Source organism: Acetobacter conturbans, assembly GCF_011516755.1.
GTDB lineage: Bacteria > Pseudomonadota > Alphaproteobacteria > Acetobacterales > Acetobacteraceae > Acetobacter > Acetobacter conturbans.
In genome coordinates this window covers 1-57,671 of sequence record NZ_WOSY01000002.1, presented here as the reverse complement: position 1 = coordinate 57,671, position 57,671 = coordinate 1, and the positions used below count along the sequence as shown (strand labels likewise).

Annotated in this window: 44 protein-coding genes, 1 tRNA gene and 3 pseudogenes (1 of these 48 running past the window's edge); 23 read left to right on the top strand and 25 right to left on the bottom strand. The window is 58.4% G+C overall.

The window, feature by feature from the left end; all coding sequences use genetic code 11:
• The 3 genes in view from coaE to GOB81_RS02295 are tightly spaced (at most 8 nt apart) and all read right to left on the bottom strand, a layout consistent with a single transcriptional unit that may run on beyond the window.
• Window position 1, bottom strand: partial view of a dephospho-CoA kinase gene (gene coaE / locus GOB81_RS02305; RefSeq protein ID WP_173568769.1) — a 1-nt sliver only. Its footprint begins 602 nt before the window's first position; just 1 of its 603 coding nucleotides falls inside the window; only part of the start codon is in view: it crosses the left edge, with 1 base visible at window position 1; its stop codon lies beyond the left edge, outside the window.
• 8 nt (window positions 2-9) lie between these two features.
• A complete protein-coding gene (locus GOB81_RS02300) occupies window positions 10-912 on the bottom strand; it encodes a shikimate dehydrogenase (protein ID WP_173568768.1) in 903 nt (300 codons plus the stop codon).
• On the bottom strand, window positions 909-1,739 hold the full coding sequence (locus tag GOB81_RS02295) for an N-formylglutamate amidohydrolase (RefSeq protein WP_173568767.1): 831 nt from the start codon (window positions 1,737-1,739) through the stop codon (window positions 909-911). Before GOB81_RS02295 ends, GOB81_RS02300 begins: the two co-directional genes overlap by 4 nt.
• Window positions 1,740-1,931: 192 nt before the next feature.
• On the opposite strand from GOB81_RS02295, the gene GOB81_RS02290 reads away from it, so the two are divergent.
• On the top strand, window positions 1,932-2,741 hold the full coding sequence (locus GOB81_RS02290) for a transglutaminase-like domain-containing protein (RefSeq protein ID WP_173568766.1): 810 nt from the start codon (window positions 1,932-1,934) through the stop codon (window positions 2,739-2,741).
• A gap of 8 nt (window positions 2,742-2,749) precedes the next feature.
• Here the strand turns inward: GOB81_RS02290 and GOB81_RS02285 are convergent, their stop codons facing one another.
• A complete protein-coding gene (locus GOB81_RS02285; protein WP_173568765.1) occupies window positions 2,750-3,514 on the bottom strand; it encodes a glucose 1-dehydrogenase in 765 nt (254 codons plus the stop codon).
• Between the two features lie 187 nt (window positions 3,515-3,701).
• Between GOB81_RS02285 and GOB81_RS02280 the strand changes: the two genes are divergently transcribed.
• The 6 genes from GOB81_RS02280 (at window position 3,702) to GOB81_RS17475 (ending at window position 11,314) form a co-directional block, all read left to right on the top strand.
• A complete protein-coding gene (locus GOB81_RS02280; protein ID WP_173568764.1) occupies window positions 3,702-4,316 on the top strand; it encodes an ABC transporter ATP-binding protein in 615 nt (204 codons plus the stop codon).
• Entirely contained in the window at window positions 4,313-5,107 is a 795-nt protein-coding gene (locus GOB81_RS02275) for an ABC transporter permease (RefSeq protein ID WP_173568763.1), read from the top strand. The genes GOB81_RS02280 and GOB81_RS02275 overlap by 4 nt, the downstream gene beginning before the upstream one ends.
• Before the next feature lie 200 nt (window positions 5,108-5,307).
• The gene (locus GOB81_RS02270) at window positions 5,308-7,539 is read left to right on the top strand and encodes a TonB-dependent receptor (protein ID WP_173568762.1); all 2,232 of its coding nucleotides are present in this window, start codon (window positions 5,308-5,310) and stop codon (window positions 7,537-7,539) included.
• A gap of 263 nt (window positions 7,540-7,802) precedes the next feature.
• Window positions 7,803-9,827 (top strand): FUSC family protein, encoded by a 2,025-nt coding sequence (locus GOB81_RS02265; protein WP_242010001.1) that lies wholly within the window; start codon window positions 7,803-7,805, stop codon window positions 9,825-9,827.
• A 144-nt stretch (window positions 9,828-9,971) separates the two neighbouring features.
• A complete protein-coding gene (locus GOB81_RS02260; protein WP_242010000.1) occupies window positions 9,972-10,928 on the top strand; it encodes a VOC family protein in 957 nt (318 codons plus the stop codon).
• Window positions 10,925-11,314 (top strand): hypothetical protein, encoded by a 390-nt coding sequence (locus GOB81_RS17475; RefSeq protein ID WP_194299766.1) that lies wholly within the window; start codon window positions 10,925-10,927, stop codon window positions 11,312-11,314. Before GOB81_RS02260 ends, GOB81_RS17475 begins: the two co-directional genes overlap by 4 nt.
• Window positions 11,315-12,239: 925 nt before the next feature.
• Here the strand turns inward: GOB81_RS17475 and GOB81_RS02250 are convergent.
• On the bottom strand, window positions 12,240-13,154 hold the full coding sequence (locus GOB81_RS02250) for an SGNH/GDSL hydrolase family protein (protein ID WP_242009999.1): 915 nt from the start codon (window positions 13,152-13,154) through the stop codon (window positions 12,240-12,242).
• Window positions 13,155-13,402: 248 nt separating this feature from the next.
• On the opposite strand from GOB81_RS02250, the gene GOB81_RS02245 reads away from it, so the two are divergent.
• The 4 genes from GOB81_RS02245 to recJ all read left to right on the top strand — a co-directional run bounded on the left by GOB81_RS02245 (window position 13,403) and on the right by recJ (window position 18,928).
• On the top strand, window positions 13,403-14,641 hold the full coding sequence (locus GOB81_RS02245; RefSeq protein ID WP_173568760.1) for an LL-diaminopimelate aminotransferase: 1,239 nt from the start codon (window positions 13,403-13,405) through the stop codon (window positions 14,639-14,641).
• On the top strand, window positions 14,638-15,960 hold the full coding sequence (locus tag GOB81_RS02240) for a homoserine dehydrogenase (protein ID WP_173568759.1): 1,323 nt from the start codon (window positions 14,638-14,640) through the stop codon (window positions 15,958-15,960). The genes GOB81_RS02245 and GOB81_RS02240 overlap by 4 nt, the downstream gene beginning before the upstream one ends.
• 100 nt (window positions 15,961-16,060) lie before the next feature.
• Window positions 16,061-17,059 carry a class II fructose-bisphosphatase gene (glpX, locus tag GOB81_RS02235; RefSeq protein WP_173568758.1) on the top strand — a complete coding sequence of 333 codons (999 nt, stop codon included), beginning with the start codon at window positions 16,061-16,063 and terminating at the stop codon, window positions 17,057-17,059.
• A 36-nt stretch (window positions 17,060-17,095) separates the two neighbouring features.
• Window positions 17,096-18,928 (top strand): single-stranded-DNA-specific exonuclease RecJ, encoded by a 1,833-nt coding sequence (recJ, locus tag GOB81_RS02230; protein ID WP_173568757.1) that lies wholly within the window; start codon window positions 17,096-17,098, stop codon window positions 18,926-18,928.
• 162 nt (window positions 18,929-19,090) lie between these two features.
• Here recJ and GOB81_RS02225 read toward each other — a convergent pair whose 3' ends face one another.
• From GOB81_RS02225 to GOB81_RS02210, 4 genes are all read right to left on the bottom strand, one after another.
• Entirely contained in the window at window positions 19,091-19,729 is a 639-nt protein-coding gene (locus GOB81_RS02225) for a JAB domain-containing protein (protein ID WP_242009998.1), read from the bottom strand.
• A gap of 274 nt (window positions 19,730-20,003) precedes the next feature.
• A complete protein-coding gene (locus GOB81_RS02220; protein ID WP_173568755.1) occupies window positions 20,004-20,726 on the bottom strand; it encodes a Crp/Fnr family transcriptional regulator in 723 nt (240 codons plus the stop codon).
• Between the two features lie 196 nt (window positions 20,727-20,922).
• Entirely contained in the window at window positions 20,923-22,017 is a 1,095-nt protein-coding gene (locus tag GOB81_RS02215) for a branched-chain amino acid aminotransferase (protein WP_173568754.1), read from the bottom strand.
• Between the two features lie 159 nt (window positions 22,018-22,176).
• The gene (locus tag GOB81_RS02210; protein WP_173568753.1) at window positions 22,177-22,875 is read right to left on the bottom strand and encodes an HAD hydrolase-like protein; all 699 of its coding nucleotides are present in this window, start codon (window positions 22,873-22,875) and stop codon (window positions 22,177-22,179) included.
• 146 nt (window positions 22,876-23,021) lie between these two features.
• Between GOB81_RS02210 and GOB81_RS02205 the strand changes: the two genes are divergently transcribed.
• Window positions 23,022-23,399: a VOC family protein gene (locus GOB81_RS02205; RefSeq protein WP_173568752.1), complete on the top strand. Its 378-nt coding sequence runs from the start codon at window positions 23,022-23,024 to the stop codon at window positions 23,397-23,399.
• Window positions 23,400-23,450: 51 nt separating this feature from the next.
• Here GOB81_RS02205 and GOB81_RS02200 read toward each other — a convergent pair whose 3' ends face one another.
• Together GOB81_RS02200 and GOB81_RS02195 are read right to left on the bottom strand one after the other, a co-directional pair.
• Window positions 23,451-23,927 carry a cupin domain-containing protein gene (locus GOB81_RS02200; RefSeq protein ID WP_408736894.1) on the bottom strand — a complete coding sequence of 159 codons (477 nt, stop codon included), beginning with the start codon at window positions 23,925-23,927 and terminating at the stop codon, window positions 23,451-23,453.
• Between the two features lie 41 nt (window positions 23,928-23,968).
• Window positions 23,969-24,520 (bottom strand): VOC family protein, encoded by a 552-nt coding sequence (locus tag GOB81_RS02195; RefSeq protein ID WP_338421294.1) that lies wholly within the window; start codon window positions 24,518-24,520, stop codon window positions 23,969-23,971.
• Window positions 24,521-24,699: 179 nt separating this feature from the next.
• Here GOB81_RS02195 and GOB81_RS02190 point away from each other — a divergent pair, with 179 nt between their 5' ends.
• Both GOB81_RS02190 and GOB81_RS02185 read left to right on the top strand, forming a co-directional pair.
• Complete coding sequence (locus tag GOB81_RS02190) at window positions 24,700-25,494, top strand: inositol monophosphatase family protein (RefSeq protein ID WP_408736889.1); 795 nt, start codon at window positions 24,700-24,702, stop codon at window positions 25,492-25,494.
• Between the two features lie 188 nt (window positions 25,495-25,682).
• Window positions 25,683-26,375: a YfdX family protein gene (locus GOB81_RS02185; RefSeq protein WP_173568964.1), complete on the top strand. Its 693-nt coding sequence runs from the start codon at window positions 25,683-25,685 to the stop codon at window positions 26,373-26,375.
• A gap of 92 nt (window positions 26,376-26,467) precedes the next feature.
• Here GOB81_RS02185 and GOB81_RS02180 read toward each other — a convergent pair whose 3' ends face one another.
• From GOB81_RS02180 to rpsA, 6 genes are all read right to left on the bottom strand, one after another.
• On the bottom strand, window positions 26,468-29,269 hold the full coding sequence (locus tag GOB81_RS02180; protein ID WP_173568749.1) for a DUF4175 domain-containing protein: 2,802 nt from the start codon (window positions 29,267-29,269) through the stop codon (window positions 26,468-26,470).
• Complete coding sequence (lysA, locus tag GOB81_RS02175; RefSeq protein WP_173568748.1) at window positions 29,266-30,609, bottom strand: diaminopimelate decarboxylase; 1,344 nt, start codon at window positions 30,607-30,609, stop codon at window positions 29,266-29,268. The genes GOB81_RS02180 and lysA overlap by 4 nt, the downstream gene beginning before the upstream one ends.
• A gap of 101 nt (window positions 30,610-30,710) precedes the next feature.
• On the bottom strand, window positions 30,711-31,700 hold the full coding sequence (locus GOB81_RS02170) for a CgeB family protein (RefSeq protein WP_173568747.1): 990 nt from the start codon (window positions 31,698-31,700) through the stop codon (window positions 30,711-30,713).
• Window positions 31,701-31,753: 53 nt separating this feature from the next.
• Window positions 31,754-34,765, bottom strand: a complete 3,012-nt coding sequence (locus GOB81_RS02165; protein ID WP_173568746.1) for a glycosyltransferase — start codon at window positions 34,763-34,765, stop codon at window positions 31,754-31,756.
• A 32-nt stretch (window positions 34,766-34,797) separates the two neighbouring features.
• Entirely contained in the window at window positions 34,798-38,151 is a 3,354-nt protein-coding gene (locus GOB81_RS02160; RefSeq protein ID WP_173568745.1) for a glycosyltransferase family protein, read from the bottom strand.
• Window positions 38,152-38,347: 196 nt separating this feature from the next.
• Window positions 38,348-40,060, bottom strand: coding sequence for a 30S ribosomal protein S1 (gene rpsA / locus GOB81_RS02155; protein WP_173568744.1), 1,713 nt, complete (start codon window positions 40,058-40,060; stop codon window positions 38,348-38,350).
• Between the two features lie 675 nt (window positions 40,061-40,735).
• Between rpsA and lptF the strand changes: the two genes are divergently transcribed.
• The 6 genes from lptF to GOB81_RS02125 all read left to right on the top strand — a co-directional run bounded on the left by lptF (window position 40,736) and on the right by GOB81_RS02125 (window position 48,814).
• Window positions 40,736-41,866, top strand: coding sequence for an LPS export ABC transporter permease LptF (gene lptF / locus GOB81_RS02150; RefSeq protein WP_173568743.1), 1,131 nt, complete (start codon window positions 40,736-40,738; stop codon window positions 41,864-41,866).
• Window positions 41,867-41,868: 2 nt separating this feature from the next.
• Window positions 41,869-42,990, top strand: a complete 1,122-nt coding sequence (lptG, locus tag GOB81_RS02145; RefSeq protein WP_173568742.1) for an LPS export ABC transporter permease LptG — start codon at window positions 41,869-41,871, stop codon at window positions 42,988-42,990.
• A gap of 69 nt (window positions 42,991-43,059) precedes the next feature.
• The gene (locus GOB81_RS02140) at window positions 43,060-45,408 is read left to right on the top strand and encodes an LPS-assembly protein LptD (RefSeq protein WP_173568963.1); all 2,349 of its coding nucleotides are present in this window, start codon (window positions 43,060-43,062) and stop codon (window positions 45,406-45,408) included.
• A gap of 110 nt (window positions 45,409-45,518) precedes the next feature.
• The gene (locus tag GOB81_RS02135; protein ID WP_242009997.1) at window positions 45,519-46,928 is read left to right on the top strand and encodes a peptidylprolyl isomerase; all 1,410 of its coding nucleotides are present in this window, start codon (window positions 45,519-45,521) and stop codon (window positions 46,926-46,928) included.
• Between the two features lie 4 nt (window positions 46,929-46,932).
• Window positions 46,933-47,778, top strand: a complete 846-nt coding sequence (gene rsmA / locus GOB81_RS02130; protein WP_173568741.1) for a 16S rRNA (adenine(1518)-N(6)/adenine(1519)-N(6))-dimethyltransferase RsmA — start codon at window positions 46,933-46,935, stop codon at window positions 47,776-47,778.
• A 67-nt stretch (window positions 47,779-47,845) separates the two neighbouring features.
• Complete coding sequence (locus GOB81_RS02125) at window positions 47,846-48,814, top strand: NAD(P)-dependent oxidoreductase (RefSeq protein WP_173568740.1); 969 nt, start codon at window positions 47,846-47,848, stop codon at window positions 48,812-48,814.
• 6 nt (window positions 48,815-48,820) lie between these two features.
• Here the strand turns inward: GOB81_RS02125 and GOB81_RS02120 are convergent.
• The 4 genes and pseudogenes from GOB81_RS02120 to GOB81_RS02105 all read right to left on the bottom strand — a co-directional run.
• Window positions 48,821-49,552 (bottom strand): annotated as a pseudogene (locus GOB81_RS02120) (IS5 family transposase); the annotation flags it as partial.
• Window positions 49,522-49,762 (bottom strand): annotated as a pseudogene (locus GOB81_RS02115) (transposase); the annotation flags it as partial. The pseudogenes GOB81_RS02115 and GOB81_RS02120, both read right to left, overlap by 31 nt.
• Before the next feature lie 77 nt (window positions 49,763-49,839).
• Complete coding sequence (locus GOB81_RS02110) at window positions 49,840-50,826, bottom strand: ABC transporter substrate-binding protein (protein ID WP_173568739.1); 987 nt, start codon at window positions 50,824-50,826, stop codon at window positions 49,840-49,842.
• 115 nt (window positions 50,827-50,941) lie between these two features.
• A complete protein-coding gene (locus GOB81_RS02105; RefSeq protein WP_173568738.1) occupies window positions 50,942-51,679 on the bottom strand; it encodes a cysteine hydrolase family protein in 738 nt (245 codons plus the stop codon).
• A 216-nt stretch (window positions 51,680-51,895) separates the two neighbouring features.
• On the opposite strand from GOB81_RS02105, the gene GOB81_RS02100 reads away from it, so the two are divergent.
• Together GOB81_RS02100 and GOB81_RS02095 are read left to right on the top strand one after the other, a co-directional pair.
• Entirely contained in the window at window positions 51,896-52,879 is a 984-nt protein-coding gene (locus GOB81_RS02100) for a LysR substrate-binding domain-containing protein (RefSeq protein WP_173568737.1), read from the top strand.
• 182 nt (window positions 52,880-53,061) lie between these two features.
• Window positions 53,062-53,834, top strand: a pseudogene (locus GOB81_RS02095) (IS5 family transposase).
• Here the strand turns inward: GOB81_RS02095 and GOB81_RS02090 are convergent.
• From GOB81_RS02090 to GOB81_RS02080, 3 genes are all read right to left on the bottom strand, one after another.
• Window positions 53,824-54,399, bottom strand: a complete 576-nt coding sequence (locus GOB81_RS02090) for a ferritin-like domain-containing protein (RefSeq protein ID WP_173568736.1) — start codon at window positions 54,397-54,399, stop codon at window positions 53,824-53,826. The pseudogene GOB81_RS02095 and the gene GOB81_RS02090 sit on opposite strands and share 11 nt — an antisense overlap.
• A gap of 61 nt (window positions 54,400-54,460) precedes the next feature.
• The gene (locus GOB81_RS02085; protein WP_194299764.1) at window positions 54,461-55,240 is read right to left on the bottom strand and encodes an RlmE family RNA methyltransferase; all 780 of its coding nucleotides are present in this window, start codon (window positions 55,238-55,240) and stop codon (window positions 54,461-54,463) included.
• Window positions 55,241-55,352: 112 nt separating this feature from the next.
• Window positions 55,353-56,465, bottom strand: a complete 1,113-nt coding sequence (locus GOB81_RS02080) for a Ppx/GppA phosphatase family protein (protein WP_173568734.1) — start codon at window positions 56,463-56,465, stop codon at window positions 55,353-55,355.
• A gap of 324 nt (window positions 56,466-56,789) precedes the next feature.
• Between GOB81_RS02080 and GOB81_RS02075 the strand changes: the two genes are divergently transcribed.
• A tRNA-Gln gene (locus GOB81_RS02075) sits at window positions 56,790-56,863 on the top strand.
• A gap of 525 nt (window positions 56,864-57,388) precedes the next feature.
• Here GOB81_RS02075 and GOB81_RS02070 read toward each other — a convergent pair.
• The coding region (locus GOB81_RS02070) for a class II aldolase/adducin family protein (RefSeq protein ID WP_173568733.1) at window positions 57,389-57,671 on the bottom strand (283 nt) is incomplete at its 5' end.

Sequence of the window (57,671 nt, the reverse complement as noted above, 5' to 3'; positions counted from 1 at the left end):
TGGGACGGTTCAGCGGTTCTTCAGAACCGCCAGAATGTGCGCGACCGTGGCATCATCCACTTCGGTTTCAGCACCAAACCACGCCTGAAAACCCGGTCGCGCCTGATGCAGCAGCATCCCGAGTCCGCCCACCGCTTTCAGTCCACGAGCAGCGGCACAGCGCAGCAATTGCGTCTCCCGTGGGACATAGACGATATCCGAGACGACAAGAGTTTCGGCAGCATGGCTAAGATCCGGGGTCCACTCCGGAGCGGGACCACCCTGCATTCCGAGTGAGGTCGTATTCACCAGCAACGACATGCTGCCGAGGCTGCTTTCCCACGCATCCCAGTCCAATGTGGACAGCGCGGGAGCCGGGCTTTGCATATGGGCACACCATGTCTGGGCAAGCTCGTTCGCCAGTGTCGTTGCCCGCTCGTTAGTCCGGTTCGCGAAGATCACGGACATGCCCTTTTCCATCAGGCTGGTCGCAATGGAGCGTGCTGCGCCGCCCGCGCCAAGCAGCAACGCCGGCCCCCGCACGGAGAGGCTTTCCAGAGAAACACTTTCCGCCTCAAGGCTGGCGAGATAGCCAAAGCCATCCGTCGACGAACCGTGGATCGTGCCATCGTCACGAAACACCAGCGTATTCACCGAACCTGCGATACGGGCCTGCGTCTCCACCTCATCCGCAAGGGCGAACGCGGCTTCCTTGTGGGGAATCGTCACGTTCGCTCCCCGGAAACCGGATGCCTGCAACCCGCGAACAGCAGTCGTGAAGGAACCGGGGACCACCGGCAGCGGAACATAGGCTCCATCGATCCCATGACGGGCGAGCCAGTAATTATGCAGAACCGGGGACAGGGAATGCTCCACCGGGTGACCGATGACCCCTGCCAGTTTCGCGTGACCGGTAATGCGCGGCGCGCTCATGACTGCGCCTCCCGGTCAGGGTGACGCCCAAACTGCGCGCGGTAACGCCGGACTGCCTCGGGCAGCAGCCGCGCCAGCCGCTCGGCCCACTCCACCTGCCCTGCTTCCCCTGCGATCAGATCCTGTCGGATCTCGATCTCCATGTGCGGCACCTTGCGCCGCTCTCCGTGCACGGGAATGGTGTAATCACTGGTGTCCGTCAGTTCATACGGCTCGTTGTCACCCGCCGTCAGTCCTTCCTCACGCAGAAGATGCAGCACCACACGACCGAAACGCGGGTCATGATTGTGGAGAATGCCGCACTGCCAAGGGCGTTTGAGACCGTCCATTTCCGGTGTGAAGCTGTGCAGGGCGACCAGAAATGTCTCCAGCCCCGCATCTTCGCGGCGATCAAGCTCTTCGCCGATCCGCGCGTGATAGGGCTCGAAGATCGCTCGGGTGCGGGCCGCGGCCTGTTCGGGAGAGATATCGACATTGGCCGGAACCGGAGTGCCGTCACTGGCGCTGACGATTGCCGTGGGATGGCCGGGAGCGCGGTTGCAGTCGATCACGAGGCGCGAATAGACCTGCTCGATCAGCAACGCCCCCGTCAGGTCAGCCAGTCGCCTCCCCACACCATCGATACCGATATCCCATCCGATATGACGCGCCCGTTCCGCCGACGGCACACCGAGATCACCGAGAGCGGACGGAATGACCTGTCCGGCGTGATCGCTCACCAGCAGCAGTGGTGAGAACGCATCGCGTCCACCATGAATGCGCACGGGTGGAGGATCGCTTTCTCGTAGCAGAGATATGTGCGTCTCGGGACATGCGGAATCTGGCATCGGCTTTTCCCATATGGCGACGATTTCCGGATTGGAGTCACACAGACGACGATTTTCTTCAAGAGCACACGTGTTTTTCGTTACGGAACCGTAGCGCCGACGGTCCGTTACAGACTAAGCTGCCATAAGCAGCCTTGCCGCAGGCATCTCAGATGCCATCGGTGCGCGGGTTCATTACAGAAAGGTCAATTCATGGAAATCCGAGCCGGCTATGACATTTCCATAGATTTTCCAGCCCCGACGCCTCTGGTTCTCATGCTTGATATCCGCCCCGAGCGGGAAGTCGACCTCCTGACGCCACAACAGCCCCAGTTCGAGCCTCCAGTCGCCGTCGAGCGCTATCTTGACGGGTTTGGTAATCGCTGCACCCGCCTGCTTGCTCCTGCCGGGCGCTTCCGGACATGGGCGGACTTCACTGTTTCCGACACGGGCCTTCACGAACTGCAGGGCTACAACACCATCCAGACGCCCGTTCAGGACCTTCCCGCCGAAATGCTCGTGTTTCTCATGGGCAGCCGTTACTGCGAAACGGACCTGCTGACGGCATTCGCCTGGTCGATGTTCGGCCATATCTACCCTGGCTGGGCCCGGGTCGAGGCGATCCTGGAATATGTCCACAATCATATCCATTTCAGTTACGCCAATGCCCGTTCCACGCGCACGGCTTATGAAGCGTGGAACGAGGCCACCGGCGTCTGCCGCGATTTCGCCCATCTTTCCGTGACGCTATGCCGTTGCATGAACATCCCGGCGCGTTACTGCACGGGATATCTTGGCGATATCGGCGTCCCGGCCCTCCCCGATCCCATGGATTTCTCGGCGTGGTTCGAGGTCTGGATGGACGGCAAGTGGTACACGCAGGATGCTCGTCACAATGAACCGCGCATTGGCCGGATCGTGATCGCCCGTGGCCGTGATGCGGCGGACGTGGCGATCACAACCTCCTTCGGCCCGCACCAGCTTGCCGGATTTAATGTAACGACACTGGAAGTGGCCCCTTAAAGGTAGCGTTACTGGGCCGTATATCCTCCATCAATGACCAGTTCGCTGCCGGTCACGAACTTCGACTCATCGGATGCCAGATAGAGAATGCCGTAGGCAATATCGTCTGGTTCTCCGAGGTGACCGATCGGGTGCAGATCGACCAGCTTCTGTCGGGCGGCAGACTCCTCGTTGGTCAGTCCGGCCACCATCGGTGTCCAGATATAACCCGGATGCACCGAGTTCACGCGAATACCGTAGCCTGACTTGGCGCAGTGCAATGCAGCGGATTTCGTGAACAGGCGTACACCGCCCTTGCTGGCGTTATAGGCCGCGAGCGTGGGGTCCCCAACCAGCCCTTCGATGGAAGACAGGTTGATGACCGAGCCGCCATCGCCGTGCTTACGCATGGCTTCGATGGCGTATTTCGTACCCAGAAACACCCCATCCAGATTGATCGCCTGTACACGCTGCCAGTCTGCGTAGCTCGTGCTTTCCACCGTGCCGGAATAAGCGATGCCCGCGTTATTCACCGCGATGTCCAGACGACCGAACTGTGCCAGAGTCGCATCGATGGCGGCTTTCCAGTCATTTTCCATGCGCACATCCAGCTTGACGAACAGCGCCTTGCCACCTGCCGCTTCAATATCCGCGACCGTTTTCCGACCGTCCTCTTCCTTGACATCGCCAACGGCCACCGACGCCCCTTCGCGCGCCAGTAACATGGCCGTCGCTTTTCCGATCCCACTGGCCGCACCGCTCACGATTGCAACCTTGCCTGCTACTCGCGCCATTTTTCTTCCTCCAGAAGAGAAGCCGGTCCCTGGCTCCGCAGCGAAGAAACGCCGAATGAGCCTCACATTTCCATGATGCTCGTCAAACATTCGAAAATCCTGTTGCCGCCCGGAGGCACATACGCATCCGCATGCCTGCGCGGTCCTTACGATTGCCGCCCTTTTGCCGACTCGCTAATAACGGCACATGTCCACCCAACCCGGCCTTGTCGCCACCGATCTCCGCTCCTCGCGGGTCGGTCCTGTCACCCTTCATGTCAGACCGGGCGAATGTCTCGCCATCACCGGACCATCCGGCAGCGGAAAATCGCTTCTGCTGCGGCTTCTGGCCGATCTGGACCCTCATACAGGTCGCGTTACCCTCGATGACACGGACGCCCAGTCCATCCCGGGACACGTCTGGCGGGAGCGTGTGGCCTATTTTCCGGCGGAACCGGGGTGGTGGAGCGAGCAGGCCTGCGACCATGTCGCCGACACGGGCGCCGCGAGAACATTGCTCGGTTCTGTCGGTCTTTCCGAGCGGATGCTGTCTTCGAAAATTCATACACTTTCGACGGGCGAACGGCAGCGGCTGGCACTGGTGAGAGGTCTGCTGCACAAACCGAAGGTCCTGCTTCTGGATGAGCCCACCTCGGCGCTTGATCCCGACTCAACGGCGCTTGTCGAACAGATGCTTGCCGGTTTGAAGAGGGATGGCACCATCTTCATCCTCGTCTCTCACAATGCCGCACAAACCCGGCGCTTTGCGGACCGCCACTTCACGCTGCGCGACGGGCGTCTGGAAGAGGGTGATGCGCCATGACCCCTGCCCTCATCACTCCGGTCGATCTCCTTATCGCGGCAGCCGTCATTCTTGCCTGCGCCGTCATCTCCCGTGTGCTGGCCCTGAACGCCGGACGCGCCATCGTCATTGCCGCATTGCGCATGACCGTTCAGTTGCTGCTGATCGGAAACGTCCTGCTTTTCGTCTTCGGCCAGACGTCCATCCTGCTGACCTTTGCAGTGCTGGTGGTCATTCTCTGCGCCGCGACGTTCGAAGCGGGAAACCGCCAGACGACACGCATGGCGCGACGCTGGCATTTCAGCATTGCAGGATTTTCAATCCTGTGCGGAGCCGCTCTGGCGACGTCCACAGGCTTCTTCACCAGCCTTTGCCCCCATCCGCTTTTCGCCGCCCGAGCCACCATCCCGATGGCCGGTCTCATCATCGGCAATGTGATGAACGCCACCAGCCTGACACTGAATAGCCTGCTCAGCAGCGTCACGCGGGAGCGCGGGGCCATCGAAGCCCGGATATCACTCGGTGCGACGCGCCTGAAGGCGCTGGAAGATCCGATCCTCAAGGCGCTCCGAACGGCCCTCATCCCCACGCTGAACCAGATGTCCGCCGCCGGACTCGTCACGCTTCCGGGCATCATGACCGGCCAGCTTCTTGCCGGGATGAGCCCCGTCTCAGCCTCCCGCTATCAGATCGTGCTGATGAGCCTTGTCATTTTTGGCAATCTTGCAGGTGCTACAATCGCGGCGACGCTGACCACGCTGCATCTGACCGATCACCGGGGACGCCTGCGTCTGGATCGCCTGAGACCGTAAGCAACATCACGTCTTTGCAGGGAGTTATAGGAATTCTCTGTAACAAGCAGTGTTTTTTACGACACAGTTCCAGTCTCAAAATCTGTCGCTCTCCCAGATGGCACTTGAAAATGCGAAAGATTATCATTAACACGCCTTTCGACAGCAACCCGGCATCGTAAAGTGGCCGTCGGGTTCCTTCCCATAAAGGCGTCTTCCCCATGTATTCCCGCAAGACTTCCCGGCTGCTTATCCTTCTCCTTGCATCCTGCAGCCTGACACCGGCTCTGGCCGCCGAACCTGATTCTTCCGCCACAAAGAAGCAGTCCACGAAGCCAGCCGAAAAACCGTCACCAACAGCTACGCCGCAGGCAGTCAAGGCACAGGCAACCGAAAATCTTGTCATCCGTGCTGCACGGCGAAACCGGATGGAAGTGACCAGCGGGGGGCAGCTTGGCGCCCTGGGCACCAAGAAAGGGCTTGATGTCCCCTTCAATATCCGCAGCTATAATTCGAGTATCATACTCAACCAGCAGTCCCAGACACTCGGACAGGTGCTGGAGAATGATCCCTCCGTCCGCACGACGATGGGTTACGGCAACTTCTCGGAAATGTTCGTCATTCGCGGTTTTCCCGTGGATGGTGACGATGTGGCCATCAACGGTCTCTACGGCATCGTGCCCCGGCAGCTCGTCTCGCCACAGCTCTACGATCAGGTGCAGGTGCTCAATGGTGCCAGCGCGTTCCTCAATGGCGCGGCTCCCGGTGGTTCGAGCATCGGCGGCAACATCAACCTGATGTACAAACATGCCGAAGATACCGACCTGAACCGTTTGACGGGTGATTACACCAGCAATGGACAGGGAGGTGGTGCGATCGATGTGAGCCGTCGTTTTGGTCAGAATAAAGCTTTCGGCTTCCGTCTCAATGCGGCGGGCATGGACGGAGAGACCTCCATCGATCACGAATACCGCCATGACGCGGCGGTGGGCGGCAATTTCGACTGGCACGACGACAAGACCCGTATCGACCTCAACATGGCCTACCAGAACCAGAATGTTCAGGGCGGACGTGCAGGCGTTTTTCTCGGCACGGATGTCACCTCCGTGCCTCGTCCCACAGCGCCGTCACATAATTTCGGGCAACGCTGGACGTATGCCGACATGAACTATCTTTTCGGCATGCTCAACATCGAGCACGATTTTGGAAAACACATTACAGTTTATGGTGCTTTCGGTGCGCTCAGCAGCAATGAAAGAGGGAATTACTCCTCCCTGACCGTGACCAACGCCGCAACTGGCGACGGCACGATCGGCAGCATGTACGTGCCCTATCAGCAGAACAATGAAAGCACGCGTGCCGGAGTGCGGGCTCATGTGGACACAGGCCCGATTCATCATGAAATCAACGCGGGCGGTTCCGCGCTATGGGAAGAAACCAGCACCGCTTATGCCATGTATTACGACCCGGCGGTGCCTATCGACAGCAACCTGTACCATACGCAGCAGGTTGCTTCACCGACCCAGAACTGGGTAGGCGGGAATATCAATAACCCTACCCGTTCGAACTGGACGAAGCTCTACAGTCTCTTCCTGTCCGACACGATGACCTTCTGGCATGACCGCATCGCACTCACCGCCGGTTTCCGATATCAGAGCATTCTGCAGAACAGCTACAACTATGCCACGAACGGCAGCCTCGATGCCGGTTACAACAAGGGTGCATTCACACCCGTCGTTGGGCTTGTTGTTCATCCGACCCGACGGACGGCAATCTATTTCAACCGGATCGAAGGTCTCGCGAAGGGACCACAGGCGACGGGCACAAACGTCGTCAATCTTGGCCAGACCTTTGCGCCATACCAGAGCGTGCAGTACGAAGTCGGAGCGAAATACGACATCGGACGTTTCAGCGCAGGTCTTGCTTTTTATCAGATCTCGCAGCCCAACGCTTACACCGAAGCCTACGGCAACACCGGAATGCTGATTTACCGGGAGAATGGTCTGCAGCGTAACCGTGGCATGGAACTGACCGTCAATGGCGAAATCATCCGCGGCCTGCGTTTCAATGGTGGCCTGACCCTGATCGATGCCGACCTCCGCCGCACGCAGGGCGGTACCGACAATGGCCACACGGCGATCGGCATTCCGAACTACACGATCAACGGCAATCTCGAATACGATCTGCCGTTCCTGAAGGGCGCTACGGTCATCGGCCGTGTGGTCAACACAGGCAAGCAGTGGGTCAATGTGGAGAACTCCGCTCATCTCCCTGTGTGGACCCGCTTTGATCTGGCGGCCCGCTATACCTTCGCGGCCTACGGCAAGCCGCTGACACTTCGTTTCGGCGTGGACAATCTGGCCAACACACGGTTCTGGGCTTCGGCGTTCAATGGTTATTTGGTGGAAGGACTGCCCCGTACGTTCAAGTTTTCCTTCACCGCCGATCTCTAAGCAGGGTCAGTCAGGGGCCTATCAGTGTCGTCGCAGACTGAAACTGGCATGCCCTGACCACCCCGCACTGTCGAAAAGCGGCACGTAAGACACTCTCCGGTGCCGTCATGGGCCTATAATCGAGATGCCCGTGATTTGCCGGCAAGGACGGCCGCCGGACAGCCTGTTATCCCACCCTCACGAATATGCAGGTCAGAAAACTCGCCTCAAGGCTCTGTTCACGGTATCGTTACAGCCCTGTTTTTTATATTGCGTTCGGTCCCATGAAGACGAGTCCCATCCTGTTCCGCCGACGCATCAGTCGTTTCTTCTCGCAACTCCCAAGCGGAATGATGCCTGCCGCCATCACCCACTGGCTGGGGGCGCGTGCGATCAATATCGCACCGGAACAGATCGCCGTGCGCGAGGGCTTGCGGGCAGGCGTCGCGGTCGGAACCGTGATGCTGCTGGCATGGCATCTGCAGGCCCCCATCATGGCGTGGGCCGCCTTTTCGGCTTTCTGGACCTGCCTTGTCGATCCCGGCGGTCTGATACGCCTTAGACTTCAGACACTGATGAAATTCGCCCTTTCCGGAACCATGATCACGGGCCTGATGGCAGCGGCGTCCGGATTGGGCATTATTCCCGTTTTCATCGCACTGGGTGTCTGCATCTTCATCTGCGGCCTGACCCGGATGCGAGGCCCTATCGCCACGCAGATCAGCGTTCTGGCTGCCATCGTCGCGGTCGTGGCTGTATGTTACCCCCAGTCCCCGGAAGGGGCGGTGCATCTCGCTGGCATGTTCGTGAGCGGCTCCATCTGGGCGGTCCTGATCTGCGTCTTTGCGTGGCCGGTTGACCCGTATGCTCCCCAGAAGCAGGCCTGTGCCGCCATTTTCCGCGAGCAGGCCAACATGGCGGGGCGGCTCCTGAACCTCAATGGTGCCGCTCCACTGGATGATGAAAAGCTCTATCACGAGATCAGCGCCTATCGCCGCGATATCCGTCGCCGCATCGAACAGACACGCTCGATGGTGGAGACGCTCTCTGCCGGAATCCTCACCCATCGCGCCCACGCCACGCTTTTTCCCGCTGTCGAAGCCGCCGACCGGATTTTCGTCGCGGTCATGGGCTTTGAGCACGCCGCTTTCTCCGCGCCTCTTACGCCCGTCGCCCACCGCACTATTGAGTTGGTGTCAGCCACCCTTCGCCATCTGGCCTGGGAACTGAGCCGACCCCAGCCTCGGCCGGAATCTCTGAAGCGCCAGATCGAGTTTCTGCGCACCGCTGGTCCTCAACAGGGCGACCTGTTCGCACGGGGCGCCCATCTGTGCGCCGATGCTCTCACCGATCTGCAAGCCGCCTGGCGTAAGGCTCCGGATCAGCAGACGGTATGGAAAAATCAGGCGACGGCGAGACGCCAACCTCCGGCAAAGGCGCTTTTTGTCCGCCATGCCGCGCGGCTTTCCGTCGCTGTTCTGACGGCTTACGCCATCTCACTGTGGCTCGTGCTGCCCTATGCTTACTGGGCCATGATGGCGGTCGTGGTGGTCATTCAGCCGAGCGTCAACGTCACGCTGCCGCGTGCTCTTGAACGCATGGCCGGAAGCATCGCCGGCGGTCTTCTGGCCGCGCTTATGGGCGTTGCGCTGCCGATGTCCGCCATCCTGCTGCTGATCTTCCCCCTCGCCGCCCTGACGATAGCGCTTCGCAGCGTCAATTATACGCTCTGCGTGATGTTTATGACCCAGCTGTTCGTGCTGGTCACGGATCTTGTCAGTTCCACGCACGGCTGGGATGTCGCGCTTTCACGTGCGGAGAATAATATCATCGGCAGCCTTGTCGGGCTGGCGGCATGTCTCCTGCTATGGCCGGAAAAGAAGGCGCCTCCTCTGCCTGCGCTGATCACGGCGGCATTCGATGCGAATATCCGTTATGCGGCGCTCGCGGCCCGTACGGACAAGGCGACATGGAGCGCCATAGAACAGGCGCGCCGCGATGCGGGAACAGCTTCCACGAAAGCTGAAATTCTCTATCAGCAGACCCGTCTGGAAGGACTGCGCCGGTCGGATTACCTGAAAATCTGTGGAGAAATCCTGCTGCTGCTGCGCCAGCTTGCCGGAGCCGCCAATGTCTGGTGGCTGGAACACACAGACACGGCATCGCCCCTCGCTGCCGAACGCGCGGCTCGTTACGCCACTTTCCTGCAAGAACCGGAAATGACGTCTGCAACAGGCAAGTCGCACGACACGAAAAACCTTCTCGGCATGCAGGCGTTGCTGAAATCGTTGAGCGCGGAGACGGCCTGAACCCGCCTACGGCTGCATCAACCTTCACCGGCGACGGAACGAGAGCCCCGCTATTCCAGCTCCCCGCTTGTGCGGTCCCTCGCAATATGGCGTGATGACCTACACGTGAATCTCTGGTCGCCTTGTTCCACAGGAGAGCTTGCCTTGTCGTCCTCTTCATCGTCATCGGGAATCACCCCCCGCTTTGGGAGTCTGCATCGCGTCGCGATCGCCCTCCTGCTCGGAACCTCTCTGGCCGTAGCCCCGCACGCACGCGCGGCCGACACATTTTTGCCCATCTCGGCACCGTCGACGCAGTCCGTCCTCCCGGGCAAAATCGTCTATGCCCAGCTGACGATCCCGGATCTCACGCAGGCCAAAACATTCTACGGCACGCTGCTTGGCTGGACTTTCAAAGATATTCCCGTTTCGCGCGGTCGCTATGCTCAAGCGATGGCCGGTGGGCGTAATGTGGCCGGGTTTGTAGAGCACCCGCTTCCTTCCGATGATGAAGTGCGCCACCAACCGCTCTGGCTTCCTTTCATTTCCGCGACGGACCCCGACGCAGTGGTGCAGACGGCAAAGGTCTGGGGCGGAAAAATCCTTTTCAAACCCCATGACATTCCCGGTCTTGGTCGTGAAACGATCATCGCGGACCCACAAGGCGGCGTCTTTGCCGTCATTCATTCCGGCAGCGGTGACCCGGTTGATTCCGATACCCCCACAGCTCAGGGCGAATGGATCTGGAGCGCGCTGCTGACCGACATCCCGGTTAATGCCGCTGGTTTCTATCAGAAACTGTTCGGCTATGAGGTCCAGACCAGTCAGGACACGTCCAGTCCCCTGCGGTATCTGCTCGAATCGCAAGGATATGCCCGGGCGATCATCAATCCGCTTCCACCCCGGCTTCCGGCAAATGCTCCGGCGCGCTGGATGAACTTCGTTCAGGTCGACAGCGTCGGCGCCACGGCGGAGAAAGTCCCCCAGCTTGGCGGTAAAGTGCTCGTGGAACCGCATCTGGACCACAATAACTGCATGATCGCCATTGTCGCCGACCCGGCTGGCGCAGTGTTCGGGATCATGGAATGGCACATGCCGACAGTCGCCGGAGAAGCAAAATGAGCCTATTTCGTCCCGGTAAACTGCTTTTCGCAGCCGCGCTTGGTGTCACCTCCCTGCTTACAGGCTGCGCTTACGATGACGGCTACGGGTATGGGAACTACGGCGGCGGTTATTACGGCTATAACAGCGGCTGGAACGGCGGTTGGGGCGGCTGGGGGCCAGGATATGGCGTCGGTCCTTACCGTGGCTCACGTGGCGGTCCACGCGGCGGCGGACCGGGTGGCGGTGGTGGCGGACGACCGGGCGGCGGTGGTGGCCCCGGCGGTGGCGGTGGGCACGCTGGAGGACCAGGTGGTGGTCCCGGCGGCGGGGGACATGGTGGTGGCGGACCGGGCGGCGGCGGCAGTCATGGTGGAGGCGGTGGCGGTGGTGGGCGCGGTCGCTAACCGTTAACTGCGGTCGCCATTCCACAGGCCATGCGAGGGCGTGTCGTCAGTTAAGGCTGGTGAAGGTGGCGGCGCGTTCCCCCGTTGCCAGGCAAATAGATTTCCGGCTGGTCATAGCGTCTAGCGGCAAGCCGGAAAATATATGCGGTTATTGAGGAACCGCTCAATGAGGTTTCGCTGCCGATAACCGGGTCGCCTTTCGGGTGTTTTTGGATAGAAACACCGAGGCGATCCCGAACGCTGACAGGCTGTTGATGAATCTGTCAGCGCCATAAACCTTATCAAGTCAGGAACGAACGCACCGGCTCAGTTCTGTTCGAAGAGCGGGTGTGCCTGACTGATGTCGGCAACCAGACCCGTCATGATGGAAAGTGCGACCTGAGTGCCCATAACGGTCACGGTGGCGTGGATTTTGGGAGCAGACGACCTCGTGATCCTACAAAGACCTGATCAACGCCTCTTTTTTACGGGTGCACGGCAGCTGTGCTGACGCGTCCGAACAGATGATCACCGCGTAATTAGTGTCGTGACCTGCGACCAGATGATGAAAGGTGTACTCAACCACGCCGCTCTCACATCATCGGCGCATAAGCATTCTTTCAATTTCCGAAACGGCCCGGAAATCACGCTACGAAACGCTTGCCCGGTAGCGATACAGGACTGCGTCTACGAACAGACGGTGTTCCGCCAACTTGTTGCTCACGAACCGGAAAGATTTCTAATCCGCCCCCACGGGCATCCCGCAATCCATAACAACGTATCCGCCAGCCTGCTGAACCCCCAAAGTTTCAGCCGACACAGACCCATACAAGCGTTCAATCCTCAATATCCGCTGACTGACGACACGCCCCAGCGGCCCTTCCGACAAGACGGATGGCGACCATGAAAAACGGCAGAATCCCTTATATCCACCAGTCTTCGGGATTCAGCGTTCTTCGAGACCCTCAAGAATTTTATCCGCGACGATGGCATGCGCCCGACGGGTAGGGTGATATTCATCCCACCAAAGATGCTGGTCCGGGTCAGCACACGCCTTCTGTGGCTGCGGGAAAGTCACCTGACATGGATTGACGGTATCCGTGATGTGATATTTTTCTCGATCACGAATGAGGTTTTCCGTTGCCATCGCTACGGAAAACCAGCGCAGCGTTATACCATAGGAAGAGTGGGGAGCATCCAGCGCCTCATGAACGTCCCGATCGAACAGAACCTGAAACTCCTGCGCCAGAGCTACTGTTTTCACATTACTGGCCACGGCAGGAACACGATCCAGCCCATAGGCGCTCAACACCAGAAAATGACGGGCCCCATGACGTGCCAGCAGATTGACCGCATCCTGCATTTCCGTCGCGCATTGCCATGCCATCTCCGGCAGCGAGATCGGCTTTGAAAAATCGATTTTCTGGAAAAAGTCATTTGCGGATGCACCCATTACATACAGTGCATCCCGATCCAGAGCCTGTCCTCCAGACAAAAATGCGAGGATCTGCCCACGCAGTCCCGTATCGCGCCAGCCATCAAGCCACGTATCGTAATTGCCGCTGCCGCACCGCGCGCCACCCACGGCATAATCGCTCAGGCCGACATTCAGGCGCTTGGCCAGAACTTCGACAGAAGTGGGACCGTTGCTCCATCGCCCTTGCCAGTAAACCCCTGCGGGGCTTTCACGCGGCAGGATCATGGCACCAGGAACTTTTGCCCTGACGGCTTCCTCTGACACGGCACGGAGCGCCCCATTATCGAGATAGCTATCACCGAATGCATAGACATGACTGAAGCGAGTCTGCTGCGCCTGCCCCGGAGTGGCCGAGAGGCCGCCCAGCAGAAGGAGAGCAGGCAAAAATCCTGAAAAGCAAAAGCTTCTTTTCACCAGACGTCTCCCGATGCGGCAACGCTTTTTCGTTCCATATACGAAACATTGTCAGCGAGATAACCGCTTTGCAAGATTTCCGCCGTAAAGGGAGCAATGACAGCAGGGTTGCTCTGCGGGCCTTCCCTCCACCTTGCCACCCTCCCCGTCCCTTTCTATACCTTTTTCCCCGCCATTCCGGCACCAAGAGCCGCAAGAGCCAGCAGGACAAACCGGCCATGACCGAAGAGTTCCATCGCATCCGTCGCCTCCCGCCCTACGTTTTCGCGGAGGTCAACAAGGCCAAGGCCGCCGCCCGGGCCCGGGGCGAGGATATCATCGACCTCGGCATGGGAAATCCGGACAGCCCGACTCCGCCCCATATCGTGAAGAAGCTGGTGGAAACGGTCGCTGACCCGCGCAGCCATCGCTATTCCGTCAGCCGTGGCATCCCCGGCCTGCGCCGCGCTCTCGCGGGCTATTACGAGCGACGCTTCAATGTGAAGCTGGACCCGGAAACGGAAGTCATCGCGACCCTCGGCTCCAAGGAAGGGCTGGCGAACCTCGCCTCGGCCATCACGAGCCCGGGCGACACCATTCTGGTGCCCAACCCGTCCTATCCCATTCATCAGTTCGGTTTCATCATCGCTGGTGCGTCGGTGCGATCCATCCCCGCCCACCCCGATGACGAGATGCTGCGCGCGCTCGAACGTGCCGTGCGCCACTCCGTGCCTAAGCCGACCGCGCTGATCGTCAACTTCCCTTCCAACCCGACGGCCTATCTGGCGGATCTCGATTTCTACAAGGAAATCGTCAAGTTCTGCCGCAAGGAAGAGATCTTCATCCTTTCGGATCTCGCCTATGCCGAGATCTATTTCGGGGACCTCGTGCCGCCGTCCATTCTCGCTGTCGAAGGCGCGAAGGATATTGCCGTCGAGTTCACCTCGCTCTCCAAGACCTATTCGATGGCCGGATGGCGCATGGGCTTCGCAGCGGGCAACCCGCGCCTGATCGAAGCGCTCGCCCGCATCAAGTCCTATCTCGATTATGGCGCCTTCACGCCCATTCAGGTTGCCGCCGTTGCCGCCCTGAGTGGTCCGCAGGATTGCGTGGCCGAAATTCGCCAGCTCTATAAAGACCGTCGCGACGTGCTTCTCCGCGGCCTGCATGGCGCTGGCTGGGATGTGCCGACTCCCGAAGGCTCCATGTTCGCATGGGCACCCATTCCGGATAAATTCCGCGACATGGGCAGTGTCGCTTTCTCGAAGCTTCTGCTTCAGGAAGCAGGCGTCGCCGTCGCGCCGGGTCTGGGATTCGGGGAGCACGGAGAAGGATTCGTGCGCATCGGGCTTGTTGAGAACACGCAGCGTCTGCGTCAGGCCACCCGCGCCATAAAGGGCTTCATGAGCGCTCATGGCATCAATGGGCCGATCGCCTCACTACAGAAACAGCCTGCCATGGAGGATACCGCGTCGTGACTTCGTCCAAAGGAGACGTCGCTTCCAACCGCCCGCTGCGCCTCGGCGTCGCGGGTCTCGGCACAGTGGGTGCCGGTCTTGCTATTCTCCTGCGTGACAACGCGGACATCATCACGGCGCGCGCCGGTCGGCCGATCGAAATCACGGCGGTTGCCGCCCGTGACCGCAACCGTGATCGCGGCATCGATCTCAGCGCCCTCACATGGCACACGAACGCTGTCGATCTGGCGAACGACCCCGGCGTTGATGTCGTTGTCGAACTGATCGGCGGTGCGGAAGGCACGGCCCGGGCGCTTGTTGAATCCGCCCTGACGGCTGGAAAAGCCGTCGTCACGGCCAACAAGGCGCTTCTGGCCATTCATGGCGATGCCCTCGCCCGACTGAGCGCCCGGCATAATGCGCCTCTGCTGTTCGAGGCCGCCGTGGCGGGCGGCATTCCGGCCATCAAGACGGTCCGCGAAGGTCTGGCAGCGGACCGGTTGCTGTCCATCGGCGGCATTCTCAACGGCACTTGCAACTATATCCTCACCGCCATGCGCGAAACGGGTCGGGACTTCGCCGACGTTCTCGCCGAGGCGCAGGAACTGGGTTACGCCGAAGCCGATCCGTCCACGGACGTCGATGGCATTGACGCCGCTCACAAGCTGACGATCCTCGCATCGCTCGCGTTCGGCCATCCTGTGGAGTTCGACAGCGTCCACGTCGAAGGCATCCGCAGTATCGGTGCGCACGACCTCAGCTTCGCCCGCGCTCTTGGCTATCGCATCAAGCTTCTTGGCCTTGCACGCCGTTCGGAGCGCGGTGTCGAGGCACGCGTTGCGCCCTGCCTTGTGCCGGAAACAGCTCCCATCGCGCAGGTCGATGGGGTGTTCAATGCCGTCATCGCGGAAGGGACCTTTGTCGGTCGCCTGATGGTGGAAGGGCGCGGCGCAGGAGCCGGCCCGACGGCCACGGCAGTTGCGGCGGACCTGATCGACGTCGCCCGTGGCAACACGGTCCCGGTCTGGGGCACGGATATCCGCACTCTGAAATCCGTCCGCAGTCGTCCGGCTTCCGAATGGCGCGGAGCGTTCTATCTGCGCCTGACAGTGGCTGACCGTGCGGGCGTGATCGCCGACATCACCGCCATCCTGCGTGATTGCGGCGTGTCCTTGAGCAGCATGATCCAGCACCCGTCCGCCCGTCAGGGTGACGATGTGCCGCTTGTGCTGGTCACTCATCCTACGAAAGAAAGCGCAATGCAGGCCGCCCTGGAGCGCATTGCTGCTCTGGATGTGGTTTCCACCGCCCCTGTTCTCATCCGCATCGAAGCTTTCTGAAAAGTTACCGCCTCTCGACCTCCCTTCGAGCAGGTGATAACTTTCCATCCTACAAAGCGGCGGCAATAAGCGTGCCGTAATCATCATCGGAGAAGCGCCCATGTCGGCCGACACGACCCCGCAGCCCATTATCGTTTCGGACCGCAATCTCGCCCTTGAACTCGTTCGCGTCACTGAAGCGGCAGCGCTTGCTTCGGCGCACTGGACCGGGCACGGCCAGAAAAACGATGCCGATGGCGCTGCGGTCGAAGCGATGCGCAAGGCCTTCGATACGGTCGCCATCGACGGCACCGTCGTGATCGGCGAAGGCGAGATGGATGAGGCACCGATGCTTTATATCGGTGAGAAAGTCGGTTCCGGCGGTCCCGCCATGGACATCGCCGTGGACCCGCTGGAAGGCACCAACCTTTGCGCCAAGGACATGCCAAACTCCATCACGGTCGTGGCCCTCGCCGAGCGTGGCAATTTCCTGCACGCACCGGACGTCTACATGGACAAGCTGATCGTCGGCGCGGGCCTGCCCGATGATCTCATCGACCTTGATGCCTCCATCACGGAAAACCTGCGCAACCTTGCCAAGGCACGCGGTCGTGACATCGGCGACATCACCCTTTGCGCTCTTGACCGTGAGCGTCATGAAGAACTGATCGCCAAGACACGCGAAGCCGGTGCCCGCGTCCGTCTCATCTCCGATGGCGACGTGGCGGCTGGCATTGCCGCCTGTCTCGACACGTCCTCCGTGGATATCTACGCAGGCTCCGGTGGTGCACCGGAAGGTGTGCTTGCCGCCGCCGCCATCCGTTGCATGGGCGGCCAGATGCAGGCTCGCCTTATGTTCGAGGATGACACCCAGCGCGAGCGCGCCCAGGCGATGAATCCCAGCAAGAAGCCCGACCGCAAGCTTGGATTGCAGGATCTGGCCGCAGGCGACGTTCTGTTCTCCGCGACAGGCGTGACCTCAGGCTTCCTGCTTGACGGTGTGAAGCGTATGCCGAACAGCGCCATTACCCATTCTCTGGTCATGCGCTCGAAGTCCGGCACGCTGCGCTTCATCAAGGGCTACCACAACTTCAACACCAAGACGTGGAGCGCCCGCTGAGGGTGCCGCACGGCGTCCCTCTCCTGTCCGGAAATCATGCCTGAAGCCCATCACGAGACCGCAACCGACCTTGCCGTGCTGCCTGAGGCTGTTCTTGGCGTAACGCAAAGTCTGACGGGTCACCGATGGGTATGGCGTGAGGGGGCAACTGACGATCGCACACTCCGCATTGGAAGCGCCATTGCCCAGTCCTGCGACATCCCCGAGATTGTCGCCCGTGTCATGGCAATGCGCGGCCTGAAACCGGAACTGGCGACAGCCTTCATTGCCCCACGCCTGCGTGCCTTTTTGCCTGATCCTTCCTGTTTGAAGGACATGGACAAGACTGCGGCACGTCTCGCTCTCGCCGTTGAAAAAGGCGAAACTGTCGGCATTCTTGGCGACTACGACGTCGATGGTGCCTGTTCGTCCGCGCTGCTGGCGTCTTTTCTGCGCTCATTCGACTGTCCGGTTCATGTTCACATTCCGGATCGCATGAAGGAAGGCTACGGCCCCAATGAAGGGGCTCTTCTGGGCCTCGCCGAGCGTAATGCTTCTCTTGTCGTCTGCCTCGACTGCGGTACCGCCGCGGCCTCCATTCTGGCCTGCCTTGAAAACAAGGCAGATGTCATTGTTATTGATCATCACAAGGCCGAGCTGGCGCTGCCCGACATCCATGCTCTGGTTAACCCAAACCAACCTGACTGCGCCTCGGGTCTCAACCATCTCTGCGCAGCGGCGCTGACGTTTGTAACGCTGATCGCCACCACACGCGAACTTCGCCAGCGTGGCTATTTCGGAGCTGAGCGTCCCGAACCCGATCTGCTAGCCTGCCTCGATCTCGTCGCTCTTGCCACGATCTGCGACGTGATGCCGCTTCGCGATCTGAACCGCGCCTTCGTGCATCAGGGATTGCGGGTGATGGGACAGAGAAACCGTACAGGGCTGCGTCTGCTCATGGATGTCGCCAGCGTGCATGAGAAACCAACTGCTTTTACCTGTGGTTTTGCCATTGGTCCCCGCATCAATGCAGGTGGCCGTATCGCTGAATCCGACCTTGGCTTTCGTGTCCTGACCGCAGAGACGGAACTCGAAGCCCGGCAGATGGCTGAACGCCTCAATGACATCAACCGCAAGCGGCGGGATGTCGAAGCCGATATTCTGGATGCGGCAATGACTCAGGCCGCCTTGCAGTTTGAAACTGGGAATGCGGCGCTTCTTGTCACCAGCAATGACTGGCATGCGGGTGTCGTCGGTATCGTTGCCAGCCGCATCAAGGAAGAATTCAATCGGCCGACATTCGTCGCCAGCGAAGACGAACACGGGATGCTCAAGGGATCTGGACGGTCGATCCCCGGTTTTGACGTGGGTGCCGCTGTCATCGCCGCGAAGGAACACGGTCTGCTGGTCGCGGCTGGAGGCCACACCGCTGCCTGCGGCTTCACACTCTCACGTAAAAACCTTCCGGCTTTCCATGACTTTCTGAATGTGCGGTTCGAAGCCGCCGGTGCCTATCCGAAAAAGCCTTTCCTCCCGGTGGATGCCGTGATTCCCACCAGTGCCGCAAGTCCTGAACTCGCGCAGGCTCTCGGTGTTCTGGCACCTTTCGGGCAGGGCAACGAAGAACCGCTGCTGGCGATCGAACGGGTCAAGGTTGACCGTTTTTTCCGTATGGGTGCGAACAAGCGTTCCATCCGCGTCACCCTGTCCGGCGAAGGTAATCGCAAGCTCAATGGGGTCATGTTCAACATCAAAAATGACACTGTGCTTGATGTGCTGGAAGACCTCTCCCGACCGAGCCTGAATATTGCAGGCTGGCTGCGAACTGACACATGGCAGGGCCGGGAAACGACGAGTTTTTTCATCAGGGATATCGCGCGAGCCGGATAAACGGCTTGTTCATCCGCGTCGTTTTGTAAAAAAGTGGAACTGCACCTCTACTGTGCGTTGTCGCTCCACTCTCATGCTGCTTCTTGCAAAAAGCAGCACTTATAGAGACCGGTCTTCCGTTTTTACATCGGCTTCAGGCGAACAGCTTTCCTGATGTTCACCCTACAGCAGTTCCTTTTCTGCAAAGCTCAACCATTGACCATTCCCCACGATCACATGGTCTTTCACTTCTATTCCCAAAATAGCCGCAGCCGATGCGACGTTTTTCGTCATTGTCAGATCATCGGGAGAAGGCGTCGGATCTCCACTCGGGTGATTATGGACCAGCACAAGAGCATGGGCCTTCAGTTCAAGAGCGCGTTTCACGACCTCCCGGGGATAGACAGGCGTGTGATTGACGGTCCCGCGCGCCTGCGCCTCGTCCGCAATCAGGCGCCCGTTCTCTGCAAGAAAGAGAATATGAAACTGCTCGATCACTTCCCGCGACAGAACGGCGGATAAGTAAGCATAGAGGGTTTTTCGGTCTGACAGGATTTCACAGTCTGTCAGTTCCGCGCGCCGTAATCGCACGCCGGTTTCACGAAAAACAGCTAGCGCGGACAGAAGATAGGGGCCGACGCCCGCCACGGAACGTAATGCCTGAGGCGAGGCCGCCAGAGTGGCGGAAAACGATCCAAAGCGTCCCAGAAGGGCCTGTGCCAGTAAGGCTGGTTCTTCATTTTTGGGCATTGCAAGACGAATGAGCGTTGCCATCGCTGCGTTGTCATCAATATCGGGAGGATCGGCAAAGAGTCCGGCCATCCCATCGGGTTGTCTGCCGAAGTCCCTCAGCGCTCTAGTGGCTGCGGGAATAAGGGTCTCCGAGCTTATGCCAGGATTTTTTACAAAACCAGCATCGGAAAATCCGTCGTTCATCCGTCACTCCCCATGGCATGGTAGTGACAGAGAAACTAGACACGAAAATATTCATTGCCCATAGGTGAAAAAGTATTACTTACAATACAGATGGTCTATTTTTTTATGGAAATCACATAAATAGAATAGCGTTTATTTTATAGTTTCGTCTCAATATGCATTACTGCTGCAGGACACGCTGCAATCCCGGAATATCAAGCTGCAGCCTGCGCGCATCCAGACGCCTGACAAGCTTCTGCTCTTCCAGTTTCCCCAGCGTCCGGCTGACCGTTTCGATGGAAGTACCGAGATAATCGGCGATATCCGTACGATCCATGATCAGCGTGAGCACGCTTTGCCGGGCGTCGAAACCTTCCATCTGGCAACTGCATTCCAGGAGAAAACCGGCAATCCGCTTGATGATCCGTTGATGCGTGACCAGCAGAAGATGGCGCTGCGACATGCGCAGTTGTGCCATGGCTCCCACTAGGAAAACTTTCTGCAGTCGCGGCTCGCGGTCACACAGGGAATGGAGTTGCTCCAGCGGCACACGCACCAGGTAGCACTCGGTCAGGGCGTCGGCAGAGTTGAGATAGACGCCGCTCTCCTGCAGGCCGAACGGATCACCGGCATTGTAAAAGGCAACGACCTGACTTCTGCCATCCTCAAGCTGATGTGAAACCCGCACCGTTCCCTTGCAGATGAGATAAATATATTTCGCGACAGTGGCCTGCGTGAAAATATTCTCCTTGGGCAGATACACAACCTGTGAGGCAATCAGGGCCAGTTGTTTCTGCATTTCGTCTGCAAGGAGCAGATAGCCGTCGGGATCAATACGATCAGCAGGCCAGTCGCCGACAGCGCGAATATGAAGTGGCGGGAGAGGTCCGGCGAGAATCTGCATGAGGCCTGCTGTGACAATGCGGCATGATGACGCGGTTTGCGTCCATAATCACGACGGAAGTTCGTTTTTCCGGTCCACAGACGGGGCCTCTTCGCCTCTTGCCCGGAGAAACATAAGGTGGACAGCGTCGCTGAAAGAAAAGGGGCCTGAACGTGTCAGGCCGCCTCACCTTCCGGATCGACTATGGGACACGCTTTCAGAGAACGCGATGTTCCCACCCATGCGTATCCGCAACACGGCCACGCTGCGTGCCCAGCAGAACTTCACGCAGCGATTCCGTCACGGGGCCAGCCCCGTCCCTGTTGCCGATCTTCACTTCGCCATTCTTCGTCCGCACGACGCCGATCGGCGAAATGGCAGCAGCCGTACCGCAGGCGAAGGTTTCCACCAGACGGCCGGACTGCGCGTCCTCAAGCAACTGATCGATGGCATAAGGCTCTTCACGCACCGTCAGGCCTTTCTCGCGGGCGATGGTGAGGATCGAATCCCGTGTGATGCCCGGCAGGATCGTGCCTGTCAGAGCCGGCGTACTGATCGAACCGTCATTGAACACGAAGAAGATGTTCATGCCGCCCATCTCTTCGATGAAGCGATGATGCACGGCATCGAGAAACACGACCTGATCGCACTCGTGATCCTTGGCTTCGGCCTGAGCAAGCAGCGAACCTGCGTAATTGCCGCCGCATTTTGCTGCGCCTGTGCCGCCCGGCGCAGCGCGCGTGTAGGTCTCCGAAACCCACACCGTCACCGCTCCGGCGCTGAAATACGCTCCCACCGGCGCGGCAATGACGAGGAACATATACTCGGAAGCAGGCTTTACGCCGAGAAAAGCATCGTTGGCGAACATGAACGGCCGAATGTAGAGGCTCGCATTCTCACCCGACGGCACCCAGTCCTGATCGGCTTTCACAAGCTCGTCCACAGCGCGGATGAACAGGTTTTCCGGAATCAGGGGCATCGCCATACGATCCGCCGACGAACGGAAACGCCGCGCGTTGGCGTCCGGGCGGAAGATGGCGATGCCGTTATCCGCCGTCCGGAATGCCTTCATGCCCTCGAAGATTTCCTGCGCATAATGCAGGACGGCAGCGGAAGGATCCAGGGTGAGCGGCCCGCGCGGCAGAACCTGCGCATCATGCCAGCCCTCTCCTTCCTTGTAGCGGATCAGAACCATGTGGTCAGTTGCAATACGCCCGAACGCCGGATTGGCCATGAGCTCCGCGCGCTTTTCCGGCGAAGTGGGATTGGGGTGCGGAAGGATGGTGAACTGAAGGTCCTCGGCGCTGCTCACGGCCTGCTTCTCCTGCCTCTTCTGAGGCTTCCTGCTTGTGCTTGTTGGCCATATGGCCCTTGTGGGGCGACACTTTGACCGGAAATTGAGCGTTTCGGCAATCCGGCCACCACGCAAATCTGCCCGCCGCTCCGAAATCACCCCTCGACGGGCATGAGATCACGCATGAACGTGCCGAAGAGCCGCTTGCAACTGCACCGTTACCAGCTCCGCAAGATCGGTGGGAACGCTCACGATTGCCTCCGGGGCGGCATCGAGAAGCTCGCCTTCGCCGCTATATCCCCATGACACACCCAGCGCACGGATGTTGTTAGCGTGTGCGCCCGAGATATCGAAGCGGCGATCACCGATCATGATGGCGTGATGTTTTTCAATTCCATGATCAGAGAGCACGGAAGCGATCAGTTCAGGCTTTTCCGCTCCGCTGTCGTCCGGCCGCGCACCATAGACCTCCCGGAAATGTCCTAGAAGCCCGTTACGTTCAAGAATAGCGCGCGCCAGTGTTTTTGGCTTTGAGGTGGCAATGTAGAGCGTGGCCCCAGCCTTTCCGATCTCGGTGATGGCTTCACGCATGCCGGAGAAAACGGGGGTTTTGTGCATACCCTCGGCTTCATAATGCTTGCGATAGCAAACCATCGCCTCTTCGCACCGGTCATCGCCGTAATGGCTGAGAATTTCGCCGATCAGATCCCGGAGCGGTGGCCCGACCACCCAGTTCAGATCATGGGCAGGATCGGGCGTGTGCCCCATCTCTTCAAGCACCTGCCGGATCGTGGCGATGATGCCGGTGCGGGAATCGATGATCGTGCCATCGAGATCAAAGAGGACCGAAGACCCGGTCAGGGGATGAAATGTCATGAGCGCATGTTGGTACGCTCTTTCACCGCCCGTCAACGCAAGCCGCCTTGTGCCGGTTCTGAGCCGGTTTATAGTCCACGAACGGCGGGCGGTTTTGATGCCTCCAGTCAGTGCCGCGCATATCGCGCGAAGGAGGAGATTTCTGCATGTTCAGCCACATCATGCTTGGCAGCAACGATATCGAACGCTCCCGCAAGTTCTACGATGCGATTTTCACGACGATCGGTGGAACACCGGGCGAACTCGATGCAAAGGGCCGTCTTTTATATATTTATGACGGCGGTCGTCTCATGATCAGCAAGCCACTCAACGGTGAGCCGGCGACAGCAGGCAACGGCACCACCATCGGCTTCGCCATCGGAACACCGGAAAAGATCGACGCCTGGTGGAAAGCTGGTGGAGAGAATGGTGGTCAGCAGATCGAAGACCCACCGGGAATCCGCAAGGGTGCGTTAGGCGCTATGTATCTCGCCTATCTGCGCGATCCGGACGGCAACAAGCTCTGCGCTCTGCTCAAGATGTAAAACCGCGTTTCCGGGGTGCTCGCAAAGTGTCGATCGCCCCGGATCGTGATTTTACCTGAACCGGCAGGGCTTATCCTGCGTCGGGGTTTCGTCCGTCTGGACGACCATCAGTTCCACGGGATCGTCTCCGACATTACCCGCATAATGTCCGACCTTCCCCTGCGTGTCTTTCCGGCTGAGCTGATCCTCCCCCAGAGAAACCTCTCCCGGCCCCATGATCACTTTGTGACCATCCATCGCCGTCACATACCATGACCCTTTGAGTGGAATGATCCATTGCACTTTGGGGTCCGGGTGCCATGAGCCGTTCCAGTGCGCGGGCTGAACGGTAAAGATAATTTGTGCCGGTCCCTGCTTCAGCCTGTCCTGCCATTGCGGGTCGGCCGGTTTCGACATCGTTTTGAGATCGAAGTCCCGCAACGGGCATTTCGTCATATGACTGACGCCGTCATGATCGGTCCAGTTATGCCAGTACCACATTGTCGGTGTCGGGGACGTTGCATCAGAGGCCCATGCAGCCCCGCTCATTCCAAGAGCCAGAGTCAGTCCGGCAAGAAAAAGCCCTCGCATCAGACGGCGTCCCTCGGTGGTGGCTGGTAGCGCTTTTCCGGAGACACCGCATCGAAACGCCCGCGGCTCGGCGTTGACAGCAGTTCGATGACCATGCCCCAGGGGGCGCGACCGTAGCGGAAGAGGTTTCCCGGCCCTTCTTCCAGCGAAGGCTGTTTTTGCGGATCAGTCAGCAATACCCCACCTGCAGCGGTGAAACGTCTGCACGCTGCTTCGATGTCATCGACATAAACAGCGAAATGCTGGAGCCCGAAATCACACGGGCGTGCGGCGGGATGCTGAGCAGGCCCGTGCATCTCGAACAGTTCGATGCAGGGGCCCTCTCCCAGCGCCACCATGCACATCTCGCGCACTACTGTCCCTTTCACGAGATCGAGGATCTTTTCTGTTTCGGGGCCTTTCTGCGGATGATCCGGGGTGACATTCCGATAAAGCGGCACGGCATCGAATGCCTCTTCAAGAAACCGGAGAGCGTCATCAATATTGGGAACCGTGACGCCAACATGGTCGATGCCACGAGGCAAACCCGAGTGGTCATTTGAGCCTGTCACCCTAATCTCTCCTTCGTTCCGTTGATGAAAAGAACGGGCGCCTTCACGGGTGGTTCCCGCTGAAGACCTCCCATGCCCTCGACTTCCGTGATGACCCGCGCCTATCTGGTCTCAAGATAAGAGAGGGTGTCATTTCGTCGCCCTGCCCGACAAGGAGACCGGCCTTACCGCCGGAAACTATGCCGATGACCGCAGCCCTTGAGCGCCGCCTTGAGGCGGCTCGCGCCGTTGTAGATGACGCAGCCCGTCTTGCCCTGTCCATGAGACCGCCGCCGGGGGGCCCGGTTGGCATACAGAAATCCGCACAGGACTGGCTGACGGAAGCAGATGGGGCAGTCGAGGCCTTCATCTCGCAGCGCATGAGCATCCTGTTTCCTGAGGACGGCTTTCAGGGCGAGGAAGAAGGTGCGACACGCGGCGGCAGCCTGCGCTGGGTGGTGGATCCGATTGACGGCACATCCAATTTCGCACGGGGACGCAATCGCTGGTGCGTATCGCTGGGGCTGCTGGAAGAAGATCGGCCCGTGGCGGGTGTGGTCTGCGCGCCTGCGCTCGGCGAAACCTACACGGGGCTGATCGGCAAAGGCGCTTTCCTGAACGGCACGCCGATCAAGGCTTCACCGGTCACCGATCCACGGAGTGCGATGATCGAGATGGGCTGGAGCAATCGGGTTCCCAAGGGGGTCTTCATGGACAAGATCGGGGCTATCCTCGACCTTGGTGCCATGCCGCGTTCCGGTGGGTCTGGTGCGCTCGCCCTGACGGATGTGGCCTGCGGTCGTCTCGACGGTTACATCGAGATCGTCATCAATCTTTGGGATGTGGCTGGAGCGCTCCCCATCCTTGCCGAGGCCGGAGCATGCGTGTCGCCTTTCCTCCGGGATGGTGGCCTGACTGGCGGGGGCACAATTCTGGCTGTGGCGCCAGGCATTGCTGAGGCTCTCTCGGAAGCGGTGGGTATTCCCCTTACTTAAAGGCACGCCGGATGATCCGAGGATTATCCGGTAAACAGCCCTTTAAATGTGTCGTAATATTGCTAAATGACTCTGCAGAGCCTCCCTATGGGGTTTGCAGAGACTATTTCACGCGATAGCGTGCGCCGGGCGTCATCTCCGGTGACGAAAAGGAGTTTTATACTGTGAAGAAAACTGCACTTTCTTTCATGCTGGCAGCGGGCATTGCCGTTGCGCCGACATTCGCGCAGGCCGCATCCGTCCATACGGCCTGGGAGAAGTTCAAGGCCGGTCGCGCCCTCAAGCACGTTTCTGCCGATGGTCAGCGCGCTTTCGGTGATCTGCTTCAGGCGCATGACCTGCTGGCTGCCGGCAAAACCGAACAGGCCATTCCTCTCCTCTACGATGCGGAAAAGCAGTTCGACGCGGCCAACAAAGCCAACAACAAACTGATGAGTGCGGAAGCATCTCTTGCCCGCTCGCCTCAGCATCCGGCCTCACCCGATCACGTCGCATCCACACAGCAGGAGACGTGGATTCCCGTTGGCGGCGAATTTGTAGAGACCGAAACGTTGGCACCTGAGAAAAAGGCTGCTGTTGCTGCTGCGAACGGCCAGTTGAAAGCAGGCAATACCCAGCAGGCGGCGCAGTCCATGCAGGTTGTTGACGATCAGGTCGATTTCATCGTGGCCCTGGCCCCGCTGAACCAGACCAAAGGTGCCATTGCCCGCGCACAGGTCTTCACCGAAGGTCGTAACCCCAAGGACGCTCTGACAGCGGTCGATCAGGCCCTGAACAGCCTCGTGTTCGTCGATGACGACGTGCTGGACGCTCAGGCTGCTCCGGCGAAGGCAGCAGCTCCTGCCGCGGCATCTGCTCCAGCGGCTACGTCGGCGAAATAAAGACCACACTCAACGAAAGCGCTTTCCTGACGGAAGGCGCTTTTTCCTCCTGAACCGGGAGCGTTTCCGGTTCAGGAGGCCCATTTGTTCAATCAGAACGATTTCAGCAGTCGGTCGAGATAGTCGAGTTCTTCTCGCGGTCGCGTTCTGTCAGAATCCCGGCGACGCAGTTCTTCCTCAATGGCGTGAGCCCGCTCGCGGCTCACCGTATCAGGCAGGTGGTCCCCTGTGCTGGGCGTATTGTCCGGACCTTCCCCCAGCGCCCGGCCAAGCGGATCATGATCGGCATTTTGCTCACCGCCGTTCTGCCCGTCTTCGTTATCGCCGCCTTCATCGCCGCTTCCGGACTGGCCTTCGCCTCCCTGCCCTTCGCCACCAAACGAAGGCAGAAAACTCGTGCCCCCCGAACCGCCGCCCTTTCCTTGCAGGGACTGACGCATCTGATTGCGACCCTGCTGAAGATCCTTTAGCGCTGAAGTCTCGGACTTGACCGCATCCCCCTCATTGCCTTCAGCCAGAGCGTGCCGCGCGTCCTTCATGTCCTTCGCGGCCTTGCTGAAGGCCGGGACATCCTTTCCGGAAAGCTGCTTGAACTCACTGCCAAGTTCTTCCGTCGCGCGCATGAGCGCATGCTGTCCGGCAGCATCGGCGCGTTGCTGATCCGCATCGCCGGAACTGTCCGCAGCCTTATCACCGCTCTGAGTCGGCTGCTGTTGCGTTCCCGGGGTCGCCTGAGGAGGCTGTTGTTCGGCGCTGCCGTTGTCTCCTTGCGGCGGAGCGGACTGCCCACTGCCTGTATCCTGCGGAGGAAGCAGGCCGAGACGCCGGAGCAGGTCCGCAGTCGACATCGTCGAGAGGTCGCCTTCCCCACCCGCTGGCGGCGCTGCATTCTCTTCAGCCTGTCCCTGACGTCGTTTTTCACGGTCGGAACGGGACTGCGTGCGGTCAAGCAACGTGCTCTGCTGCTTGATGAGGTCTCCAAGCCCTTCGGCCTGCTCCTTGAGCTTCTGCTGCGCCACCATCTGCTGAGCCAGTTGCGCCATGTCCTGCGGTGTCGCATTCCGCATCTTTTCGATGGAATCCTCAAGCTGTTGCAGCTTGTCCATCGCGCCCTCCTCATGGCCTTCCGCTGCATCGCTTTGCAGACGTTCCATAAGTTTCTGGAAGGCGCGGTCGCCGGATTTTGTCAGGCCCGGCAGATTTGGAATCGCGGACCCTTCCCTGATGGCCTGCTCAGCCAGCATCTGCATCTTCCGGGCAATGGCCTGACGCAGAGCTTCCATGCGGCGTTTCAGTTCCGCCTGATCCTCCGAACCATGCGCATTGTCCTCCCGCATATGTTTAAGCTGCGCGGAAACGGCTTCCTGCGCGGCACGCACATCGATGGAAGCTTGGGCAGCGTCCCTGCCACCGTGCAACTGGTCTTCGATATCCAGTGCCAGATCCCACAGGCGTCCCACGGCCTGCTCACGGGCATCATCATCGCCTACATCATGGTCGTTCAGGAGCGCCACGATAGCGGTCAGATTGAGGAACGTCCCGGTATTCCGCGCGATGGGTCCGGGCGTTTCACCAATGGCCGCGAGATCGTCCGCAGCGACGTCACGGTTTTCATCTCCAAGCGCGAGACGTTTTCGCAGATCCAGCACCGCCCTTGCTACGGGAGAGCGAAACGTTCGGGACCCGAGGTGGAATGTCACGACCGGACTGCGTGCTTCCTTCTTGCTGACACTTGTCGCCACCAGTGTCGCGGAGACCTCCTCTCCAGCCCACGGATCGTCGGACAGATCGGGACTGGCGACACCCTTCGCCTCAACCGGATGTCCTGCAACAGGGATCGGCACACGCAGGATACGGTTCTTCGTCAAAAAACCCGGATGCGTCAGTTTCATTTCCACGGTGAGAGCGCCGATGCCGTAAGCATGTCGCGCTTCGTAAGGCAGGCGTGTCCGCCGTCCTCCCTTCTCACCGCCGGGATTCTTGCCCCACGCAACTTGTGGCACACCATCCGGCGTCACCGTCAGGGGCCACTCCGCTATCGTACGCCCCCGGCTGCGAACGACGAAAGAACCGGACTCATTGAGAACCGCCTGCATTCGCCAGGAATGTTCACCCAGCGGCTGCACCGTTTCGTCCGTGAAACCGCCATTCAGATGCGGTGCCGAACGCAGGCCGGTGACCGTCGAAACCAGCATCGAGCCTTGGGGCACGGGAGCAACATGCGCCGTGCCATCCGCCAGAAAGACCGGGGCCGATGGCGCATAGGACGGTGGGGTGATCCAGGCTTCCACATGAGGAAACGGCACATCCGGATCATCGAGGCCGGGCACGAACGCAGCCACGAGGCGTCCGGGTGCATGAGGCCCAGCCCATACAGCCGTCCCCACAAGAACGGCTGCCATAACGAGAGTGACTCGTGAATGCCGCAGTTCCGACAGTCGCGGCCATCCGGCTCGCAGATGACCGAGAGAGGCCAGCAGCCGCTCCTGATAGGCACTCCACAACATGCCGGAGCCGATGCCTGCGGACTGATCGGCGAGAGCCGCCAGTGGCCGGTTACGCAGGTTTGAAGCCTGTTCGATCCGGCGATCGGCGTCTGCTCGTGAAGCCGGTGCGTAACCCTGTAATCCGCGTCGCCCAAGCCATACGGTCAGGCCGAGTGCACTGACCTCCACCACTCCATGCAGCCAGTCAGGCAAATTCTGCGGAATGCGCAAAAAACCAGCGATGCAATAGACACCAACGACAGATGCTACTGGCGCGAGACGGCCACCCACCCGCTCGATGGCAATGACCATGCCAGCCTGTTTACGCGCGGCGGCGAGGCTTGCTTCCGGAGATATCCCGGTGGGTGGAATGCCACCCCCAGCCTGTTCCGGGCGTGCGCCGCTCATGCTTCGACGCGAACCCCGTCGGGCATGACTTCAGAGGCCCAGAGGCTCTCCACGCTCTGCCGGGGCCGGATCACCGACCATCGATCCCCATCCACGAGGACTTCCGCCGCCAGCGGTCGGGCATTGTAGGTAGAACTCATCACGGAACCATAGGCACCGGCATCGAGCAGGGCGACACGAGCGCCCCGCTGCAAGGGCGGCAACTGACGATTGCGGGCGAACATGTCGCCACTTTCACAAACGGGGCCGACAATGGCCGCCGCCTCGGGTGCGAGACCGGCATCATGCGCCGAGAGAGGCAGAATTCCATGCCATGCGTCATACAGGGAAGGTCTCAACAGATCGTTCATGGCGGCATCGAGGATGATGAAGGGCTCACCACCGGTCACCGCTTTTCGCAGAATCACGCTTGCGAGAAGGACACCGGCGGGCGCCGCGATCCAGCGCCCCGGCTCGATCGCCAGTCGCACATCCAGATCGCCCAGCTCTGATCGCATCGCACCTGCCAGCGCCTGAGGCGATCCAGCGCCTTCGTCTCGATAACAGATGCCGAGACCGCCGCCGCAATCGACCACGGACACTGCCATGCCCGCTGCGCGCGTCGCCCGCACGAGTTCGGCAATGCGCGCATAAGCGGCTCGGTAGGGTTCCATGGTCAGGATCTGGCTGCCGATATGCACGGCGTAACCGACCGGCTTCAGTCCCGGAAGCGCCTGTGCCTGCCGGTAAAGCCCCAGAGCCTCGTCGTATGGAATGCCGAATTTATTGCCCGCCACGCCCGTGGTAATCTTCGCGTGCGTCTTTGCATCCACGTCCGGGTTTACACGCAGCGCAACGTCGATCTCCCGGCCCAGCGAGGCCGCCACGCCAGACAGCACTTCAAGTTCTTCGGCGCTCTCGACGTTGATCTGGGCAATATCTTCTTCAAGAGCAAGACGCAGTTCCGCGTCTGTCTTGCCGACCCCCGAAAACACAATCCGCGACGCCGGAATGCCCGCTTTACGCGCCCGAAGCAGTTCGCCGCCGCTGACCACGTCGGCTCCCATTCCGCTTTCCGCAAGGATTTTCAGCACGGCCAGATGACCATTGGCCTTCACCGCGAAGTGGGCGGACACGGACAATCCGGCGCCCTTCATCGCGCCCAGCAACTGCGCGGCTCTTTTTCTCAGCGTGTCGGCACTGATGACCCAGCATGGCGTTCCGACCTCTTCCGCGATTGCGGTCAGCGGCACGCCGTCGAGCATCAGCCCACTGAGAACATCAAGAGACAGGTTCGGATGGGTCGCCAGAAGTTCGCGAACAGTGGGGTCGGGCGTATAGAAATCGATCGGGTCAGCCATGACGACACGTTACCGGCTCAACAGGGAGTTGCCAATGAAAAGCCTGCCCTGTCACGAGACAGGACAGGCTGGATTTTTCGGAGATGAAAGCCCTTCCAGTCTCAGCTGGCGAGGATTCCGTTCTCCTTCAGAATGCCCAGCGCATGTCGGATGCGATGGCCGTATGTGTGATCCGCCATTGTCCGTGCCTGTGCTTTCCGGGTCGTTTCCAGACGCAGGGCATCATTCTCTAGATAGGTTTCGATCAGCTGATCGAAGTCCTTGCGGTTCGAGAATGAAGGAATTTCATGCTTCGTGTAGTAGCGGCGGATTTCATAGGTATCTTCGTGGAACACCTGCAATGCGCCCGCAGCCGCAGCCTCAAAGGTGCGCGGTCCCGGCGTGGACGGCGAAATCATGAAGCGCTTGTTCTCGAAGCTGAGGCTGCGTCCGAGGTTCAAGACCAGCTTGGAACGCTGGTAGAACTGCACAAGCTGCTCCTTCTCCAGACGCGCATCCGAAAAGCCGATCCCAAGCTCACCCCAGCCCGGTCCGATGATCTTGATGTTCAGGTTACGCAGGGTCGGCAGCAGGCCACGGACGATGTCCTTGCGGTTCGTGAAGGCCACACCGCAGAACAGGACATCGATCGTGCGCTCGATGGTCTCGTCGATGGGGCGGTAATGCAGCTTGGGACAGGCAGCGAGAGGCAGATGCCAGACCTTGTCACGGGTGTAGAAGTTCGACCCCCAGCGTTCGCAGGAAAAAATCGCATCGAAATCGTGGGTGATACGATAGTTCGCGTCCTGCTCGTAGGGATCTTCCGTAGCCCAGAAGACCGTCGCAGCGCCGATTTTCTTCGCCTCCCGGCAAACCTCACCGAAATAGGTGCTTTCCGGCAGATAGGAACCGACACCGAACACGACGGTGGGTTTAAGAAACCTGATTGCCGCGGCTGCACCACTGATGTTGGCAGCCGTTACATTCTCTTCGCCGAAGCACTCACCCCAGCCAGCCATGATCGACTCACGGATCTGCGTATTCGCCTGCGATTCAAAACGCCCTCCGCTGCAGATCAGAACCCGCCCGGAATATTCGCTCGTCTTTGCCATGCCGTTTCTCCAGTTTCTTCGGGCTCAGTTCGTTTTATTAGCGGCGCGACGCTTCATCGGCGGGCACCTTCCAGCACGGACGCGACTGCGGCGTCAAACCGGGCCGGGTCGCAATCTTCTTCGATACGGCGCAGCGCTGCGTCCCGAATGCCGGACCACAGCGCTTCATCCTGATAAAGTCTGGTCACCGCAGCGGCAAAAGCCTGGGCATCCGGCGCACCACCCGACAGGATATCCCGGCCCTCCGTCCAGCCGAGCTGCCCGATCAATAGATCGCTTGCGACCACAGGCAGGCCGAAAGCAGCGCTTTCATGGATCTTGTAAGGGATGCCGCCCGCGAACCGCGTCGGTGCGACAAACACACGACGGGTATTGTAAAACGGCTCCAGCTCATCAACCTCCCCGATGATGTCGATGCCATCGAGTTCATACAGGGTCGAAAGATCGACCTTGCGGGACCGGGAGCCCACGGCTGTCAGCCTGACTTCACTCCCTAACGTATCCCGCAGGCGTGGCATGACCTCGCGGGCGAACCACAACAGCGAATCAAGGTTGGGAGAATGTTCGTCAACAATGGAACCGACGAACAGCAGCCCCTGCCTTTCCGCGAAAGAGGCCGGAGTGGGCCGAGGGCGCACCGAATGTCCCAGCACAGCGACATTCTGGTGCCCTGCCCGCCTGACGAGTGCCGCATCCTGTCCGGTGACGGCAACGACCTGCTGGCAGAAATAGGCGCATTCGAATTCGGCGCGGAGTGCTTCGTCCAGATCCTGCGGACGATGGCCGTCCCTGCCCTTCGTTAGGCCCAGCACGTCGTCCCGCAGTTGCAGACGCGGCGTGACGACCGCTTCCGTATCGAGAATGAAGCGCGTGCCCGGCAGGTAACGGCTGTTTTCATCGAGAAGAGGCCGCAGGCGTGCGAGATTATGCGTCCGCCCGATCCAGACGAGATCGAATGCCCCAGCCCTTTCCTCCAGAAAGCTATCCAGATCCTCGGCCGACCGGTCGAAAAGAACTTCCACCGTATCCGGGAAATCTCCGTAAAGCCGACTGAGAGAATGATAATGGGCGTCCACCGGGAACACGGTCACGGCGCATCCCTGTCGGACAAGACTCCGCACAATATCGTTGGACCGGACATAACCGGAGCCAAGACTGCGCAGCGGAACGCGATCCTCAATGAACAGGACACGAGGACCCTTCGCGGGACGGGACCGCGCCAGAACAGCATTGCCCAGATGTGCCGGATACTGGTTACGGAGGAATTCCGCCTGTTTGGTCACGAAAATCCGACGATTCCGCTGCATCAGCGCCATGGAAGCCGCCGATGTCGAGGAGCCGAACTCCAGATGCTCAATGACTACGGAGGGATCGTAGACCACCCGATAACTGTTGCGAATCAGGCGTACGCAGTAATCCGATTCCTCGAAATAGGCAGGTGCATAAGCGGTATCGAAGCCGTTCAGGGACCGGGCGAGCGATGTGGATGTCAGCAGGAACGCGCCCGAGCAATAATCAACGTCCCGGACAAAATTGGCCTCGGGACAGTTCGGGTCGCGATCGCGCAGATAGCCATACGCGCCGCCATCGCGCCAGATGATCGAGCCAGCCTCCTGCAGGAGGCCGTTTGTCCGGATGATCTTGCCGCCAACAGCGCCGATGCGCCCGTCGGACGCCAGCCGGTCGAGCGCGATCTGCACAGCGCCGGGGGCAAGTTTGACGTCGTTGTTGAGGTAGAGCACCGCATCGGCAGACACCATGTCCAGCGCCATGTTGCAGGACAGCAGGAAGCTCGCATTGTAATCCAGATGCCGGATTTTCGCACCTGTAACATACTGTTCAAGACGAACGGTCTCGTCCCTCGATCCTGAATCAATGACGATGAGTTCCAGAGAACCCGGGAAACAGTCGCGCAGAGAGGCCAGCGCCATCATCGTCAGGGGAAACTGGTTATGCAGCACCATGATCACGCTCACGGTTGGCGGCTCGGTGCGGCTGAAATCCAGCGTGCGTCGCCCGGCTTCCACCAGCAGGCCGGCGGCCTCACGCACGAACATCATCTTGGAATGGGCTTCGTCGATTGACCTGTCGTCGGGTGCGCGGTCCGTCTGCTCCCGCGATGCCACCCAGTGCGCGAAGGGATCACGGAATATCCCGCTCTCGACATCGGCCCGCACCATCGGCCGCGCGGCATATTCGGCCAGCGGGGCGTCCGGGGCAGGCTGCCGCCCCTCAAATGCCCCGGCCGTCAGGAAATGGTCATATCCTGAACGGAACAGTCCGGCCCCCACGCCAGCACTCACATCGGGATATTTCTCGCGATAAAACTCCTCCGAAAAGGCAGCCTGAGGGGAATATCCGGCCTGTTCGCCGAGAGTCAGGTAATGATGGAGAGCACCGCTAACCCGCTTTTCCGCGATCAGTTGCCCGACATCGGGATAGCGAGTGAGATACCAGACGGGATCGAAATACCACGATGCCCGTGTCCGATCAGCGACGCCATCGGCATTGACCAGAAACTGCTCGAAGGCGGAGAGGCCCGGCAGATCGTGACACCCCGAAGTATAATGACGAAAAACCTCTGGATCGAAGAAACGGCTGCCGCTGCGAAAATCGCATTCACCACCTGCCAGATAGTGGTCGTAACCATTCGCCAGATTTTCCGACTTCAGAACCGCACCCGTCAGATCCGGCGTGTGCGTCCTGTAGTATTTTTCGGAGAACAGCCAGTGGGGCGAACGCTCCCGGTATCCTTCCTGCACATAGTGCATGAACCCGGAGCGGTAGGTTCCGGCCTCCACCGCAGCGACGACATCCGGGCAGGTTGCGAGATACCATCCTTCATCGAACCACCGGTTGGGAGAATATCCCCTAACCTGCCCGACGGCCCGATAATGACCGAGGGCATCGGACCCCACCCCGGCGACAAGATCCTTCGCCGCCTGTGGATACCTTGAGCGATACCAGGTTTCGTCAAAACGCAGCCAGACAGGTGTCCTGCGCGCAGGACCACCATCTGGAGCAAGCCATTCGAAAATGGCGACTTCCTGCGTTTCAGACGTCATGATGTCGATGTTCTCGCAACCAGACCCGCCGTTCAGTCGCCTACAAGTTCACGCACGGTATCGGAACAGTAACCGACGACGACATCTCCGGGCGCGACTTCTTCCACACCCCGGAACTGGTTGTCTTCACAGAACACCCTGATACCCGTTGGCTGAAAACCGATTTCATCGCCGACAATGTTCAGCAGGCTGACCCGATACCAACCCGACAGCACATCGTTATATCCCCTGTTCAGGCTCAGATTTCCCACGAACCCGACGCAGAGCGGCGCATCCGAGAAGATCGTCTGGACATCCTGTCTGATCAGGCGCGACGTGGCGAAGAAGACGGTTTCACCGTTCTCCTCGTTGATGAGTGTTATGTAAACCTGTCCCGCACGCGACATACCGCGCAGGAAGGCCCATCCGCGCACGATCAGATCACTTTCGAGAATATCCCGCTCGTGATTTCCGCCGTCTTCGATAAGAGTGCTGAAGAAATCGATATAGAACTGAAGGTCACCTTTGTACTGCTGCGTGATCAGCCGAGAAAGTCCGGATAGCTTGATCCCGCGCAACACGCCGTCGCTTTCGGAAACACGCTCGAAATCGCGCAGAATCTGACCGTTTGAAGGCGGCAGACGCGTCAGACCGATAATCCGGCCCCCTTCGACCTCGATCTGCACGGATGTCAGCTGAAAAGCCCCACGTCCATGGACGATGTTGACAAGCCCAAGCCGGAAAACGCCCTCACACCATTTGCCGCGCAAGGCGACCTGTGCGGCAAAGCCGGAACGACGGGGCGCACCGGGGAAGAGCCCGGTGACGTCCGAACGCACTTCCCGCGATGTCGGAATGAAGATCGGCGGAACATCATCCTCACCGAGCAACACTGCGTAGAGATGACCCGAACCCGATACGCCCGGCACCACGTACCAGCCACGAATGTGGAATTCCGACGACGCAATGAAATCTTCATCGTCGGATTCAGCAAAGACATGACGGCAGACGTCGTCGATATAATATTCAGCGCCCTGAATCGAATACCAGTCGGTGACGGTTTCGGGCAGTTCGATCGACAGGTCGCGCGTCGTCGGCGGATCAAAGATGTGGCGCGGCGGAGCCTGATGTTTCCACGACGCGTGGGGCAACAGATGCACCTGACCCACATCGAACTGAACGTTGCTGCTCCCCATATCGCGACGCGGCGCAACGTCACGATAAAGCTGAAGCAGTGCACTCCCGTATTCGCGGGCATTGGTCCAGAGATGCGGACCAATATTGGCCATCAGGTTTTTACGGATGCTTTCACTGCAACGGATCAGTTCAAGACGCTGAAGAACATCAGCCGGGCTACCGATGGGAACCTTGAAACCGTTGACACCGTCTTCAACACGATCGCCCAGAGCACCGACATCGCACACGATGGGGATCAGACCATTCTGCCACGATTCCGACAGAGAAATGCAGTAGGTTTCCGGCCAGATGGACAGGTTGAGCGCGACATCCGCGACTTTCAGCGCGTCGATATCGCCAGCCGAATAACGTCCATACGCATGCACATTGGACTTGTGCATATTGCTCAGGATTCCATCGTATTCCGGATGGACATATCCGAAGATGTGGAATTCAAACAGGTCGGGATTGGCCATCTCAATGACACTCAGAACGGCATCCGCGCCTTTTGTGCGCAGGAAGTTTCCGATTACCGCCACAGCAAGAGGACGGCCATTCAGTGGTTCATAGGTCTTCGCCTTGATCGGCGCCGTCGTCTCTGGCGAAGGAATACCCAGAACCAGACTGACTTTTTCAGAAAGCCTCGGATACACCTCGTGCGTCAGGTCATGAGAATGCTTGGTGCCGAACAGGATGACGTCCACGCAGTCAAGCGCCAGCGCCACAAAGGCGCGACGGGTCTGCTCTCCGCCGAATTCCACATTATCGGAACGCTTCAGGGAAATATCCGCTGCCAGCACCCACTTCACATCTTCTTCGCGATAGCGCAGTTCGTGATTCAGCAGGTTATAACGTGAGGAAAGCAGGAAAAAGTCGTGAGCCGAAAAGACAACGCCCACACCATTGGCTTTCGCAATTATCGGCAGTGACAGGCAGTGATGCCCGAGATGCTGGAAGTGCACGATGTCGAAATTGTACTGGCTGATCGCCGCCGAGAACGCCATTTCCTCGGCGCCGTCACACATCGTATCGAGCCAACCCGTATCAGGCACATCGAAGCTTTCGATCTCCCGGCCACTGGCATCCGTCAAACGACACATGCCATCACGATGCAGCCAGTAGAAGAACTCGACGTCACGCAGCAGCATGGAGGCTATGGTCTGCTGATAGACCTCAACGCCACCCCACGCCTGTTCGTGAATCGTGGAATGGGTGCACATCAGCACGCGCAGACGACCGCGCCGGGCCGGTGCGGCGACAGATTTCGCAATCTCATGACGGCCGAAGTCAGCGCCTGTGACCTCCATCATCCGCTTCAGACGATGCTCGTAAAGATGCGCCTCGAGAACGGCTTTCTGTGCGGCAGTCGCCTGTTTGCGCCTCAGGGACTTGTTCGACAGCAGAGCGGCAATATGCCCAACAACACCTTCGACGGTGCGGGACATGCCAACGCCTGCAACCTCGTGAATGTAGCGCTCATCAAGCTGCTCTCCCGCCTCCACAACCTGCGCGGTGCCAGCCAGTCCAAGTTCGTAGAAGCGCGGTCCGGGTGCGGTCGCCTGCCCGACATCGCCATGACTTGCATAATCACGGAACATCGTAAGGGTTACGGCGCTCGCATTGGCGAAATCGATGAAGGCTTCATGGCTAATCGGGCGCTGAATCGCCAGGTCGGCAAGATCGGCGGGAAGCGGTGGCAGATATTCATTGCCGGGACAGATCAGCTTGACCCGTGCATCCGGAAAAGCTGCAATGACACGACGAAGGGTTTCCACGCGGTTGGGCCACATCGTCCCGGCGAAGAAGATATCGTAATCCAGATCCGCGGCTGATTTCACCTTCCTCTCATGTAGAGACAGGCTGGCGGCCAGCGGCAGATAGTGCCCCTTCCCCTGATAGAAATCGGCACAGGAGGGGTCGTTCGTGAAAACGTAATCGAAGAGACCAATGTTTTCGACGTTGAATGACACCATGAAGGGATCTTCAAACGCCCAGAAGATCATGGTCTTGAAGGCGGGGCGTATACGCCGCATCAGTTCCATGTTGATGCGCTGGCCGTCAATGCAGATCAGAACGTCATGCTCACCACCTGCCGCAAGACCGGCGAGAGTCATGTTATCAGCGACGACAACGTTATCGCCACCGAGGACCGTCTTGGCGGCCCGCTCAAAAGCAAGTGTGAGGTAATAGTTCGGATTATGTGTGTAGTTCGTATTGTATATGACTGCCATTGACCCACGCTGACGTTTCCGTCTTCGCCTTCCCTGAAAAACTACACCGATCCAACATCACATCTGCTTGCGCATCCTACCGCAAAGACCGCTTACACAAAAGACCTTCACATCAGCCGGTTATCCACATGTACAAAAAAAGATGGCACCTCCGAAGAGATGCCATCTTTTCATAATCAGACTAAGACCGGCTTAATCAGCTGTCGGTGTTACGACGACGGATCGCGGCACCCAGAATGTCGCCAAGCGACGCGCCGCTGTCAGACGAGCCATATTCGTTGATCGCCTGCTTGTCTTCGTCCTGCTCACGACCACGAATGGTCAGAGCAAGCTTCCGGCCTGCACGATCGACGGACACGATCTTCGCATCGACGCGCTCACCGATGGCGAAACGCTCCGGACGCTGTTCGGCCTTGTCACGGGCCAGCTCGGTGCGACGGATGAAGCCGGACAGCACATCGTCAACCTTGACTTCGATGCCGTTGGCCTGAACTGCCGTCACCACGCAGGTCACGATCGCACCCTTCTGAACGCCCGTCAGAGCGTCAGCGGCCGGATCTTCATGAAGCTGCTTGATGCCGAGAGAGATACGCTCTTTCTCCACATCCACGTCGAGGACCTTGGCCTGAACGACCTGACCCTTTTCGTAGTTCTTCATGGCTTCTTCGCCAGCTTCGTCCCATGACAGGTCGGACATGTGAACCATGCCGTCGATGTCTGCGGACAGGCCGATGAACAGACCGAACTCGGTGATGTTGCGGATCTCGCCTTCGACGATCGAGCCAACCTTGTGCTCTTCCGCGAACTGCTCCCACGGATTGCGCTGAACCTGCTTCAGGCCAAGCGAAATACGACGCTTCGCGCTGTCCACATCCAGAACCATGACGTCGACTTCCTGAGAGGTAGCGACGATCTTGCCCGGATGGACGTTCTTCTTCGTCCAGGACATTTCGGAAACGTGCACCAGACCTTCGACGCCCGGCTCCAGTTCGACGAACGCACCGTAATCGGTGATGTTCGTGACCCGACCCGTGAAGCGTGCGCCCGGCGGATACTTGAGCGCCACGTTCTCCCACGGATCAGCTTCAAGCTGCTTCATGCCGAGAGAAATACGCTGCGTGTCCGGGTTGAAGCGGATGACCTGCACGCGAACCGGCTGACCGATCTGCAGAGCTTCGGACGGGTGGTTGATGCGCTTCCAGGCGATGTCGGTGACATGCAGAAGACCGTCAACGCCGCCGAGATCAACGAACGCACCGTAGTCGGTGATGTTCTTGACCACGCCGTCGAGGATCATGCCTTCCTTCAGGCCCTGAATCAGCTCGCTGCGCTGCTCGGCACGCGTCTCTTCGAGAACGGCACGACGCGAAACGACGATGTTGCCGCGAGCGCGGTCCATCTTCAGGATCTGGAACGGCTGCGGAACGCCCATCAGCGGGGTCACATCGCGAACCGGACGGATATCGACCTGGCTACCCGGAAGGAACGCCATAGCGCCGCCGAGATCAACCGTGAAGCCGCCCTTGACGCGACCGTAGATCGTGCCGTTGACGCGCTGGTTGGCCTCGAAAGCCTTCTCAAGGTTGGTCCATGCTTCCTCGCGGCGAGCTTTCTCGCGCGACAGAACGATGGAACCATCACGATCTTCGTAACGCTCAATGTAGAGCTCGACGATATCGCCCGGCTTGATTTCAGGAGGCATGCCCGGGGGGCCGAACTCGCGCAGGGCCACGCGGCCTTCGCTCTTCAGGCCGACGTCAACAATCGCGAAATCATCGGTCAGGCGGACAATGCAGCCCTTGACCACCGATCCTTCAAAACCGCTGTCCTGTCCGAGCGTCTCATCGAGCAGAGTCGCGAAATCTTCACCGTGGAAATGATCGGTGGCTGTCTGTGTGGCTGAAGCCATGTAGAAACTGTTTCCCTGTCAGGGCCGAGACCCCGACATGCCTGCGCTTCGCATATTGGCGCGAAACGACTTGCCTGCCTGCACTTTCGCAGCGCAGGCTGCTGTCAGATATGCTTCTCCGCGACCACCGCAGAGAACTGGGGGATGAAAGACACCTCCACCCCTGCGCCTGTCAAGAAAATAACGGTTTTCAGCGCATAACGAAGCCGAGACAGGCAGGCGAGGAGAATATCACAACAGCCATTTCATAGTGACGGTGCTAGTGGCCGGACAGAGGATGGTGAAATGCCTGCTGCTTCGGTTCGCCGCCCGCAATCCCTTTACTCGTCCCGCATGCGCACCGCCGGGGTCGCGCAACAAAAATTTCTCCTCTCCTCCTCATCTGAGTGTTGGCGCTTTAACTCTCCTGACAGACAGCTCATCCCGTCGGCCGCTTCTGAGAGTGCGGCATCGCGATTCACAGTCGAGATTGCATTGAGGCCGCATGCCCTGAGCCAATGGCTGCATCACAAGAGATGACAATCCGTTACAATTGATCCTATAGGCTGCATTTCCGTTTTACGGGGCAGAGGAGTAGACACGCCTGATGGTCCAGTGCGCCTATTTTCGAGACAGTCACCCTGCCCGCCCCGCTGCGCGGCAGAAAGGCATGCCCGGTGTGGGAATGACCCATCGGTGCTGAAACTCGATACTATTGATCGGTATGTGCTGCGTCAGCTTTTGCTGGCGCTGGTCGCAACGACAGGTGGTCTTTCCGCCCTGATCTGGCTCACCCAGTCTCTGCGCTTCGTCTCGCTGGTGGTGGGACGCGGCCTGTCGCTCGGGGTGTTCCTTGAACTGACCAGCCTCATGGTGCCGTCTTTCGTGGCGGTAGTCCTGCCGATCACGACCTTTGTGGTGACGCTGTTCGTCTATCACCGTCTTGCCGGAGACCGTGAACTGACGGTCATGCGGGCAGCCGGATTGTCCCCTTTCGCCCTTGCGAGACCCGGATTGATCTGCGCCACGATCGCGATGATCGTGACGTTCGCCCTCAATCTCTGGATCGTCCCGGCCTCCTACCATCAGTTCAAGCAGTATGAATTTCAGATCCGCAACAAGATGGCCGCATTCATGTTGCAGGAAGGCGTTTTCACCAAAATTTCCGAAGCGCTGACGGTTTATATTCGCGAACGGAATCATGACGGAACGCTAAAGGGAATCATGATCGAGGATGACCGGGTTGCGAACAGCCGCGCCACCATATTCGCGGAAAGCGGGACCATGGTGATCGTCGATGATCAGCCACGCGTCGTGCTTTATGACGGTTCCCGGCAGGTCATCGATCCCAAGACCGGGCGCCTGACCATGCTGCTGTTCGATCGCAATACCCTTGATCTGACCTCCAGCAAAAATCAGGAAATCCGTTCCAGAGATGCTTCGGAAATGTCGCTGAGCGAATTGCTGCATCCCGACCCCGCGCAGGTTCGGGCGCGCGATGTCGGTAAACTTGCCGTGGAGGGATGGAGGCGCATCACCACCCCCTTCACCGCTTTTTCCTTCGCCATGATCGGTCTGGTCGCCATCCTGCGTGGGGCATTTTCACGACATGGAAACGTCACCCGACCGCTCGGCGCCGTGCTGACTGTGGTGGGGCTTCTCGCGCTCAGCCTGCTCCTCCAGAACCTCGGCGGACGCAATATGACGCTGATTCCACTCATTCTGCTCGAATCCGTCGTGCCGGGAATTGTCTGCGCCGTGATGCTGTTCGGCCCGGAGATCCGTTCCGGTCGTGAAGCCGCCAGCCAGCAGGTTCAGGGGAACTGAACATGTTTTTCACGACGGTTCCCGTCACGCTCTCGCTCTATATTGCGCGTCAGTTTCTCTTTTCCGTGCTGGCGATGACAGCATCGCTGACCGGTATTGTCTGCCTCTTCGATTTCATCGACCTGCTGCGCCGTGTCGCCACAAAGCCGGACGTGCCAACCAGTCTCGTCACCAAGATCGCCGGGCTGCATATTCCCTATTTCTATATGGAGATCATGCCATTCGGTGTCCTGCTGGGCGGTATCATCTGCTTCTGGCGCCTCACCCGTTCATCGGAACTGATTGTCGCGCGGGCGTCCGGCATTTCGGCATGGCAATTTCTCGCGGCCCCTCTCGCCTGCTCCCTCATTCTCGGGGCTCTGACGACAGGCGTGGTTTCACCTCTTTCGTCCATCATGTACGCGCGCGCCGAAGCGCTGGACGACCAGTACCTTCGTTCAGGTGGTGGCCCCCTCAGCCTGTCAGGCGCGTCTCTCTGGCTGCGTCAGCTCGATTCCGGCCTCGACGCGCGTGGCGTTGCGATCCTCCATTCGCGAGACACGCATCTGGAAGGCGACGTCCTCTCCATTCACGACATCAGCGTCTTTCGCATCGACCAGTCCGGGCATATGATCTTGCGGATTGAGGCTCCTTCCGGACGACTGGAAACAGGCCGCTGGCTTCTTGAGAACGCTCGCATCCTGCAACCGTATGAACTTCCGGGGCCACCCCGGACCCTGTCGCTGGCCACCGATCTCACTCTTCATCGTGTGCAGGAAAGTTTCGCTTCACCGGAAACGCTTTCGGTATGGGCGATGCCGAGTTTCATCGCCATGCTTGACCGTTCAGGGTTTTCCTCGATTCGCCATCGGTTGCATTTTGAATCACTTCTGGCGCTTCCCGTACTGGCCGGAACGATGTCACTGGTGGCGGCTGGCTTCTCAATGCGTCCCAGTCGGCGTGGAGGTGTGGCCAAAATGATAGGCTCCGGCGTAGGAGCAGGCTTTCTGTTGTTCACAGTCTCGAAAGTTGCTGAACAATTTGGTAACTCGGGGGCCCTGCCGCCGTTGCTTGCGGCATGGGCGCCAACCGGAGCCGGTCTCTGTCTGGCTGTCTCGCTGCTACTGCACCTGGAGGACGGCTGATTGCCCTTTCCCGCACCTCGTTCCAAGAAACGACCATCGCGTCATTTTCGACGCGTGGCTGCGGCGCTTATGCGGCGGACGGGGGCTTCCTCGGCTCATGACTGCGAAACGGCCGGCTCAGGGCAGCGCGCGCTCTGGCTCAGTCTGGGACTGAGCTCCGCTACCGTCATGTCGGGCGTATGGAGTGAGGCTGCGAAGGCGCAGTTCAGGCCGGCGCCGGTGCACATCAACACAGGCAGCACCGCCACCAGCAAAGGCCAGCCCGTTACGTTTCAGGCGGATCACGTCAGTTACGACGACCACGCCGGAGTGGTCACATGGACAGGCAACGTTCAGGTCTGGCAGGTGGATCACGTTCTGCGGGCCGACAAGATCACCTACGACAGGAACACAGGCATCATCGCCGCCACGGGCAATGTGGCGTCCAGCCAGCCTGACGGATCGGTGCTGTTCTCGCATTATGCGGAACTGACCGGCGACATGCATGAAGGGATCATGACGCAGGTCCATGCGATCCTGCCGGCCGACAATGCGAAACTCGCCGCCAACGGCCTGCGTCGCACGAGCGGCAAGATCAACGATCTTACCCGCGCGGTGTACACAGCCTGCGAAATCTGCGCAGAGCACCCCACCCGGGCGCCTTTCTGGCAGTTGCGGGCCTATGACGCGACGCAGGATCTGGAACATCAGCGGATCGATTTCCGGGATACCTATATGGATATCCTCGGCATCCCGGTTTTTTACACGCCCTTCTTTTCGATGACCGATCCTTCCGCGAAACGACGCAGCGGTTTCCTCATGGTCGGCGTGACGCCGCATGACCGGTATCTCGGCACCTATTTCACGATCCCCTATTACTGGGTGATCGACGATTCGTCCGACATCACGTTGCAGGCCCTTATCGCCACGAAAACCGGCCCCCAGATCAGCGCTCTCTATAGAAAGGAGCTCAACTTCGGCTCCCTGCGCGTCCGTGGCGGCCTTGCTTATGATACGCACCGCCAGAGTGGATATACGAACGACTTCGGCGAGCAGGTCGGGGCGCAGAGCGACCACGGCATTCAGGGATATATTTTCGCCAAAGGCAGTTTCTCCCTCACGCACGCATGGCGAGCAGGGTTCGATGCCCGTCTGGCGACCAGCGCCAACTATATGCGTGACTATCGCATTCCCGGTTATGGCGGCGATACGCTCAATTCGAACGTCTACGTTGAAGGGTTCGGAACAGGCGCTTATTCCAAGCTGGATGCCCAGTACTATCAGGGCCTGAACCGCGGCGTTATCCGCAATAACGAACTACCGTTCGTCCTGCCTCACTACGAATACGGTTTCAACTCGCAGCCAGATCCTCTGGGTGGCCGACTGACCGTTAATAGCAACGATTTCTATGTCTACCGCTCGCAAGGCACGCGCGATCAGCGCGCCGAAGTGCAGGTGAACTGGAACCGTCCGTTCCGCAATAGCTGGGGCCAGAAATTCCTGGTCACAGCCCGTCTGGACAGCATGCTCTACCACGCTTCCAGACTGTATCAGCAGCCGAACTATTACCAGTATTACAAATCGACCACCGCAGGGCAGGTCGTGCCGACGCTCGCGGTCAAGATGAACTGGCCTTTTGTCCGGCGTTTCATGAAGGGTCACGGATCGCAGATTTTAGAGCCGATCGCGCAGGCCATCTACGCTCCCAATCAGGGTGGCGGAGCTGATCGACGCCTGCCGAATGAAGACAGCCTCAATTATGAGTTCACTGACACGACGCTGTTTGCGCTCAATCGCTATCAGGGAACTGATCGTATTGACGGCGGTCTGCGAGCCAATGTCGGTGTGCATGGCAACTGGACATGGAATGGCCATGTCGTGGACGTGCTGGCGGGAGAAAGCTTCCAGGAGCACGTCCAGCGTGATCGCATCCCTTATTCCGGGCTGAACCACCATCTTTCCGACGTGGTTGCCCGCGCTCGCGTCGATGCCACGCGGTATTTCGGCGTAACCGGTCGTGTTCGCATTGATCCGCATACAGGCCGCGTCGATTTTGCCGATGCGCTGTTCAACCTGAGCCTGCCGCATTTCAGCCTTAACGGCGGCTACGTGCGTGAACCGATCACGCCTTACTATTATTACGTGAACGATTTCCGGAACGGTGGCTCCCCGACATCGCTCTATTACGCGCCGACCAATGAACTGAGCGGCGGCGTATCCACCACCTGGACCAACTGGCACGCTTCGTTCTTTGCGCGACGCGCTCTTTCCCGGCATGAGTTCGCGACACTGGGTGGCGACGTCGGCTATATGAACGACTGCCTTGGGCTCGACCTGATGTATCTGAAACAATATACCGAAATCGGTGGTCAGCGCCGTTATTCCACCGTTCTGCTGACCCTGTCGCTCAAGACCATTGGTGCATTTGGAATGAAGTGACCGGTCTGCAAACGATATTCATCGTGCTCCGAAGCAGGGGCACGCTTCAAAAATGTCCAAGGGTTGGGTAAAAGCGAATTCCCGATCGTTCAGGTGAGAGACCAATCTGCATGCGACTGAGCCTTTCCGTAACAGGGTCCACCCTGGCCCTTGTGGTTGCTCTTGGTTCTGTCGTGATTCCTGCTGCCGATGCAGCCATGCCGCGCCATGGGCGACATCAGCAGGATACATCGACCGACACCACGGCACAGGATACGGGCGTCCCCGATACGGAGAGCGTCTCCCAGGTGAAGCCTGAGCAGCTACAGCTCGGGAAAACCGAAGATACGATCATCGCCATCATCAATGACATCCCCCTGACAAAGCGTGATGTGGACAATCGTGGACGGCTCTTCGTGCTGTCGACCGGGTTGCCGCTAAGCGAGGACGTGATGGAGCGCATGCGTCCGCAGATCGTGCGTCAGCTGATCGACGAACGCCTTCGCACGCAGGAAATCCTTGGCCGCCACATCAACGTGTCGCCTGAACAGATCGCCGATGCCATCGCCAGCATCGAAAAGCGAAACGGGATGGAACCCAATGCGCTTCGGAACAGGCTGGCAAAGGATGGCGTGTCACTGACGACGCTCATCGACCAGATCCGGGTGCAGATCGGCTGGATGCAGGTGCTGCGCCAGGAACTGGGCGCGCGGTCGCGGATGACTTCCCTCGAAATCTCCCAGCGTCAGGAAGCCCTGCGGAGACAGGAAGGGAGACCGGAGTATCTTATCAGTGAAATTTTTGTTCCCGTGGCTGATCCCCGTCACAGCGAGAGCGAGCTGAAATTCACCGAGACCGTCATTCAGGAACTCCGCAGCGGAGCCCCCTTCCCGATCGTCGCGGCGCAGTTCTCTCAGGCACAGAGCGCGCTGGATGGCGGCTCCATGGGGTGGGTGCAGGAAGACAGTCTCGATCCTGAAGTTGTCGCCATGGTGCGCAAGATGCCGCAGGATGCGATTTCCAACCCCATCAAGGTCGCGGGTGGATATGTGATTGCCACCGTTGCAGACAAACGCATCATCGGCCATCAGCCCGGCACCGTTCTCGACGTCCGGCAGGCGTTCCTGCCGTTCAGCACCCCGCTTAATCCCCAGACACCGACAGACCAGCAGCGTCAGGTACTGGAAAAAGCGGTGCATCTCACGCAGAGCGTACACTCCTGTGAAGAAATCACTGCCGCCAACAAGCAACTTGGCGAAGTCCGTCCTTCTAATCCGGGCGAACTGCAGCTTGAGCGCCTGAACCCGCAGATGCAGCAGATTCTCGGGACATTGCCGACGGGGAAAACCACCCGTCCGCTGGTGTCGCAGGACGGCATCGATATCCTGATGGTCTGCGGCAAGAAGACGAAAAACTTCGCGGATCGTACACCCAGTGAAATCGCCGACCAGTTGCTGAACGAGCGTGTCGAACAGACAGCCCGCCAGCTTGACCGTGACCTGCACCGTCGAGCGGTGATCGAAATGCGTGGGACACCCTGATCCGGTGACTATCCGCAAACCCCGGGAACCTCTGGCCGCCGTCATCAATCGGCATAACCTTGCCGCGCGCCACTCGCTCGGTCAGCACTTTCTGCTTGATCCGGGCATCACCGACCGCATTGTCGAACTGTCCGCGCCACTCGCCGGACGGCACGTGGTGGAAGTCGGCCCCGGCCCCGGTGGCCTGACGCGGGCTTTGCTGGACAGTGATGTCGCTTCCGTCGTGGCTGTGGAAGTGGACAGCCGCGCCATCACCCTGATCGAGGAACTCGTCAGCGAAGATCCCGCACGACTGAGTCTGGTGCAGGCTGATGCAACGTCACTTGACCTGACGACACTCTGCCCCGCTCCCCGGCGGATCGTTGCGAACCTGCCTTATAATGTGGCCACTCCCCTGCTCATCGGCTGGCTCCGGCAGGCAGCGCAATGGGAACGCCTGACCCTCATGTTCCAGCTTGAAGTCGCTGAGCGCATTTGTGCGGAACCGGGAAGTGATCATTTTGGTCGACTTGGGGTGATTTCCCAATGGTGCGCGATGTGTTCTCCCATTATGCGGCTTCCGCCGGGTGCCTTTTCCCCGCCCCCCAAAGTCTGGTCAACCGTGGTGGAAATAACGCCTCACGCAAACCAGCCTTCTCCTGAACTGTTTCGGGCCATGGAAACCGTGACGGCGGCGGCATTCGGGCAGCGACGCAAGATGCTGCGTGGGTCACTGAAACGCATAGGCGGAGAACGCCTGCTGGCCGCAGCTGGAATTGACGGTTCACGCCGTGCGGAAACCCTCCATATCGAGGAGTTCAGCCGTCTGGCCCACTGTGTTCTGGAAAATTCGCCTTCCACCAGAGCCTGAAGGCAGGCTTGCATTTTAAAGCCGAAGAGTGAAAGCTTTTGCCTCACCCCCACGGGGAGAGAAAGCCGTGTCCGAACGGATCAGCACACTACCGAAAATCGTCATTGCCCACGCCATTTTCGATATCAAACCGCTTGTGGATACCTGGGACGAGCCCACGGACTGCGTCTGGGTGAAGAACAAGACGGATCTGCTCGCCCGACTTCCCGAAGCCGACATCCTTGTGACCATGACGCTCTGGGAAAACCGCTACCTTGAAATGGCTCCAAAACTGAAATTCGTTCAGGCCATGTCCTCGGGGATGGACCAGTATGATGTGGAGGCGTTCCGCAAACACGCGGTGCATCTTGCCAGTGCGAGAGGTGTGAACGCCAATGCTGTGGCCGAACATGCTCTGGCCCTGATGCTCTCCCTCTCACGGCGACTTCCGGAAGCACGGGATGATCAGCACGACGCTTTCTGGCGCAAGATGGGAAACGATCCGGGCGAACGCAGACGGGAACTTGCTGGTAGCCATGTAGTAATTGTTGGATTTGGTGAGATCGGCAGACGGATTGCACAACTATGCCTTGCCTTTGGACAGCGTGTCACCGTCGTGCGAAGAAATAGCGCGGAAGAGACCGGTTTACCCATTCGTGTCGTGGGAGACGCCGAACTGGCGCAGGTTGCCGGAGAGGCGGATTATCTCGTCCTCGCCTGTCCCGCTACCCCCGAAACCACGGGCCTTATCAACGCCGAAATCCTGCAGCGAATGAAGCCCAGCGCCAGCGTTATCAACGTTGCACGGGGATCGGTGGTGGTGGAAGACCATCTGATCGCGGCTTTGCATGAAAAACGGATTGCAGCGGCCGCACTCGACACATTCCAGCAAGAACCTCTGCCCAGTGCTTCACCTCTGTGGAAGATGGGCAACGTGGTCATCACCCCCCACGGGGCGGGCGACACGACTGCCTATGAAACGCGTGTCGCCGACATTCTGCATCAGAATATCCACCGACTGACGGCGGGTTCACCGCTCATCAATCAGATCGCCTAGAGGGTCTTATGCACTTTGCGTGAGCAGATTGGCAGCATTCCTGAGCATGAAGCCTGCGAAGGCGACTATGTGCATTGCCGCGAGTGTTGACGCCCATCGCTCATAATCCTTTACGAGCCGCCTGAATCGTGGTGCCCATGCGAATGACCTCTCTACGATCCAGCGGCGTGACAAAAGCACGAAGCCACGTTTTTCCTGAGGTAGTCTGACGATTTCGAGAGTGATATCCTGCTCTTCAGCGGCTCTGGCCGCTTTTGATCCGGTATAACCCTGATCGACCCATGCCTATTCAACCCTTCCCTGCGTGGCCAACTGAAGGGCTTCAGCCAACCGTCCGACCTCTGCGCGATCATCCCTGTTTGCCGGCGTTACATGTGAAGTCAGGAGATGGCCCAAGGTATCGACCGCCATGTGCAGATTCGATCCCATCTTTCTCTTTGCACCTCCATAGCCGGACCGAGCCCCACTTTCCGGGGTTGAACGCAGTGTTCTACTGTCAATGATCGCAGTTGTCGTCTCGGCCTTCTTTCCGGCCGCAATACGCAGAACAGCCCGAAGATCATGAACCGGAGCCTCGAAACATCCGGTCTCGATCCAGCGCCGGGACTGCTGATAAACCGCAGACCACGGCGGAAGATTATTCTGCATCGCACGCCACACAATACCGTAACGGATCACATACCGAAGGCCGTTGAACAACTCACGCAGATCATGACCGCCACGGATTCCACCCTCCCGGCCGCCAGCCCCTCCATCATCCGGGCGAAAACACCAATTGCACCCCAACGCTTCCAGCGATTGTAAAGCGTCTTGTGGGGGCCGTAATCTTTCGGAGCATCCCGTCAGCGCAATCCATGGCGATTGACGAAAATAATCCCGCTCAGTACGCGACGGTCATCAACCCGCAGTTTGCCATGGCTCTTTGGAGTAGAGCTGAAGCCGCGTCATCTACTTGTCCATCAGCCAATACAGGTCGCTCATCTCCAGTCTCCTCACAGAGCCTGAATCAAAATCTTACCCATAAATCAATGGGGCTTGAGCCTAGACAAAGGGTTGATGTAAGCGTCGATATTCTGATGATTCTTGTATGCATTATAACGAACATTGAAGTTATCGGCGTTCTCAGTCGATCCGTAAAGAGAATCAAGACCAGACTTTTTTTCGAAAATCTTGTTGTTATCAGCAAGGTTCAGAAGGTGGGTTCCCTCAAGAAAGTGTTTGTAGGTGACGGAACTGATCCCGACACGGTGAGCCATGATGGCAATCGCATCCGGCTGAGTGGCGGGATCTTCAATGTAGGCAACGATACGGTTCCATATCTGTACAATACTCCGCCAGTCTTTCTCTTGGCGTTTCAGGCTGAGCGGATCAATCGCAAGTGTATCGTAGATAAGGCCTGGCGCATCATGAGAGGTGAAAATGGGGTGTGCGCCGGAAACCGCGCGTAGGGCCTGACCAGCCGCTGGTTGCCAAACCCCGATGGCAGCCACACTACCGGACTCAAGAACCTGAGGGGTTTCATTTGTGGCAGTCTGCACGATATCAACGGATTTTTCCGTCATTCCATATTTCTGGAGTGCCGTCAGTAACAGCAAATGATCCACCAGACCGGTTTCAACGGCAACTTTTTGGCCCTTGAGACCGGGTATGCCGTTCACATCTTTGGTGGCAATGATCATGTCGTTGCCATCCGAATAATCATTGAGCATGATTATTATGCTCTTGTGCCCGTTCGCGCCCGTTGTGAGCACATCACCATTGGTGGCGCTTATGGCATCAAGTTTTCCAGCGACGTAGGCATCCAGCATTGCACCGTAATCAAACCATACAAAATCGACATCAATATTTTGTTCCTGAAACCAGTGTTTATCAATAGCGATCTGCCACGCCACGCTACCGGGCCAGTCACTATATCCAATATGCAGTGTTTCCGATTTTGCTGTTCCGGACAGACCTATGACGCCGAAAGATAAGGCTGCAAAAAGGTTTTTCCACTTAGAGAGTATATTCATTGCTGTTCTCCTCGTATTGGGAGTGTGCGCGGCCACAGCATGGGCTTGAAACAAGGAGGTGGACGATATCTTCTTGTCTCATCTTCAGCGTGGAAATAAGCGTAAGGCATCGCTTTCATGTTGGCGGAGTATTGCCATTCTCCTGCATGCGGCCTTTGTGCTGCAACACATCAAGAACACTAATGAAATTTTGGGAGTTGCCGACCGTCCCAAACAGTGTTGAGGGGTCACGGATGATACTTACCGCAGCGTCCTTCAGTTCATACGTGACAGAAGCTGTTGCGTCTTCCAGAAGAAGGTTATCGAAACCTCGGTCGGCGGCTTCCCTCATGGATGTGTGGACACAGCATTCCGTAGTGACTCCGACAAAGACCAGGTGGTGAATGCCATTATTACGGAGGATGTGCTCCATCTCTGTCCCGTAGAAACAGCCGCTCCCGACCTTATCGATGATTGTATCGCCCGGATGGGGGGCGAGTTCGGGAATGATCTGGTGCCCGGGTTCTCCGCGTGTCAGCACGCGTCCAAGGGATGTGTATTCTCCTACTCCCGCGCCATCATACGCCAGTTGAGTCCGGAACTTCTTGACGTCCGTAAGGTCCGAACCATCAACTCGATGACCTTCTCGGGTGTAGATGATCTTCATGCCCACGGAGCGCGCAGCTGCAAGCACAAGGGCAATGGGTTCAATAGGTTCTCGCATCAATGGGAGTGCGGAGGTCAGGCTTGCGACCCACCCGCCTTCGGCACAGAAATCCATCTGCATGTCGATGACAACAATCGCAGTTTCTGAGGCGATGATATCTCCACTAAATGGAAAATCATAAGCTGTTGCGGGCACCTGTAATGGCATTGCTTGCTTTCCTGGGTGGTCGTCATCAAAGAGAAATCGAAGTTTCAGGGTAAAGGAGTTGTCCTTGTTGCCGAGCTGCGTCTGAGGATCATTCCGTGACAGGAAGGCACGGCAGCATTCCGAGGCTCCTGACGTGACAGGACACTAAGGTTATGGATGATATATAGAGAAGATGGAAAAAATAGATACTTGCCATAATTATGAAGTATACCATGTGTGGTTCTGGCCGCACGTCGGTCAGTGGGAGGTGTCAAAATGGATCGATCCAGCAAACTTCAGCCGCAGAGAGAGCAGCGGTTTGTTCGACAGGTAGACTGGAATCTGTTTCGGCAATTTCATGAAATCGTTCGTGCTGGCAGCGTCAGTGCTGCAGCGAGATACCTTCATACCCATCAGCCGGGCCTAAGCCTGGCGCTGAAGAGACTTGAAGAGCAGGTCGGCGTACCGTTGTGCCGCCGTACTCCACAGGGTGTAGAGCTCACACCTGCGGGCAAGATGGTCTTTGAACAGGTTACAGATGTTGTTGAAGCTATCAAAATGGTTCCGCATGTGGCCATGCAGGCCGCAAAGCGTATCGAAGGTACCCTGCGGCTGGGAATGATTTCCGATATCACGTCCGGAGAACTTGATGAGGCCTTGTCATCCTTCGTGCGCCGTCACCCGGATGTCACACTCCAGATCGACATTGGTACATGGCGGGGCGTGTTGGACGCGGTTGCAGCAGGTGAATGTGATGTTGGTGTCACATACGAAAGCGACTCCGTTCCCAAGATACGTTACGAACCGATGGTACGTGAGAGTCAGCAGCTTTACTGTGGACGCAGTCATCCGCTTTTCGGTAGTTCCATTCGTAATCCGGCCACGCTGGCCGATGAGCGTTTCATTCTTGCCGTCGCAGATGAGCCAAAGGATGTGGAACGTTTCCGGCTTCATTACGATTTGGGTAAGAACACTGTTGCCTATGCCGATGATCTTACTGAAGCGATGCGTCTCATCAGACTGAGTGCAGGAATCGGATTTCTACCCACAATCGTCGCGGAACCTCTGGGAGAAAGGTTATGGCCACTTTTGCCCGTTTCATTGCTGCCGGACTATTTCATCTATCTGATTACCTCGGCGGCTGTTCCGCTTTCGACACCTGCCCAGCTTTTCCACGAGGAAATGCTTCGGCGTCTTCGTGCTAAACCGGAGTTCAGATGAATAGGCAAAGCTTTTTTGGAATTGAATTAATTGGGAAATAAATTTTCCTGATGTTCAGGATGTCGCAATTAGTTGAAAGACGCTTTTTCCAGAAAATGAAGGCATACACGGTGAGAAGTGATGATCATGAGCTAGGGCTTATGGGGATTCACGAGGAGTCTGGATTGTCATTCAAGCTTCTGATGGAACGTTTTGTGCTGACGAACGCCCAATGGGCGCAGATGGAACCGCATTGTCTGGGCAAACCGACTGATCCTGAACGCAGTGGGAGGGAGAATCGGCTGCTCATGGAAGGCGTGTTGTGGATTGTCCGAACCGGGCAGTCCGTGGCGGTGCCTGCCTGCAGTGTTCGGCAACTGAAGCACGGCATTCCGACGCTTCAGCGACGGCCCCAATGCCGATGTTTTCAAACGGATTTTTGATACTCTGTCCGATGAACCTGACACGGAATACATGATGATCGACATTACGCTCGTGCGCGCCCACCAGCATAGTGTGGGAGCTCGTAAAAAAGAGGCGGCGATCAGGCCATCGCACGATCTCGTGGCGGACTGACCACGAAAATCCATGTTATGATCGATGCCGCAGGAAAGACTGTAGTCCTTTCCCTGGCACCCGGGCAAAGGGCGGAGATTACCTAAGCAGCTTCTCTCCTGGATGAAGTCGATCCCGAAGCCTTCATCGCTGACCCACTCATCGAAATCCTCGACGAAAGAGGAAACACACCGATCATCCCCCAAAGAGAAACGGTCGCAATCCACGAAATATCAGTTTCTCTCTTTATAAATACAGCAACACCATCTAAAGGTTCTTCGCCAGACTAAAGCAGTTCAGGGGCATCGCAACACGCTACGATAAGCTGAAATTAACCTGCCTCGCAGCAGTGCAGCTTGTCTCTGCCGTCATCAGCCTTAACTGGCGAAACTCCCTAGAAACCGGTCCGTTCAGTCCTTGAGGAATGGCCGTCCCTGATGCGCCTCAAGGAAGTCATGCATGTCGGTCGCATGCTCTTCTTCCTGCGCAAGAATTCTCTCAAGCATGATGCGCGTTGTCGGGTCCTTGTCGCTGAAATAACGGATCAGCTCGCGGTAATGCTCGACCGCGATCCTTTCGGCCACAAGATTTTGCTTAATCATGTCGACCAGCGGTCCGGCCTTGCCATATTCAGCCGCGGAACGGGAAGCCAGACCTTCAGGGTTCATGTCCGGGACGCCGCCCAGCTGATCAATGCGCTCAGCGGCCCACAGCATGTGGGTCTGTTCTTCCTGCGCATGCTTGGAAAATTCAGCGGCAATGCTCTCGCTGTTGATGCCGGAAGCGGCGATGGCATTCATCTGGTAACGGAGAGTACAGACAATTTCCGTCGCCACCACCGTCTGGAGCAGATCGATGGCCTTCTTCACATCGCCTTTATAGGCCGGCGTAATCGCACCTTCGCCGAGCGATTTCCGGGCCCGTTCCCGAAGAGTCTGGATGTCGGTCAGAAAGGTGTTGTCAGCGTCGGCTGTTTTCGTGCTCATGAATCAATTTCTCCTCTTCTCCGATTTCAACGAGATTGAGGAGAAGAGGTTTCAAATGATGTCACGGAAAAATATTCATCTCTTTTCTCAGCTCGATCAGGTGCTTTTCCTGAAATCCGGTAGCGACGACATACAGTTCACTTGAATCCTTCCTGCTGGCTGGCGGCTTTGCGTGGCGGACGCTTGTGAATACTCTCTTCATCAGAGCAAGCATCTGCTTCTCCGACCCGCCCTGAAACACCTTTGTGACGAACCCGCCACCTTCTGCGAGCACGTCAAAGGCGAAATCCAGTGCGCCTTCAGCCAGCCCGATGATCCGGATATGATCCGTGGGGGCATGACCTGTCGTGTTCGGAGCCATGTCGGAAAGCACAAGATCTGCTTTGCCGCCAAGTATTTCTATCAGGCGGTCCGGCAGTGCCGGATCGGTAAAGTCACCTTCTATGATCTCGGCACCGGCCACAGGATCGACAGGCAGAAGGTCGACGCCCACCACGCGCGCAGCGCCGCGTTTCACGGCAACCTGGGTCCATCCTCCCGGTGCCGCGCCCAGATCAACAACGCGCTGTCCCGGCTGGATCAGGTGGAAGCGGTCATCCAGTTCAATCAGCTTGAACGCTGCGCGAGAACGCCAGCCCTGCTTGTGCGCAGCCTGAACGTACGGATCATTTAACTGGCGGGCCAGCCACCGCTGCTGACCTGTTGTCTTGCCGCGGGTTTTCTTGACCATCACCGACTTGGAACGGACGCTCCGTAGAGTGACGCCGTCGGTTTCGCTGCCATTCGTTCCCGGAAGCGCGCTCACGCGTACGGCGCGACGGCCCGGAACCCGTGGTGCCAAGGGTGATGGTGAATCCGTGGTGGATTTCCCGTTTTTCGAACCTGAATGTGGTGGTCTTGCTGTCACGACTGAATGAACTTCACTTCTGTTTATTTATTGTAAGATGTCGATGTCAGCCGACGGTGCTCTGAGAAGACTGATCCCTGAGGGAAGAGCGGTCTTCCGCCATCATCTGCAAAAGCAGACCATCACGAAGACCCCGGTCAGCCACGACCACGCTGGCAGGCCACAGCGACAGAAAAGCATCGAAAATCGCACAGCCGGGCATGACGTAGGTTGCTCGCTCTGCACCGATACAAGGATGCACGCGCATCCCCTCCATGCCCATGCGATGCAAGCGACCGATCGCATTCCGCGCATTGTCGGGTTTCAGGCAGTATCCATCGACAGCATGCCGGATATAACGTGGAAGATCGAGATCAAGACTGGCAAGGGTCGTTACCGTGCCGCTGGTGCCGACAACCCGGACGCCTCCCTCTTCCACTCTTTGGCGGATCTGATGCGTCTCTTCAAAATCCGTAAGATACTGCCGAACCTGCGTCACCATTGCCTTGTACACACCGGGCCGTCGGTGTGGAAAGAGTTCCGCCAGTGTGATGACGCCCACAGGCAGACTGACAAAGCTGACCACTTCGTGTTTGCGCGCCTTCTTGTCCAGCCGAACCCAGGCAATCTCCGTCGAGCCGCCGCCTACGTCCAGAAGAAGCCCCCATTTCGGAGCTGCCTCTGCGGTGGACGTTTCCGCCCCTCCGTGCAGGAGAGCCGCGCAACTTTCCACGGCAAGCTCAGCTTCCTCACGCCCGGAAATGATCTCGAATTCAAGACCTGTTTCCTGCCGTATGCGCTCAACGAAATCACGGCCGTTTCGTGCCCGACGGCACGCTTCAGTAGCAACAGCACGCAGACGAACAGGTCTGTGGCGGCCCAGACGGCTGTTACAGACATGCAACGCCTCAAGCGTGCGGACCATTGCCGCTTCGTTGAGTTCTCCCGTTAATTGAAGGCCTTCCCCCAGCCGAACAATACGGCTGTAACTATCCAGCACGCGAAAACCTGCGTGGGTCCGGGAAGCAACCATCAGACGGCAGTTATTGGTTCCCAGATCCAGTGCCGCGCAAACTTCACCGCCCTCCTTCCGGTCAAAGCGACCACCCAGACGAGAGGACGAACTCTCCGACACATGCGTAGGAAAAGACCGGCCTGAAACGCCGGACCCTGCTGCCATGATCGAAGCGTGAAGAGCGTCCGCTCCCTTACTCCGGTTATCGGAGCCAGAAAAATGTGGATGAGAGGGAGAAATCGCAAAACGATTCGTAAGCGCCTTCTGACCCCTGGGCCAGGCGCCGGTGCGGTCCATACGTCTGGTTCCTTTTCAAGATAGGGTTAAGGCGAATTTAAGGCGATAGTTCAGGAAAAGAGGCTTTCCGGCAAGCAAAAACTGGCAAGGCAGCCGAAAAAGCATTTTAAGGGGTTGCCTCTCCCGGGAGCCGATGCTACGAGGCTGCCACACCGACGGAACGACGGTTTTGACGTTGTTTCGATCCCCTGCTGGGGGATAGTTTAGCGGTAGAACTACCGGCTCTGACCCGGTCAGCCCTGGTTCGAATCCAGGTCCCCCAGCCATTTTTTCCCGTAAATTGACGTAGCTATTCTCCTAGATCTCTTTTCAGATCATGGATATTTCGACACGCATCTGCCGCTAGCTTCGTGCCAAACGTGGCTCAGGCCATCCGCTACTCCTCTTTGTATCAATGAGAACCACTAATCGCACGTCGCTAAAAAGTCTTGTGCGGGCAGTGTGACGTCAAACGGACATTTCACGACGAGCAGGATATGGCTGGCAGTGGAATTATATTTAAAACCACCCAGAATTATTGAATCAGGAACTATTGCCTTCTCAATCCTTCATCTTCCTACATGTTTATTTGGAAGATGAAGAATGAAGACAAAAATTCACTAATACCCAATACTATACAGAAATACCGAGTATATTAAGAACAGTTTTCACTCCCATCGAAGAAAGCGCTTAGCTTCCCCGACTGTTTCCGTTTCCTATGAGGCCCCTATCAAGAGCCCTCCTTAATCCTCGACACAACCAATAAGCCGGGCATCACATCAGCAGACCTTCCCGAACGACATCTCGGGGTTTTACCTGATATAATCAGGCTGCTCACGATCGAGCTTGCGGCGCAGGGCCTGCCAGACCAGATGGCCCTTGTCGTCATAGGCTTCAAATTGCCGGCGTGCCCGCAGGACATAATCCTCCGACGGAATACACATCGGAGCACCCGTGGCCTGCACCGACATCTGGATGCGGCAAGCCTGCTCCAGATACCAGATCCGGTAGAATGTCTGCGCCACGGTTTCACCCACCGTCATCAGGCCATGGTTCTGCAGAATCAGGCCGATATTATCGCCCAGATCACGAACC

Excerpts from the sequence above, each read along its gene's own strand:
- GOB81_RS02300 (WP_173568768.1), bottom strand. The coding sequence starts at position 912 with ATGAGCGCGCCGCGCATTACCGGTCACGCGAAACTGGCAGGGGTCATC.
- GOB81_RS02295 (WP_173568767.1), bottom strand. The coding sequence starts at position 1,739 with ATGCCAGATTCCGCATGTCCCGAGACGCACATATCTCTGCTACGAGAA.
- GOB81_RS02290 (WP_173568766.1), top strand. The coding sequence starts at position 1,932 with ATGGAAATCCGAGCCGGCTATGACATTTCCATAGATTTTCCAGCCCCG.
- GOB81_RS02285 (WP_173568765.1), bottom strand. The coding sequence starts at position 3,514 with ATGGCGCGAGTAGCAGGCAAGGTTGCAATCGTGAGCGGTGCGGCCAGT.
- GOB81_RS02280 (WP_173568764.1), top strand. The coding sequence starts at position 3,702 with ATGTCCACCCAACCCGGCCTTGTCGCCACCGATCTCCGCTCCTCGCGG.
- GOB81_RS02275 (WP_173568763.1), top strand. The coding sequence starts at position 4,313 with ATGACCCCTGCCCTCATCACTCCGGTCGATCTCCTTATCGCGGCAGCC.
- GOB81_RS02270 (WP_173568762.1), top strand. The coding sequence starts at position 5,308 with ATGTATTCCCGCAAGACTTCCCGGCTGCTTATCCTTCTCCTTGCATCC.
- GOB81_RS02265 (WP_242010001.1), top strand. The coding sequence starts at position 7,803 with ATGAAGACGAGTCCCATCCTGTTCCGCCGACGCATCAGTCGTTTCTTC.
- GOB81_RS17475 (WP_194299766.1), top strand. The coding sequence starts at position 10,925 with ATGAGCCTATTTCGTCCCGGTAAACTGCTTTTCGCAGCCGCGCTTGGT.
- GOB81_RS02245 (WP_173568760.1), top strand. The coding sequence starts at position 13,403 with ATGACCGAAGAGTTCCATCGCATCCGTCGCCTCCCGCCCTACGTTTTC.
- glpX (WP_173568758.1), top strand. The coding sequence starts at position 16,061 with ATGTCGGCCGACACGACCCCGCAGCCCATTATCGTTTCGGACCGCAAT.
- recJ (WP_173568757.1), top strand. The coding sequence starts at position 17,096 with ATGCCTGAAGCCCATCACGAGACCGCAACCGACCTTGCCGTGCTGCCT.
- GOB81_RS02225 (WP_242009998.1), bottom strand. The coding sequence starts at position 19,729 with ATGGCCGGACTCTTTGCCGATCCTCCCGATATTGATGACAACGCAGCG.
- GOB81_RS02220 (WP_173568755.1), bottom strand. The coding sequence starts at position 20,726 with ATGCAGATTCTCGCCGGACCTCTCCCGCCACTTCATATTCGCGCTGTC.
- GOB81_RS02210 (WP_173568753.1), bottom strand. The coding sequence starts at position 22,875 with ATGACATTTCATCCCCTGACCGGGTCTTCGGTCCTCTTTGATCTCGAT.
- GOB81_RS02205 (WP_173568752.1), top strand. The coding sequence starts at position 23,022 with ATGTTCAGCCACATCATGCTTGGCAGCAACGATATCGAACGCTCCCGC.
- GOB81_RS02200 (WP_408736894.1), bottom strand. The coding sequence starts at position 23,927 with ATGAGCGGGGCTGCATGGGCCTCTGATGCAACGTCCCCGACACCGACA.
- GOB81_RS02190 (WP_408736889.1), top strand. The coding sequence starts at position 24,700 with ATGCCGATGACCGCAGCCCTTGAGCGCCGCCTTGAGGCGGCTCGCGCC.
- GOB81_RS02185 (WP_173568964.1), top strand. The coding sequence starts at position 25,683 with ATGCTGGCAGCGGGCATTGCCGTTGCGCCGACATTCGCGCAGGCCGCA.
- GOB81_RS02180 (WP_173568749.1), bottom strand. The coding sequence starts at position 29,269 with ATGAGCGGCGCACGCCCGGAACAGGCTGGGGGTGGCATTCCACCCACC.
- lysA (WP_173568748.1), bottom strand. The coding sequence starts at position 30,609 with ATGGCTGACCCGATCGATTTCTATACGCCCGACCCCACTGTTCGCGAA.
- GOB81_RS02170 (WP_173568747.1), bottom strand. The coding sequence starts at position 31,700 with ATGGCAAAGACGAGCGAATATTCCGGGCGGGTTCTGATCTGCAGCGGA.
- GOB81_RS02165 (WP_173568746.1), bottom strand. The coding sequence starts at position 34,765 with ATGACGTCTGAAACGCAGGAAGTCGCCATTTTCGAATGGCTTGCTCCA.
- GOB81_RS02160 (WP_173568745.1), bottom strand. The coding sequence starts at position 38,151 with ATGGCAGTCATATACAATACGAACTACACACATAATCCGAACTATTAC.
- rpsA (WP_173568744.1), bottom strand. The coding sequence starts at position 40,060 with ATGGCTTCAGCCACACAGACAGCCACCGATCATTTCCACGGTGAAGAT.
- lptG (WP_173568742.1), top strand. The coding sequence starts at position 41,869 with ATGTTTTTCACGACGGTTCCCGTCACGCTCTCGCTCTATATTGCGCGT.
- GOB81_RS02140 (WP_173568963.1), top strand. The coding sequence starts at position 43,060 with ATGCGGCGGACGGGGGCTTCCTCGGCTCATGACTGCGAAACGGCCGGC.
- GOB81_RS02135 (WP_242009997.1), top strand. The coding sequence starts at position 45,519 with ATGCGACTGAGCCTTTCCGTAACAGGGTCCACCCTGGCCCTTGTGGTT.
- GOB81_RS02110 (WP_173568739.1), bottom strand. The coding sequence starts at position 50,826 with ATGAATATACTCTCTAAGTGGAAAAACCTTTTTGCAGCCTTATCTTTC.
- GOB81_RS02105 (WP_173568738.1), bottom strand. The coding sequence starts at position 51,679 with ATGCCATTACAGGTGCCCGCAACAGCTTATGATTTTCCATTTAGTGGA.
- GOB81_RS02090 (WP_173568736.1), bottom strand. The coding sequence starts at position 54,399 with ATGAGCACGAAAACAGCCGACGCTGACAACACCTTTCTGACCGACATC.
- GOB81_RS02080 (WP_173568734.1), bottom strand. The coding sequence starts at position 56,465 with ATGGCAGCAGGGTCCGGCGTTTCAGGCCGGTCTTTTCCTACGCATGTG.